At 64.0% G+C, this 55,718-nt stretch carries 57 protein-coding genes (1 of these 57 only partly in view); 34 read left to right on the forward strand and 23 right to left on the reverse strand.

What is annotated here, in order from left to right:
- The first annotated feature begins 248 nt into the window (after positions 1–248).
- The 5 genes from ACVW16_RS05595 (at position 249) to ACVW16_RS05615 (ending at position 5,361) form a co-directional block, all read left to right on the forward strand.
- Positions 249–1,166: an ABC transporter permease subunit gene (locus ACVW16_RS05595; protein ID WP_456704366.1), complete on the forward strand. Its 918-nt coding sequence runs from the start codon at positions 249–251 to the stop codon at positions 1,164–1,166.
- A 12-nt stretch (positions 1,167–1,178) separates the two neighbouring features.
- Entirely contained in the window at positions 1,179–2,504 is a 1,326-nt protein-coding gene (livM, locus tag ACVW16_RS05600; RefSeq protein ID WP_456735579.1) for a high-affinity branched-chain amino acid ABC transporter permease LivM, read from the forward strand.
- Complete coding sequence (locus ACVW16_RS05605) at positions 2,501–3,331, forward strand: ABC transporter ATP-binding protein (RefSeq protein ID WP_456704368.1); 831 nt, start codon at positions 2,501–2,503, stop codon at positions 3,329–3,331. Before livM ends, ACVW16_RS05605 begins: the two co-directional genes overlap by 4 nt.
- A complete protein-coding gene (locus ACVW16_RS05610) occupies positions 3,328–4,071 on the forward strand; it encodes an ABC transporter ATP-binding protein (protein ID WP_456704369.1) in 744 nt (247 codons plus the stop codon). Before ACVW16_RS05605 ends, ACVW16_RS05610 begins: the two co-directional genes overlap by 4 nt.
- A gap of 171 nt (positions 4,072–4,242) precedes the next feature.
- A complete protein-coding gene (locus ACVW16_RS05615) occupies positions 4,243–5,361 on the forward strand; it encodes a branched-chain amino acid ABC transporter substrate-binding protein (RefSeq protein WP_092228003.1) in 1,119 nt (372 codons plus the stop codon).
- A gap of 75 nt (positions 5,362–5,436) precedes the next feature.
- Here ACVW16_RS05615 and ACVW16_RS05620 read toward each other — a convergent pair whose 3' ends face one another.
- On the reverse strand, positions 5,437–5,823 hold the full coding sequence (locus ACVW16_RS05620) for a response regulator (protein WP_456735580.1): 387 nt from the start codon (positions 5,821–5,823) through the stop codon (positions 5,437–5,439).
- Positions 5,824–6,099: 276 nt separating this feature from the next.
- Between ACVW16_RS05620 and ACVW16_RS05625 the strand changes: the two genes are divergently transcribed.
- Both ACVW16_RS05625 and ACVW16_RS05630 read left to right on the forward strand, forming a co-directional pair.
- On the forward strand, positions 6,100–8,880 hold the full coding sequence (locus tag ACVW16_RS05625; protein WP_456735581.1) for a PAS domain S-box protein: 2,781 nt from the start codon (positions 6,100–6,102) through the stop codon (positions 8,878–8,880).
- A 57-nt stretch (positions 8,881–8,937) separates the two neighbouring features.
- The gene (locus ACVW16_RS05630; protein ID WP_456704372.1) at positions 8,938–9,933 is read left to right on the forward strand and encodes a P1 family peptidase; all 996 of its coding nucleotides are present in this window, start codon (positions 8,938–8,940) and stop codon (positions 9,931–9,933) included.
- Positions 9,934–9,949: 16 nt separating this feature from the next.
- Here ACVW16_RS05630 and ACVW16_RS05635 read toward each other — a convergent pair whose 3' ends face one another.
- Complete coding sequence (locus ACVW16_RS05635; RefSeq protein WP_456735582.1) at positions 9,950–10,741, reverse strand: EF-hand domain-containing protein; 792 nt, start codon at positions 10,739–10,741, stop codon at positions 9,950–9,952.
- Positions 10,742–10,994: 253 nt separating this feature from the next.
- On the opposite strand from ACVW16_RS05635, the gene rpe reads away from it, so the two are divergent.
- From rpe to ACVW16_RS05655, 4 genes are all read left to right on the forward strand, one after another.
- Positions 10,995–11,696 (forward strand): ribulose-phosphate 3-epimerase, encoded by a 702-nt coding sequence (gene rpe / locus ACVW16_RS05640; RefSeq protein ID WP_456735583.1) that lies wholly within the window; start codon positions 10,995–10,997, stop codon positions 11,694–11,696.
- 160 nt (positions 11,697–11,856) lie between these two features.
- Positions 11,857–11,991 (forward strand): hypothetical protein, encoded by a 135-nt coding sequence (locus tag ACVW16_RS05645; protein ID WP_456704375.1) that lies wholly within the window; start codon positions 11,857–11,859, stop codon positions 11,989–11,991.
- Positions 11,992–11,995: 4 nt separating this feature from the next.
- Positions 11,996–12,175 (forward strand): hypothetical protein, encoded by a 180-nt coding sequence (locus ACVW16_RS05650; RefSeq protein ID WP_456735584.1) that lies wholly within the window; start codon positions 11,996–11,998, stop codon positions 12,173–12,175.
- Positions 12,176–12,199: 24 nt separating this feature from the next.
- The gene (locus ACVW16_RS05655) at positions 12,200–12,391 is read left to right on the forward strand and encodes a hypothetical protein (protein WP_456735585.1); all 192 of its coding nucleotides are present in this window, start codon (positions 12,200–12,202) and stop codon (positions 12,389–12,391) included.
- Between the two features lie 6 nt (positions 12,392–12,397).
- Here ACVW16_RS05655 and ACVW16_RS05660 read toward each other — a convergent pair whose 3' ends face one another.
- Together ACVW16_RS05660 and ACVW16_RS05665 are read right to left on the reverse strand one after the other, a co-directional pair.
- A complete protein-coding gene (locus ACVW16_RS05660; protein WP_456735586.1) occupies positions 12,398–13,846 on the reverse strand; it encodes a serine/threonine protein kinase in 1,449 nt (482 codons plus the stop codon).
- A 6-nt stretch (positions 13,847–13,852) separates the two neighbouring features.
- On the reverse strand, positions 13,853–14,593 hold the full coding sequence (locus ACVW16_RS05665) for a metallophosphoesterase family protein (RefSeq protein ID WP_456704379.1): 741 nt from the start codon (positions 14,591–14,593) through the stop codon (positions 13,853–13,855).
- Between the two features lie 198 nt (positions 14,594–14,791).
- Between ACVW16_RS05665 and ACVW16_RS05670 the strand changes: the two genes are divergently transcribed.
- Complete coding sequence (locus tag ACVW16_RS05670; protein ID WP_456704380.1) at positions 14,792–15,097, forward strand: hypothetical protein; 306 nt, start codon at positions 14,792–14,794, stop codon at positions 15,095–15,097.
- Between the two features lie 15 nt (positions 15,098–15,112).
- On the opposite strand, the gene ACVW16_RS05675 is transcribed toward ACVW16_RS05670, so the two are convergent.
- Positions 15,113–15,700, reverse strand: a complete 588-nt coding sequence (locus tag ACVW16_RS05675; RefSeq protein WP_456735587.1) for a TetR family transcriptional regulator — start codon at positions 15,698–15,700, stop codon at positions 15,113–15,115.
- Between the two features lie 498 nt (positions 15,701–16,198).
- Here ACVW16_RS05675 and ACVW16_RS05680 point away from each other — a divergent pair, with 498 nt between their 5' ends.
- A complete protein-coding gene (locus tag ACVW16_RS05680) occupies positions 16,199–17,371 on the forward strand; it encodes a M20 aminoacylase family protein (protein WP_456735588.1) in 1,173 nt (390 codons plus the stop codon).
- A 20-nt stretch (positions 17,372–17,391) separates the two neighbouring features.
- Here ACVW16_RS05680 and ACVW16_RS05685 read toward each other — a convergent pair whose 3' ends face one another.
- On the reverse strand, positions 17,392–18,318 hold the full coding sequence (locus tag ACVW16_RS05685) for a LysR family transcriptional regulator (protein WP_456704383.1): 927 nt from the start codon (positions 18,316–18,318) through the stop codon (positions 17,392–17,394).
- 157 nt (positions 18,319–18,475) lie between these two features.
- On the opposite strand from ACVW16_RS05685, the gene ACVW16_RS05690 reads away from it, so the two are divergent.
- The 4 genes from ACVW16_RS05690 to ACVW16_RS05705 are packed head-to-tail and all read left to right on the forward strand — an operon-like array spanning position 18,476 to position 22,284.
- A complete protein-coding gene (locus ACVW16_RS05690; protein ID WP_456735589.1) occupies positions 18,476–19,552 on the forward strand; it encodes an ABC transporter ATP-binding protein in 1,077 nt (358 codons plus the stop codon).
- 19 nt (positions 19,553–19,571) lie between these two features.
- Positions 19,572–20,633, forward strand: a complete 1,062-nt coding sequence (locus ACVW16_RS05695; protein ID WP_456735590.1) for an extracellular solute-binding protein — start codon at positions 19,572–19,574, stop codon at positions 20,631–20,633.
- A 15-nt stretch (positions 20,634–20,648) separates the two neighbouring features.
- On the forward strand, positions 20,649–21,482 hold the full coding sequence (locus ACVW16_RS05700; protein WP_456735591.1) for an ABC transporter permease: 834 nt from the start codon (positions 20,649–20,651) through the stop codon (positions 21,480–21,482).
- Positions 21,469–22,284: an ABC transporter permease gene (locus ACVW16_RS05705; RefSeq protein WP_456704387.1), complete on the forward strand. Its 816-nt coding sequence runs from the start codon at positions 21,469–21,471 to the stop codon at positions 22,282–22,284. Before ACVW16_RS05700 ends, ACVW16_RS05705 begins: the two co-directional genes overlap by 14 nt.
- Positions 22,285–22,415: 131 nt before the next feature.
- Here the strand turns inward: ACVW16_RS05705 and ACVW16_RS05710 are convergent, their stop codons facing one another.
- Complete coding sequence (locus ACVW16_RS05710) at positions 22,416–24,323, reverse strand: acyl-CoA synthetase (RefSeq protein ID WP_456735592.1); 1,908 nt, start codon at positions 24,321–24,323, stop codon at positions 22,416–22,418.
- A 247-nt stretch (positions 24,324–24,570) separates the two neighbouring features.
- Here ACVW16_RS05710 and ACVW16_RS05715 point away from each other — a divergent pair, with 247 nt between their 5' ends.
- Entirely contained in the window at positions 24,571–25,662 is a 1,092-nt protein-coding gene (locus ACVW16_RS05715) for a SecDF P1 head subdomain-containing protein (protein WP_456735593.1), read from the forward strand.
- Between the two features lie 255 nt (positions 25,663–25,917).
- Complete coding sequence (locus ACVW16_RS05720; RefSeq protein ID WP_456704390.1) at positions 25,918–26,724, forward strand: Crp/Fnr family transcriptional regulator; 807 nt, start codon at positions 25,918–25,920, stop codon at positions 26,722–26,724.
- A gap of 7 nt (positions 26,725–26,731) precedes the next feature.
- On the opposite strand, the gene ACVW16_RS05725 is transcribed toward ACVW16_RS05720, so the two are convergent.
- Both ACVW16_RS05725 and ACVW16_RS05730 read right to left on the reverse strand, forming a co-directional pair.
- A complete protein-coding gene (locus tag ACVW16_RS05725; RefSeq protein WP_456735594.1) occupies positions 26,732–27,373 on the reverse strand; it encodes a glutathione S-transferase family protein in 642 nt (213 codons plus the stop codon).
- 63 nt (positions 27,374–27,436) lie between these two features.
- Entirely contained in the window at positions 27,437–27,988 is a 552-nt protein-coding gene (locus tag ACVW16_RS05730) for a cytochrome b (RefSeq protein WP_456735595.1), read from the reverse strand.
- 170 nt (positions 27,989–28,158) lie between these two features.
- Here ACVW16_RS05730 and murI point away from each other — a divergent pair, with 170 nt between their 5' ends.
- The 5 genes from murI to ACVW16_RS05755 all read left to right on the forward strand — a co-directional run bounded on the left by murI (position 28,159) and on the right by ACVW16_RS05755 (position 32,629).
- Positions 28,159–28,956, forward strand: a complete 798-nt coding sequence (gene murI, locus ACVW16_RS05735; protein WP_456735596.1) for a glutamate racemase — start codon at positions 28,159–28,161, stop codon at positions 28,954–28,956.
- 60 nt (positions 28,957–29,016) lie between these two features.
- A complete protein-coding gene (locus ACVW16_RS05740) occupies positions 29,017–29,790 on the forward strand; it encodes an HpcH/HpaI aldolase family protein (RefSeq protein ID WP_456735597.1) in 774 nt (257 codons plus the stop codon).
- A gap of 100 nt (positions 29,791–29,890) precedes the next feature.
- Entirely contained in the window at positions 29,891–30,658 is a 768-nt protein-coding gene (locus ACVW16_RS05745) for an acyltransferase (protein WP_456738630.1), read from the forward strand.
- Between the two features lie 197 nt (positions 30,659–30,855).
- Positions 30,856–31,473, forward strand: a complete 618-nt coding sequence (gene rpsD, locus ACVW16_RS05750) for a 30S ribosomal protein S4 (RefSeq protein ID WP_456704395.1) — start codon at positions 30,856–30,858, stop codon at positions 31,471–31,473.
- 88 nt (positions 31,474–31,561) lie between these two features.
- Complete coding sequence (locus tag ACVW16_RS05755; RefSeq protein WP_456735598.1) at positions 31,562–32,629, forward strand: threonine aldolase family protein; 1,068 nt, start codon at positions 31,562–31,564, stop codon at positions 32,627–32,629.
- Here ACVW16_RS05755 and ACVW16_RS05760 read toward each other — a convergent pair whose 3' ends face one another.
- The 4 genes from ACVW16_RS05760 to grxD are packed head-to-tail and all read right to left on the reverse strand — an operon-like array spanning position 32,630 to position 36,108.
- Positions 32,630–33,892 (reverse strand): serine hydrolase domain-containing protein, encoded by a 1,263-nt coding sequence (locus tag ACVW16_RS05760; protein WP_456738631.1) that lies wholly within the window; start codon positions 33,890–33,892, stop codon positions 32,630–32,632.
- A 1-nt stretch (position 33,893) separates the two neighbouring features.
- The gene (locus tag ACVW16_RS05765) at positions 33,894–35,180 is read right to left on the reverse strand and encodes a serine hydrolase domain-containing protein (RefSeq protein WP_456735599.1); all 1,287 of its coding nucleotides are present in this window, start codon (positions 35,178–35,180) and stop codon (positions 33,894–33,896) included.
- A 43-nt stretch (positions 35,181–35,223) separates the two neighbouring features.
- The gene (locus ACVW16_RS05770) at positions 35,224–35,778 is read right to left on the reverse strand and encodes an O-acetyl-ADP-ribose deacetylase (RefSeq protein WP_456735600.1); all 555 of its coding nucleotides are present in this window, start codon (positions 35,776–35,778) and stop codon (positions 35,224–35,226) included.
- A 3-nt stretch (positions 35,779–35,781) separates the two neighbouring features.
- The gene (grxD, locus tag ACVW16_RS05775; protein WP_063682471.1) at positions 35,782–36,108 is read right to left on the reverse strand and encodes a Grx4 family monothiol glutaredoxin; all 327 of its coding nucleotides are present in this window, start codon (positions 36,106–36,108) and stop codon (positions 35,782–35,784) included.
- A 239-nt stretch (positions 36,109–36,347) separates the two neighbouring features.
- Between grxD and egtB the strand changes: the two genes are divergently transcribed.
- Both egtB and egtD read left to right on the forward strand, forming a co-directional pair.
- Entirely contained in the window at positions 36,348–37,646 is a 1,299-nt protein-coding gene (gene egtB, locus ACVW16_RS05780) for an ergothioneine biosynthesis protein EgtB (protein ID WP_456735601.1), read from the forward strand.
- Positions 37,647–37,696: 50 nt separating this feature from the next.
- Complete coding sequence (gene egtD, locus ACVW16_RS05785) at positions 37,697–38,668, forward strand: L-histidine N(alpha)-methyltransferase (RefSeq protein WP_456735602.1); 972 nt, start codon at positions 37,697–37,699, stop codon at positions 38,666–38,668.
- 12 nt (positions 38,669–38,680) lie between these two features.
- Here egtD and ACVW16_RS05790 read toward each other — a convergent pair whose 3' ends face one another.
- Positions 38,681–39,874 carry a low temperature requirement protein A gene (locus ACVW16_RS05790; RefSeq protein WP_456738632.1) on the reverse strand — a complete coding sequence of 398 codons (1,194 nt, stop codon included), beginning with the start codon at positions 39,872–39,874 and terminating at the stop codon, positions 38,681–38,683.
- Positions 39,875–39,913: 39 nt separating this feature from the next.
- Positions 39,914–40,150: a BolA family protein gene (locus ACVW16_RS05795; RefSeq protein ID WP_092228036.1), complete on the reverse strand. Its 237-nt coding sequence runs from the start codon at positions 40,148–40,150 to the stop codon at positions 39,914–39,916.
- Positions 40,151–40,345: 195 nt separating this feature from the next.
- Between ACVW16_RS05795 and ACVW16_RS05800 the strand changes: the two genes are divergently transcribed.
- Entirely contained in the window at positions 40,346–40,705 is a 360-nt protein-coding gene (locus ACVW16_RS05800) for a DUF427 domain-containing protein (RefSeq protein ID WP_456735604.1), read from the forward strand.
- A 70-nt stretch (positions 40,706–40,775) separates the two neighbouring features.
- Here ACVW16_RS05800 and ACVW16_RS05805 read toward each other — a convergent pair whose 3' ends face one another.
- Positions 40,776–40,949: a DUF1328 domain-containing protein gene (locus tag ACVW16_RS05805; RefSeq protein ID WP_456738189.1), complete on the reverse strand. Its 174-nt coding sequence runs from the start codon at positions 40,947–40,949 to the stop codon at positions 40,776–40,778.
- A 184-nt stretch (positions 40,950–41,133) separates the two neighbouring features.
- On the opposite strand from ACVW16_RS05805, the gene ACVW16_RS05810 reads away from it, so the two are divergent.
- Positions 41,134–42,324, forward strand: a complete 1,191-nt coding sequence (locus ACVW16_RS05810; RefSeq protein WP_456735605.1) for an acyltransferase family protein — start codon at positions 41,134–41,136, stop codon at positions 42,322–42,324.
- A 13-nt stretch (positions 42,325–42,337) separates the two neighbouring features.
- Here the strand turns inward: ACVW16_RS05810 and purL are convergent, their stop codons facing one another.
- Complete coding sequence (gene purL / locus ACVW16_RS05815; protein WP_456735606.1) at positions 42,338–44,548, reverse strand: phosphoribosylformylglycinamidine synthase subunit PurL; 2,211 nt, start codon at positions 44,546–44,548, stop codon at positions 42,338–42,340.
- Between the two features lie 184 nt (positions 44,549–44,732).
- On the opposite strand from purL, the gene ACVW16_RS05820 reads away from it, so the two are divergent.
- The gene (locus tag ACVW16_RS05820; RefSeq protein WP_456735607.1) at positions 44,733–45,194 is read left to right on the forward strand and encodes a PaaI family thioesterase; all 462 of its coding nucleotides are present in this window, start codon (positions 44,733–44,735) and stop codon (positions 45,192–45,194) included.
- A 26-nt stretch (positions 45,195–45,220) separates the two neighbouring features.
- Here ACVW16_RS05820 and purQ read toward each other — a convergent pair whose 3' ends face one another.
- From purQ to purC, 3 genes are read right to left on the reverse strand one after another with little or no spacing between them, the layout of a single operon-like run.
- Positions 45,221–45,922: a phosphoribosylformylglycinamidine synthase subunit PurQ gene (gene purQ, locus ACVW16_RS05825; RefSeq protein WP_092228040.1), complete on the reverse strand. Its 702-nt coding sequence runs from the start codon at positions 45,920–45,922 to the stop codon at positions 45,221–45,223.
- A complete protein-coding gene (gene purS / locus ACVW16_RS05830; RefSeq protein WP_456704407.1) occupies positions 45,922–46,161 on the reverse strand; it encodes a phosphoribosylformylglycinamidine synthase subunit PurS in 240 nt (79 codons plus the stop codon). The genes purQ and purS overlap by 1 nt, the downstream gene beginning before the upstream one ends.
- 13 nt (positions 46,162–46,174) lie before the next feature.
- Positions 46,175–46,942, reverse strand: a complete 768-nt coding sequence (gene purC, locus ACVW16_RS05835; protein ID WP_172782948.1) for a phosphoribosylaminoimidazolesuccinocarboxamide synthase — start codon at positions 46,940–46,942, stop codon at positions 46,175–46,177.
- 330 nt (positions 46,943–47,272) lie between these two features.
- Between purC and ACVW16_RS05840 the strand changes: the two genes are divergently transcribed.
- The 3 genes from ACVW16_RS05840 (at position 47,273) to ACVW16_RS05850 (ending at position 49,111) form a co-directional block, all read left to right on the forward strand.
- Complete coding sequence (locus ACVW16_RS05840) at positions 47,273–47,596, forward strand: DUF1476 domain-containing protein (protein ID WP_456735608.1); 324 nt, start codon at positions 47,273–47,275, stop codon at positions 47,594–47,596.
- Between the two features lie 83 nt (positions 47,597–47,679).
- On the forward strand, positions 47,680–48,855 hold the full coding sequence (locus tag ACVW16_RS05845) for a lyase family protein (protein WP_456802243.1): 1,176 nt from the start codon (positions 47,680–47,682) through the stop codon (positions 48,853–48,855).
- The gene (locus ACVW16_RS05850) at positions 48,821–49,111 is read left to right on the forward strand and encodes a hypothetical protein (protein ID WP_456802244.1); all 291 of its coding nucleotides are present in this window, start codon (positions 48,821–48,823) and stop codon (positions 49,109–49,111) included. Before ACVW16_RS05845 ends, ACVW16_RS05850 begins: the two co-directional genes overlap by 35 nt.
- A gap of 54 nt (positions 49,112–49,165) precedes the next feature.
- On the opposite strand, the gene cynS is transcribed toward ACVW16_RS05850, so the two are convergent.
- The 3 genes from cynS to ACVW16_RS05865 form a co-directional block, all read right to left on the reverse strand.
- Positions 49,166–49,657, reverse strand: coding sequence for a cyanase (gene cynS / locus ACVW16_RS05855; protein WP_456735610.1), 492 nt, complete (start codon positions 49,655–49,657; stop codon positions 49,166–49,168).
- Positions 49,658–49,805: 148 nt separating this feature from the next.
- Positions 49,806–51,428: a tetratricopeptide repeat protein gene (locus ACVW16_RS05860; RefSeq protein WP_456738633.1), complete on the reverse strand. Its 1,623-nt coding sequence runs from the start codon at positions 51,426–51,428 to the stop codon at positions 49,806–49,808.
- 149 nt (positions 51,429–51,577) lie between these two features.
- Positions 51,578–52,777, reverse strand: a complete 1,200-nt coding sequence (locus ACVW16_RS05865) for a TrmJ/YjtD family RNA methyltransferase (RefSeq protein ID WP_456735612.1) — start codon at positions 52,775–52,777, stop codon at positions 51,578–51,580.
- Positions 52,778–53,126: 349 nt separating this feature from the next.
- Here ACVW16_RS05865 and ACVW16_RS05870 point away from each other — a divergent pair, with 349 nt between their 5' ends.
- Both ACVW16_RS05870 and ACVW16_RS05875 read left to right on the forward strand, forming a co-directional pair.
- On the forward strand, positions 53,127–54,806 hold the full coding sequence (locus ACVW16_RS05870; protein ID WP_456802608.1) for an alpha/beta fold hydrolase: 1,680 nt from the start codon (positions 53,127–53,129) through the stop codon (positions 54,804–54,806).
- A gap of 119 nt (positions 54,807–54,925) precedes the next feature.
- Positions 54,926–55,718, forward strand: partial view of an NADP-dependent isocitrate dehydrogenase gene (locus ACVW16_RS05875; protein ID WP_456704414.1) — the 5' portion only. Its footprint extends 422 nt past the window's final position; only the first 793 of its 1,215 coding nucleotides appear in the window; its start codon is at positions 54,926–54,928; the stop codon falls past the right edge of the window.

Consider the following 55,718-nt stretch of genomic DNA (forward strand, 5'->3'; position numbering starts at 1 on the left):
TAACGGCCTGGGGCTGATTTGGTTGCCCTGCAGAGCCGGTTCCTCGTTGCGGGAACCAGATTTTGGCACCCGGCGCCGAAATGACTCTGTACAAGCCCTCAATGCCGAGGCCGGGCAGTTGCAGGCACCAGTTCCCTCCTGTTACAAAACGGGAAGAACGCTCGAGGGGCTGCCGGGGCCCGAGAAGAAGCGTAAGCACTCTCTCGAAGGCTTCCCTTTCAGTCGCGTCAGGTTGGTAACGGCAGCGCATGGATTATTTCGCCCAGCAGCTCATCAACGGCCTCGTGCTTGGTTCCATCTACGGCCTGATCGCGATCGGCTACACGATGGTCTACGGCATAGTCGGCATGATCAATTTCGCCCATGGCGACATCTTCATGATCGGCGGCTTCATCGCACTCATCACCTTCCTGATCCTGATCTCGCTCGGGTTGACCGCGATCCCGGTGATCCTTCTCGTGGTGCTGCTGGTCTCGATGGCAATTACCGCACTCTATGGCTGGACCATCGAGCGCATCGCGTATCGGCCGCTACGCCACTCCTTCCGCCTTGCGCCGATGCTGTCCGCGATCGGCATGTCGTTCGTGCTGACCAACTACTCGCAGGTTGCGCAAGGGGCGCGGGTCAAGCCGATCCCGCCCTTCATCAAAGGCGGCTACACACTGCATGAGAGCGCCAACGGCTTCGTCATCCAGCTGTCGAACATCCAGATCATGGTGGTCCTCACCACCATCGTGCTGCTGGCCATCTTCACCTGGCTGGTTTCGCGCACGAGGCTCGGGCGCGACATGCGTGCCTGCGAGCAGGACCAGACCATGGCGGCGCTGCTTGGTGTTGACGTCGACCGCACCATCTCCATGACCTTCGTGATCGGGGCCGCGCTCGCCGCGGTCGCCGGCCTGATGTACCTGCTTTATTACGGCCTGGTCGATTTCTTCATGGGCTTCGTCGCCGGCATCAAGGCCTTTACCGCCGCCGTGCTCGGCGGAATCGGTTCGCTACCCGGCGCCATGCTCGGCGGTCTCGCGATCGGCCTGATCGAGACGTTCTGGTCGGCCTATTTCTCGGTCGAGTACAAGGACGTCGCCGCATTCTCGATCCTGATCGTCGTGCTGATCTTCATGCCGACCGGCCTGCTCGGCCGTCCCGAAGTCGAAAAAGTCTGACGGACCGCCCGCGTGACAGCCAGCTCGCACGAGACCACCAACACACGTCGCACCGCCGGCATCCCGTTCCTCCTGAAGACCGCGTTCATCAACGCGGTGATTGCGCTGGTGCTGTTCTCGCTGATGGTCGGTATCCGCACCGAGGCGGGCTCCGACGGCCAGCTCACCTATTGGACGCGCTTCGGCGACCTCGCTTCGCTCGTCGCCGCGGTGTTCGGCGGCTCGATCGTGATCGAGCTGCTGCGGCAATGGATCGGCCCGACCGGCGCCGAGAAGCTCGTGCCCGCTTCGGTGCAGAACGGCGTCTCCTTCATCGGCCGCTACCTTGCGCCCGCGCTCCTGATCTTCACGCTGCTGGTGCCTGTCATCTTTTATAACCAGCGCTACATCCTCGACCTCGCGATCCTCGTGCTCACCTATGTGATGCTGGGCTGGGGCCTCAACGTCGTGGTCGGGCTCGCCGGCCTGCTCGATCTCGGCTACGTCGCCTTCTACGCAGTCGGCGCCTATTCCTACGGGCTGCTCGCCACCAATTTCGGCTGGTCGTTCTGGGTCTGCCTGCCGCTCGCCGGCATCCTTGCCGCGTTCTGGGGCGTGCTGCTCGGTTTCCCCGTGCTGCGCCTGCGCGGCGACTATCTCGCAATCGTGACGCTCGCCTTCGGCGAGATCATCCGCCTCGTCATCATCAACTGGCAGGATCTCACCGGCGGGCCCAACGGCGTCTCGGGCATTCCCCGTCCCTCCTTCTTCGGCATTCCGCTCGACAACAGCGACGACGGGCTGGCTGCCAAACTCGGCATCGAATATTCGCCGACCCATCGCATCGTCTTCCTGTTCTACCTGATCCTGGCGCTGGCGCTTTTGACCAACTGGGTGACGATCCGCCTGCGCCGCCTGCCGATCGGACGCGCCTGGGAAGCGTTGCGCGAGGATGAGGTCGCCTGCCGCGCGCTCGGCATCAACACGACGACGACGAAGCTCACGGCGTTCGCGACCGGCGCCATGTTCGGCGGCTTTGCGGGCGCGTTCTTCGCGACGCGCCAGGGCTTCATCAGCCCGGAATCCTTTACCTTCCAGGAATCGGCGCTGGTGCTCGCCATCGTCGTGCTCGGCGGCATGGGCTCGCAGCTCGGCGTCGCGCTGGCGGCGCTCGCCATGATCGGCGGCTTCGAGCTGTTCCGCAGCCTCGAGACCTACCGCATGCTGGTGTTCGGCATCGCCATGGTGCTGATCATGATCTGGCGGCCGCGCGGCCTGATCGGCCATCGCGCGCCGACCGTGTATCTGACCAAGGCGCAAACGATCTCCTCCGACCTGGTCAAGGAGGGGCACGGATGAGCGAGGATACAATTCTCAGTGTCGACCGGCTCACCATGCGTTTCGGCGGCATCGTCGCCGTGCAGGACCTGTCGTTTGCGGCCGAACGCAAGAAGATCACCGCGCTGATCGGACCGAACGGCGCCGGCAAGACCACCGTCTTCAACTGCATTACCGGCTTCTACAAGCCGACCGGCGGCGCCATCCGCCTCTCCCATGATGATGGCCGGCAAATCGCGCTGGAGCGGCTCAACGATTTCCGAATCGCCAAGCTCGCCAAGGTCGCCCGCACCTTCCAGAACATCCGGCTGTTTCCCGGCATGACGGCGCTGGAGAACCTGATGGTGGCGCAGCATAACGCATTGATGCGCGCGTCGGGCTTTACGTTTCTCGGCCTGATCGGCGTGCCCACCTACCGCGATGCCGAAAAACGGGCGATCGCGCTCGCCACCGACTGGCTCAGGCGCATCAATCTGCTCGATCGCGCCGACGACGCCGCCGGCAATCTCGCCTATGGCGACCAGCGCCGGCTCGAGATCGCGCGCGCGATGTGCACCGAGCCCGCGCTTCTGTGCCTGGACGAGCCCGCCGCCGGCCTCAATGCACGCGAGAGCGCCGCGCTCAGCGAGCTGCTGCTCTCGATCCGCAGTGACGGTACCTCGATCCTGCTGATCGAGCACGACATGTCGGTGGTGATGGAGATCTCAGACCACATCGTGGTGATGGATCATGGTGTGAAGATCGCGCAAGGCACGCCGCGGGAGGTGCGCGACGATGCCAAGGTGATCGCGGCCTATCTCGGCACGGACGAGGAAGAGGCTGCGGCCGTAATGGAGGGCGGCACGTGACGTCCGCTCCCACCCCCCTGCTCGCGATCCGCAGCCTGCGCGCCGCCTATGGTAAGATCGAGGCGCTCAAGGGAGTCGATGTCGCGATCAATCCAGGCGAGATCGTCGCGCTGATCGGCGCCAACGGCGCCGGCAAATCGACGTTGATGATGACGATCTTCGGCAGGCCGCGTGCCCGCGCCGGGCAGATCCTGTACGAAGGCCGCGACATCACCGACGTCCCTACCCACGAGATCGCGCACTTGCGCATCGCGCAGTCGCCGGAGGGCCGCCGTATCTTCCCGCGCATGAGCGTGGCGGAGAACCTCCAGATGGGCGCGGACGCCACGGAGTGCACCGATGCGGAGCGCGAGGCGACGCTGGAGCGCGTGTTCACGTTGTTTCCGCGCCTGAAAGAGCGCTATGCGCAGCGCGGCGGCACGCTCTCGGGCGGCGAGCAGCAGATGCTGGCGATCGGCCGTGCCCTGATGAGCCGCCCGCGCCTGCTCCTGCTCGACGAGCCCTCGCTGGGCCTCGCGCCGCTGATCGCCCGACAGATCTTTGATGCCATCCGCGTCCTGAACCGGCAGGACGGCCTGACCGTCCTGATCGTCGAGCAGAACGCCAATCATGCGCTCAAGCTCGCCCACCGCGGTTACGTCATGGTCAATGGCCTGATCACGTTGGCCGGAACCGGTGCCGAGTTGCTGCAGCGCCCCGAGATTCGCGCCGCCTATCTGGAAGGTGGCCGCCACGGCTGAGGCCGCCCGCCTCCTCGTGGAGCCGGGTTCGGCGCGGCCGAATGCGCCGAAATATCTGCGCTCATGCCCGTATTTTGCCGGTGACTTCTCCCGGGATTCATTCAAGAATGGCGCCGGTTTGAACCGGGCCAACCCGGCAACTTCCACAGGCGATCACCCGCGAGGTATCTCATGAAGTCACTGAAACTCATCGGTCTGGCATTCGGCGCGTCGGTCGCGCTGTCGAGCGCGGCATTCGCGCAGGATGTCACCATCGCAGTTGCAGGTCCGATGACCGGCACTGAATCCGCCTTCGGCCGACAGATGAAGAACGGCGCCGACATGGCCGTGGCAGACATCAACGCCGCCGGCGGCGTCAACGGCAAGAAGCTCGCGCTCGATGTCGAGGACGACGCCTGCGATCCCAAGCAGGCCCGCTCGGTCGCGGAAAAGATTGCAAGCGCGAAGATTCCGTTCGTCGCCGGGCACTATTGCTCGTCGTCGTCCATCCCGGCGTCCGAAGCCTATGCCGACGGCAACGTGCTCGAGATCACGCCTGCCTCGACCAACCCGCTGTTCACCGAGCGCAAGCTCTGGAACGTGGCGCGCGTCTGCGGCCGTGACGATCAGCAGGGCCTGATCGCCGCGCAATACATTGCCAAGAACTTCAAGGGCAAGAACATCGCGATCCTCAACGACAAGACCACCTACGGCAAGGGTCTGGCGGATGAGACCAAGAAGGCGCTCAACAAGGCCGGCATCACCGAGAAGATGTACGAGTCCTACAACAAGGGCGACAAGGACTTCAACGCGATCGTCTCGCGCCTGAAGAAGGACAACATCGATCTCGTCTATGTCGGCGGTTACCACCAGGAAAGCGGCTTGATCCTGCGCCAGATGCGCGACCAGGGGCTCAAGACGATCCTGATGGCCGGCGACGCGCTCGCCGACAAGGAATACGCCTCCATCACCGGCCCCGCCGGCGAAGGCACGCTGTTCACCTTCGGTCCCGATCCGCGCGAGAAGCCGACCGCGAAGAAGATCGTCGACGCCTTCAAGGCCAAGAATATCGACCCCGAAGGCTATACGCTCTACACCTACGCGGCGATGCAGGTCTGGTCGCAGGCAGCCAAGAAGGCCGGCACCACCGACCCCAAGAAGGTCATGGAAACGATGAAGGCCGGCAAGTGGGACACCGTGATCGGCCCGATCGAGTATGATGCCAAGGGCGACATCAAGCAGCTCGACTACGTCGTCTACAAGTGGGACGCCAAGGGCGGCTACGCCCAGATCAAGGGCAACGGCACTTGAGACAGGACTGCTGACCTTTTAACTCCACCAGCGTCAACGCCCCGGCTCGCCGGGGCGTTTTGTTTCGGCACGCCGTCAGACGGCTGCGAAAAGCTCGTCGCCCGCCGCTTCCTGCGCCTTCCGGAGCGCCTGCAGCAGGTCGTTCGGCCGAAACGGCTTTTGCAGGCATATCACGCCGTCGAGGCCGGGTGCCTCGCCCATGAAATCCAGCGCCGTCATCCCGGATATCGCCACGATCGGAAATCCGGGAATCCGTTCGCGAATAGCTGCTATGACCTCGATCCCGCTGGCATCGGTCAGGAAAATGTCGACGATCGCTGCATCGAAAACGTTCTCGCCGAACGCCTTCAGGCCCGCCGCGCCACTCTCCGCCTCGACCACGTCGTATTGGTTGACCCGAAGAACAATCGAGACCATGGCACGGACGTCCTTTTGATCATCGACAACAAGGACACGGGGCATGGGAACAACTCCCGGATTCGTATCATTAACTGGTTCAATTCAACGGCGGGGGGCGCCCGGCCAGTATGGGGTCCGTCCAGTAAAGCCAACCTTACCGACTTCCTATTCCGATTCCCTGTCCGAGTTAAGTAAGCTGTAACCCTCGGTTGAGTCGTGGGCACGTTCCCCCAGGACACGCGCCCGGAGCCGGCTACCATGGAGGCGAGAGCCGACAATCCAAGGCAGCCGGCCAACGAAGCCACGTGGACTACCCCATCGACCTAGCGAGAGGTTGACGTGCACGCAAAGAACGACCGAAGCACATTCCTTTCGACCTTGCCGGCCACGCAGCGCGATCGCGCTGGAGCATTGGCGATCGTCGGGGTTTCCGCGATCCTGTTCGCAATCGCCGTGCCCTTCGCGGGCACGCCGCTGGCCCAGGTACCGGGCTTCGTGGCGAGCTATCAATCGGCGCTCACGGTCAGCGACATCATCACGGCCGTTCTGCTGCTGTCGCAATTCTATGTGCTGCGCAGCCGCGCACTGCTGCTGCTGTCCACCGGTTATCTGTTCACCGCAGCGTCGGCGGTAACCCACGCCCTGACCTTCCCAGGGCTGTTCGCGCCGACCGGACTGCTGGGCGCCGGGTCCCAGACCACGGTCTGGCTCTACATGATCTGGCACGGCGGTTTCCCATTGCTGGTGCTGGCCTATGGCTGGCTGAAGGATGCCGACGGTGGCCCCAAGGTCGAGGGACCGACCGGGCGCTCGATCGTGGTCGCCGTCCTCGGCGTGATCGCCGCGATGATCGTCATCGCCTGGGTCGTCACGGCGCAGCACGATCTGCTGCCCGTCCTGTTGAAGGACGGTCGCTACACCACCACCATGATCGGGGTGGTATCATTCGTCTGGTCCTTGAGCTTCGCGGCGCTGATCACGTTGTGGCTCCGCAAGCCGCATACGGTGATCGACATCTGGCTGATGGTCACCATGTGCGCCTGGCTGTTCGACATCGCATTGTCGGCGATCGCCAACGTTGCGCGCTACGATCTCGGCTTCTATGCCGGCCGGCTCTACGGCCTTGGCGCTGCGAGCTTCGTGCTCGCCGTGCTCCTGATCGAGAACGTTCGCCTCCAGGCCACCACGATGGGCCTCCTCGGCCGGTTGCGCGAGCAATCGGCTTCGGAGCGCGACTACTACGACAAGCGCCTCGCACTCTACGGTGCGGTCGTCGAGTCCTCCAACGATGCCATCATCACCCAATCCCTCGACGGCATCATCACGGGCTGGAACAAGGCCGCCGAGCGCCTGCTCGGCTATTCCGCAGCGGAGGCCATCGGCCAGTCCATCGAGATGATCGTGCCGCAGGATCGCAAGGCAGAGGTCAGAAGCATTCTCAACCGCGTCAGCAACAACGAAACGATCGCCCAGCAGGAGACCGTCCGTGTGCGAAAGGACGGGCGCCCGATCGACCTCGTGCTCAATATCTCTCCCTTGAAATCAGTCAGTGGTGAGATCATCGGCGTCTCCAAGATTGCCCACGATATCACCGAGGAGAAGCAATCACGAGAAAAGCTGCGCCGCGAGATCGAGGAGCGCCAGCGCATCTTCGAGACCTCGCAGGACCTGATCCTGGTCACCGACGGATTCGGCAATTTCATCCAGGTCAGCCCGAGCGTGAAGGAGATTCTCGGCTTCACTCCGGAAGACATGATCGGGCACAGCGCGACAGAGTTCATCCACCCCGACGATCTCGAGAGGACGCGCGAGGAGATGCGCGCGGCCCGGCGCGGTCATATCAAGCGCAGCTTCGAGGCGCGCTACTATCATTACGACGGACACGAGGTCACGCTGAACTGGATGGGCACCTGGTCGGAGCCGGTGAAGCGCCATTTCTTCATCGGCCGCGACCTCACCGACAAACAGGCGGCGGAGGCCCAGCTCCGGCAGGTCCAAAAGATGGATTCGATCGGCCATCTGACCGGCGGCGTCGCCCACGACTTCAACAACGTGCTCACCGTCATCACCGGCACGATCGGTATCCTGGCGGACGCAGTCGCCGACCGGCCGGAGCTTGCCGCCATCACCAAGCTGATCGACGATGCCGCCGAGCGCGGCGCGCAGCTGACCAAGCATCTGCTCGCCTTCGCCCGCAAGCAGCCGCTGCAGCCGCGCGAGATCGACGTCAATGCGCTGATCCTCGAGGCCACCAAGCTGCTGCACCCCACGCTCGGCGAGCAGATCACCATCATGCCGCAGCTCACCGAGGATGCCTGGCCCGCTTTGGTCGATCCGGGCCAGCTTTCCACCGCGATCCTCAATCTCGCGCTGAACGCACGCGATGCCATGCCGGACGGCGGCACCCTGGTGCTTGAAACCCGCAACATCTTCCTCGACGACGGCTATGCCAGCATGAATGTCGACGTCGTCGCCGGCAAATACGTGATGATCGCGGTCAGCGACACGGGATCGGGAATTCCGGCCGCCCTGCTCGATCGGGTGTTCGATCCTTTCTTCACCACCAAGGAGGTCGGCAAGGGCACCGGCCTCGGCCTCAGCATGGTGTTCGGCTTTGTCAAGCAGTCCGGCGGTCACATCAAGATCTACAGCGAGGAAGGCCACGGCACGAGCGTGAAGATCTATTTGCCGCGTTCCACCGGCGTGCAGGAGACCGAATACGAGGTGCTGCAGAATGTGCCCATCGCCGGCGGCAACGAGAAGATCCTGATCGTCGAGGACGACGCGCTGGTGCGGCAGTATGTCGTGACCCAGGTCAAGAGCCTCGGCTATGCCGCACTCGAAGCGGCCAACGCGGCCGAAGCCCTCGACATCATCGATGCGGACGAGGACATCGACCTGCTCTTCACCGACGTCATCATGCCCGGCAACATGAACGGCCGCCAGCTCGCCGACGAGGCGGCACGGCGGCGCCCGGAGCTGAAGACGCTGTTCACCTCGGGCTACACGGAAAACGCCATCGTCCATCACGGCCGGCTCGATTCCGGCGTGCTGCTGCTGGCGAAGCCCTACCGCAAGTCGGAACTCGCCAGGATGCTCAGGACGGCGCTGGCGAGTTGAGCCCGTCGCTGGCGTGGGCTATCGCTGAAGCCATGCTAGCCGCATGGAGTGCCGCCCTTGAAAAACCTCCTCACTGACGTCGCCGGCGTTCGCGTCGGCCATGCCCATGACGCGAAGCTCGCCTCTGGTGCCACGGCCATCGTGTTCGACCAGCCGGCGGTGGCGGCGATCGACGTCCGCGGCGGCGGCCCCGGCACCCGTGAGGATGCGTTGCTTGACCTCGCCAACACGGTCGAGCGCGTCGACGCGATCGCATTGTCGGGCGGCTCCGCCTTCGGTATCGAGACCGGCGGCGGCGTGCAGGCCTGGCTCGCCGAGCAGGGCCGCGGCTTCCGCGTCCGCGAGGCGCTCATTCCGATCGTGCCGGGCGCGATCCTGTTCGATCTGCTCAACGGCGGCGACAAGGCCTGGGGCCGCTTCGCGCCCTATCGCGATCTCGGCTACGCCGCGGCGGTCGCCGCCGGAACGGGCTTTGCGATCGGAAGCGTCGGCGCCGGCCTGGGCGCCACCACCGCGACATTCAAGGGCGGGCTCGGCTCGGCCTCCGCGGTGACCAGCAATGGGGTCACGGTCGCGGCGCTCATCGCCGTCAATGCGGTCGGTAGCGCCACCGTCGGCGACGGACCGTGGTTCTGGGCGGCGCCGTTCGAGGTCGATGGCGAGTTCGGCGGCCGCGGGCTGCCCGAGGCGTTCACGGACGACATGCTCAAGATGCGCGTCAAGGGCGGCCCCGCCGCAAACGAGCGCGAGAACACCACGATCGGCGTCGTCGTCACCGATGCGGTGTTGACCAAGCCGCAGGCCAAGCGGCTGGCGATGATCGCGCATACCGGCTTTGCGCGCGCGATCTACCCGGTTCATGCCCCGACGGATGGTGACGTTTTGTTTGCCGCCGCGACATGTGTCAAGCCGATCGATCCGGTCGTCGGCCTGACCGAGCTCGGCATGGTCGCCGCCAACGTGGTCGCCCGCGCGATCGCCCGCGGCGTTTACAGCGCAACCGCGCTGCCGTTCCCGGGCGCGCAGCCGGCATGGAAGGACCGGTTCGGCTGAGGCCTCAAAAAGCGCGTCAGACGCTTATCGAGATCGAGGAGGAGGCCCCGTTCGCCGATGATCCCTGTCCCTGGCTCTGCATCATCTGCGCAAACCAGTCATAGGGCGTATTGCCGGCGCCGGAGCCATTCGAAGAGCTGGAGGCGCCCGGCACGGTCGTCGTCATCTTGAAACCGTCGGCGTAGGTGACGGTGGTCGTGGTCGAGCCGTCGGCGCTGGTCGAGGTGGTCGTGGTCGAGCCGCCGCTCGACGATGACGACTTGGAATCCGAGCCGCTGCCCGACGCATCGCCCGAGCCGCTCGCCGCCTGCGCGTGGTGGTGGCCGCCATGATGGCCGCCGGCGCCCTTCAGCGCCTTCGACATCTCGTCGAGGCTGACGCTGCCGTCGGAATCGGTATCCAGCTTGGAGAACACGTCGTCGGCCTGCGCCAGATTGGTGCCGCCCGCGCCCAGCGCATTCTCGAACTCCGACTTGCTGATCTGGCCATCGCCATTCGCGTCGAGTTGCGAGAACAGGTCTTTCAGCGCTGCGTCGCGGTCCGTCGAGGTCGAGCTGGCCGGGTCCGTCGACCGGCTTTGCGCGGCGAACAACGCATTCATCGTGTCCGGCGAGATCTGCGGATAATAGCCCGCATTCGCCGACGAAGCCGCACTGCTGGACGTGCCGCTGTTGCTGCCGTCGATCGCAAAGGGATTGCTCGCCGCATTTTGCGACGAGCCCGCCTGCGGCGTCGCGGACGATTTCGAGCTCGTCAGCGATTGAATGGCATCGAGCGCACTCGAGACCGCACCAAGAGCAAACAACATTGCACAACTCCAACCGATGCGGCATGCCGCGGCCAATGTTCCGCCGTTGAGGTCAGCAAGCGTCGTGCCAGCGCGAAAAGCTCAATGTAATCCAGCCCGGCCGCGCTTTATGGGCACCGGGAACATCGGCAATTCATGCCGCCACCGGCAGAATTTTCCGCCCACAGGAAGCTGATCCTCCGCGCATTGCCGGGCCGGGAGGCCCATGTTAGGCGAGGCCGTTCGTCCTTCCGCTGCCACGGGAAACCGCGCCATGACCCAAGCCTTCGCCCCCCGCCCCCTGGCCATCGCCCCCTCGATCCTGGCTTCGGATTTCTCCAGGCTCGGCGAGGAGGTTCGCGCGGTGGACGCGGCCGGCGCCGATTGGATCCATCTCGACGTGATGGACGGCCACTTCGTGCCGAACATCTCCTACGGCCCCGACGTCATCAAGGCGATGCGCCCGCACACCAAGAAGATCTTCGATGCGCATCTGATGATCGCGCCCTGCGACCCCTATCTGGAAGCCTTCGCCAAGGCCGGCTGCGACCACATCACCGTGCATGCCGAGGCAGGTCCGCATTTGCACCGCTCGCTGCAGGCGATCCGCGCGCTCGGCAAGAAGGCCGGCGTCTCGCTCAATCCGGGCACGCCGATCAGCGTACTGGAATACGTGCTCGACCTCGTCGACCTCGTGCTGGTGATGTCGGTCAATCCAGGCTTCGGCGGCCAGGCTTTCATTCCCGCCGCGATCGGCAAGATCCGCGACATCCGCGCGATGACCGCGGGACGGGCCGTCGACATCGAGGTCGACGGGGGCGTCGGCCCCGACGTCGCGGGCGCGCTCGCAGCGGCCGGCGCCAATGCCTTCGTCGCCGGCACGTCCGTGTTCAGGGGCGGCACGCAGGAGGCCTACAAGACCAACATCGCGGCGATCCGCAACGCCGCCGCGGGCGCACGCGGCGAAGCGATCTGAGCTGTAGCGAGGCTCGGAAAGCGCCGAAAACCTGCGGCTTGTACGGAGGCCACAGCGGGCATTGCTTAAAATTGCAACTATGATCCGTACTCATCCGGGCTTCACTGATTCGCGCAAATCACCGCTACTAACTCCCGTCTGCTTTTGACGGGAGCACATCATGACGACGACCCTGGTTTGGACTGGCGTGGCGTTGTGGATCGGTTTCAGCGCGTTCGTCGTGTTTGGCCCATCGGCCGGCCCGGACAAAGTCCCGGCGCGTTCCACGCCTGTCATCCGCCGCGACAGGGCCTGATCCCATGCAGATCGCCCTCACCAAGCTTCAGCCGAAGCGCCGTTGCCGAATCCCGCGTCGTCCGCATCCGAACCTCGATTATTTCTTCGGCCGCCTCGAACGCGCCGAAGGTACGCTCGACGATGATTCCCGCCCCGACAATACCGACCTCGATCATTCGTTCGCCTCACAGCGTCGACACTGAGACCCCTTTTTCCGGATTGAAACCATGAAACCGCACTGCCCGAATTGCTTCAAGGAAATGGACAAGGCAGCCGCCTCGCGCAACCTCTTCAGCTGCCAACCCTGCCGCGAGATCATTCAGTATTTTGGCGGCAGCGTGGATCACGGCGAACCCGCTCCCCAGTTCTCCTGGCCGATCCGCCGCAAACGTGCCGTCCCCGCCGCCCAGGCCGCCTGATCTGTCCTAGCCCCACACCACGCCGGCATCCGGTTCTGGCAGAGCCATTCGCGGCGGCCGCACGACGGTGACGGTGCAGGTCGCCTCCGCGGCCACCTTGGCCGAGACGCTTCCGAGCAACGTGCGCCTGAACGAGCCTTGCCGGGCACCGATGATGACGTGGTCGACCTGATTGACCTCGGCAAATTCCAACACGGCGGCGGCAGGATCGACGGCTTCCAGCACATGAACCGATAGCCGGCTTTCGTCGAGCTTCAACGGCGTCGCCCAATGCCGGAGCGCGACGAGGCGGTCGATATGCTTGTTGGAGCCCTGCTCATCCAGCGTCTTGTCGATGGCGATGCGGTTGAGCTTCAGCACGTTGACACAGGCCAGCCGTGCCGACGGCAGGGTCGCGAGGATGCGCTCCGTGGTGACCCGTAGCGACTCGTTCAGTTCCGGCTCACCCTCGGCCGTATCCAGCGCGACTGCGACGATCGGGCTCATCGCAATTTGCGTCGCAACATCGGATCTCCCGCCCTGCGGCTTGACGTCGGGGTTGAAGCGGCGCCGCCAGGCCACAGTGAGAGGATCGCGCTTCAGGCGTTCCGCGCGCGCGGTGAGCTTGACCTGGTCCGGATGGGTCAGATCGAAGGCCAGCTGAGCTGCCGTCGGATAGCGCCAGTCCGGCTCGATCTCCAGGCACCGCAGCACCACCTCCTGGAGCCAGGGCGGATAGTCGCTGCGCAGCGCGCGCGGCGGATAAGGATCGCGCCACAGCCGACGCCGCATCGCGCGCAGCGTCTCGCCCTCGCCAAAGGGACGTTCGCCGGTGGTGAAGAAATAGAGCAGCACGCCCAGGGAAAACAGATCACTGCGCGGATCGTCGCGCACCCCTCGAAGCCGTTCCGGCGCCATATAGGGCGCAGTGCCGTAAGGCAGGCGGAACTCCGCCTGCAACAGATCGGGCAGATGATTGTGATGAGACAGGCCGAAGTCGATCAGCACGGCCTCGCCCCGCGCCTTCTCGTCATTCCCGCGGAACATGATGCTGCTCGGCTTGATATCGTGATGGATCACGTTCTGCCGGTGCAAATCGGCAAGGGCGGTCGCGATTTTTGCGACGAGCAGCCGCACTTCGTCGTAAGGCAGCGGCAGGTCGGGCAGCCGCTTGTAGAGGGTCGTTCCCGAAATGCGCTCGATCACGGCATAGGCCTGATGCGCGAAATCACCGGTGCCGTAGCAGTGCGGTACATGGGGTCCCGTCAACCGCGGCAGGATCATCATCTCCATCTCGAAGGACACGATCGCGGCGGGATCTTCGCCTTCGGACGCCCTTGGGATCTTCATCAATAGCGGCACGTCAATATCGGCATGGGTGACGGTCCAGAGCGTCGCCATGCCGCCGGCATGCACGCATTCGCCGATGGTGTAACCGTCGATGACGGCGCCTGACTTGACGAGAGGTATCGGCATCGGTCTCTACCGCCCCTCCGACAGGCGGTCGGCGAGCCAGTGCGGCAGGCCGTTCCCGCGGATCCGGTTCGCCGCGCTCGCGATGTCATAGGGCGCGCGACAATACGTGATTTGGCATAATGCCGTATCGAACAGCGCGAACGCCGCCGACGGATCACCGTCGCGCGGCTGGCCCACGGCACCGAGCACGGCGAGCCATTGCCGGCCGCGCAGCAGCGGCACCGAAACGTCGGTCTTGGGCACGAGGCCCGTCATCTTCGCCGTCACCGACATCGAATAGAGCGCGGGACGATGGATGTGGCCGCAGAAGGTCACGTGAGCCGTCGTCGATATCAGGCTCTTGGCGGCATCCGCCGTCGAGCGGATGTAGTGCCAGCGCTGGGGCTGCGAGGCTTCCGAGTGCACGAACAGACGGTCGCCGTCCTCGACGAGCATCGGCAGTTCGGCGAGAAACCGGCGCTGCGCGGGGTCGAGCCGTCCGCGCGTCCATTCGATTGCGATCTGCGCTTCATTGTTCATGGTCTCGGACGAGGAGTTCACCGCATGGTCGTGATTGCCGCGGACGGCAACGGCGCCCTGGGCGACCAGCTCCATCACGGTATCCACGACCCATTCCGGGTCGGCACCATAGCCCACGAAATCGCCGAGCAGGACGAACCGCTCCGCGCCCCTGGCGCGGGCCGCCTTCAGGCACGCCTCGAATGCCTGCCGGTTGCCATGGATATCCGAGAAGACAGCGAGAAGCACGCACCCTCCACCCTCAAAGTCTTACTGGGGGCTGATAGAGAAAAGATGCGCCTGCGCGAGGCGCTTTACCAGCCGCCCACTGGGGCGATGGGGACTATTGCTCGTCCTTGGGCGGCATTTCGGATGGCTGCAGGGACGAGGTGATTGGAACGAAGACCGTTCAGCTCCGGTTAATGGCAGAGCGAAGGAGTAGGCCTCATGAGTACGGGTCATCACAAGGAAACCGCCCATCCTCCGATCATTACGGTAGGCGAGCTCATCGACGAACTCTGTCGGCTGCCTGATACCGCCGTCGTCCGCTTCCGGTGTCCCATGCTCAATCAGGAGCTGACATTCTATCACCTTCGAAAGCGGTCGAAGGACACTGTCGAAATCGCGATCAATGCCTATCCGGAGAGTCCGCCGATCGTGCCGGCATCCAACGGCGGGCTCCACGCGCGCAGGCATGCGGCAGCTTCGCCCGCGGTTCGCGCGGACGGACCTCTTCACAAGGCGAGAGGGTGAGTCGGGCGTAGCGACCTAGCCTGCCTTCAATCCGCGCAGCACCAGCGCGAGCGTCGCATCGACACGCGCCGGCAGCTCGGCATCCTTCCACTCATCGGCATGCGCCGGATGATGGAAGCGACAGGTCGCATCGAACAGTGCGCGTGCCGTGACCTTGACGTCGTCAACCGCGAACACGCCCTGCTTGACGCCGTCGGACAGGATCGCCGCGATCTGGTCAATCATGGTATCCTTGTGGCACCTGACGGCCGCACAGGCCTCGCGCGCCAGGGTCAGATAAGTCTCGAACATTTCAGGGTCGTCGAGCACGCGCGAACGTTTTGCAGCAAAGAGCGTGCGCAGCCAGCGGTCGAGCCGATCGGCCGCGGGCCCCTGCTCCCTGGCGATTGCCAGAAGCGGCGCGTCGATGCGGTCGAGCCAACGTTTGGCGACGGCTTCGCGCAGCGAGGCTTTGCTCGGGAAATGGCGGTAGACGCTGCCGTGGCTCACATCGAGCGCACGGGCAACATCGACCACGGTGGCCTTGGCGAGTCCGTAGCGCCGCAAGACGTCCTCGGTGACTTCGAGGATCCGTTCCGGCGTCAGGATAACGGCTTCGTTCATGCCAGCACCTTGTTCCCGTTCAGGGTTGACCCGGCGATGGAGCTGCTTCCGAAGCGCCCCACCTGGTCGTTTCGGAAAGCTCTCGCCTCAATGAGGCAGTTTTGCAGCCTGCGCCGCGATCTGGCGCGCGACCAGCAGATTGAGCCAGTGCCCAATCGTGCCGGTGAGATTGATGATTTCGATCGTCATTGTCTTGGTCTCCATTCGTCCGCGACCCTCGCCCTTGAATGACGACCCTCGATCCGAGTGGATTTCGGATGTCGGGCTCCCCCCGGAGGTGGCCACGGGACACCCAATCGGAGCGTCCGGGAACGGATATACACGTCTCGCTGACAGATTTCAATATCTGTCAGTCAATGATACGTGATTGACAGTTAACTTTTGCCATCAGGAGGGCTCCCGCCCACCCGCGGGCCTGATCGACAAGCGCCTGTGACACAGCGGTGGCTTACGCTACGCTCACCCGCCCAAGAACTCATAACAAGAAGCGGACCCCCCATGCCCATCGTCAACCGCATCGCCGCCCTCTCCGACGAAATGGCCGCCTGGCGCCATGACTTTCACGAGAACCCTGAGTTGCTCTACGAGGTCCATCGGACCGCCGGCATCGTCGCCGAGAAGTTGCGCGCGTTCGGCTGCGACGAGGTGGTGACGGGCATCGGCCGCACCGGCGTCGTCGGGGTGATCCGCGGCCGCAAATCCGGCTCCGGCAAGGCGATCGGCCTGCGCGCCGACATGGATGCGCTGCCGATCATGGAAGCCGCCGATGTGCCCTACGCCTCGAAGGTCCCCGGCAAGATGCATGCCTGCGGCCATGACGGCCACACCGCGATGCTGCTCGGCGCCGCAAAGTACCTCGCCGAGACGCGCAATTTCGATGGCACCGCAATCCTCATCTTCCAGCCCGCCGAGGAAGGCGGTGGCGGCGGCAAGGCCATGGTCGAGGACGGCCTGATGACGCGCTGGAACATCGAGCAGGTCTACGGCATGCACAACATGCCGGGCCTGCCCGAAGGCCATTTCGCCACCACGTCAGGCCCGCTGCTCGCCTCTTCCGACAACATCCAGATCAGCGTCCGCGGCAAGGGCGGTCATGCCGGCGCCACGCCGCACCAGGCGATCGACAGCGTCTTGATCGGCTCGCAGATCGTGAACGCGCTGCAATCGATCGTCGCCCGCAACGTCGATCCGCTGAAATCGGCGGTGATCTCGGTGACGCAATTCCACGCCGGCACCGCTTTCAACATCATCCCGGAGACCGCCGAGCTCAGCGGCACCGTGCGCACGCTCGACCCTGAGGTGCGCGATCTGGTCGAGCGCCGCATCGGCGAAGTCGCCGACAGCGTCGCCCGCGCCTATGGCGGCACTGCCGAGACGAAATACTCGCGGATGTATCCAGTGACGATGAATCATCCGCGCGAAGCCGGTGTTGCCGCCGACGTGGCCCGTGACATCGTGGGCAGCGAGCGCGTCAACGACCGCATCATTCCGATGATGGGCGCGGAAGACTTCTCGTTCATGCTGGAGGAGCGCCCCGGCGCGATGGTGCTGGTCGGCATGGGCGACAGCCCGGCGTGCCACCACCCGGCCTACGTCTTCAACGACAACATCCTCGGCCACGGCGCCTCGTTCTGGGTGCGCCTGATCGAGACGGCAATGCCGGCGGGCTAGATACGCCGATTTGCCGAGCATCAGGACGTGCGGCGACGCACGTCCTGCAGATCCGCATCCATGCCGGCGGCAAGCCCGTCGGCGACGATTCGCGCGATCTTCGGGAACGGCTTGCGCGCATCGATGGCCACACTCACGGTCTGCGGATCGGCCCCCTTGTCGCGTACGGGCACGAACACCAGCGCGCCGCTGACGAGCTCGGGGGCGGCATCGAGCTCGGAGGTGAAAGCAACGTAGTTGCCGCTCCCCGCGAGGCGCTTCACCAGTTGCAGCGAATTGGTCTCGATCGTCCCCTCCGACAACAGCCAGCCATGGCGTGCCTCGAGGTAGCGCCTGATCGCCAATGCCTTGTTTTGCAGGACGATGGGATAGCCTGCCACTTCCTGCATGCTGGTGGTCTTGCGCTGGGCCAGCGGATGGTTCGGCGCGACTACGCAGCCGAAGGGCAGCTCGCGGCGCCACAGCACATGGATCTCACGGTGCGGATTGAGATTGAAGGCGGCAATCAGATCGGCGGCTCCGGACAGCAGCGCGGTCTGCGCATCATCCGTGCCGCCGACCTGAATCTCGAGCGAGATGCGGGGATGGCGCCCCTTCAGCTCGCTCACGAACCGCGGCAGGAATCCGTTGACATGGCTGTCCATCGCAACGAGACGCACATGGCCCTGGTTGACGCCCTGCAGCTGCTTGAACTCGGCATTGGCCCGCCGCTCGTCCGAGCGCCAACGGCGCGTCAGCGCGACCAGCGCATCGCCCGCCGGCGTCAGCCGCATGCCGCCGGTCACGCGCTCGAACAGGGTGACGCCGAGATCGCGCTCCAGAAGCAGGATCTGCCGGTTGATGGCGGACGCCGCGATATTCATTTCCCGGGCAGCGCTCTGGATCGATCCGGACCGCGCCACCTGGTCGGCATAGCGCAATGCCGCCGGAACGAGCGACCCTCTCACGTGACCTGCACCTGCCCGCACCCATTCTAATTTTGCGTATGGAGAATTGCCTATTCTGTGCTGGACGGCAATGGGTGATTGAGCCGAACATGTGCGCCGAGGTGATTTCCTTCGACCGCTGCGAGGTGCCCGTCGCAGGTTTTGGGGCAAAACGTTCTTGACTGCGTCTCGCTCGCATCGGCTCCGGCTGGACGCCATCACGCACCGGTTCGGCGCGAGCACGGCCGTGCGGGATATCAACCTCGATATCGCCGGCGGCGAGCTCGTCGCCCTGCTCGGCCCGTCCGGCTGCGGCAAGTCGACCTTGCTGCGGATCATCTCCGGCTTCATCCGGCAGAGCGAAGGCCGCGTCCTGTTCGACGACAGCATAGCCGATGCCCTGTCGCCCGCGGAGCGCGGCGTCGGCATCGTCTTCCAGAACTACGCGCTGTTTCCGCACATGAGCGTCGGCGAGAACGTCGCTTACGGCCTCCAGGCACACAAATGGCCGCGCGAGCGCATCGCCAAGCGCGTCGCCGAGATGCTCGATCTCGTCCATATGGGCGAATTCGCCAGCCGCAGGCCGCGAGAACTGTCCGGTGGCCAGCAGCAGCGCGTGGCGCTGGCCCGCTGCCTCGCCATCGATCCCAAAGTCCTGCTGCTCGACGAGCCCTTCGGAGCCCTCGACAAGAATTTGCGCCTCGACATGCAAATCGAGGTCAAACGCCTCCAGCGCCAATCCGGCATCACCACCATCCTGGTCACCCACGACCAGGAGGAGGCGCTGTCGATGGCCGACCGGATCGCGGTGATGTCGCGCGGGCGCATCGAGCAGATCTCGACCCCGACCGGCATCTACGACACGCCGCAAACGCTGTTCGTGAACGAATTCGTCGGAACCACCAACGTGCTGCGCGGTGAATTCATCGAAGGTTCTGCCGTTCGGCTCGAGAACGGCCACGTTCTCCCCATCAGCCCGAACAAAACACTTCAGCAGGGGCACGCGGTCGTCGTGTCGATCCGTCCTGAGCAGTTGCGCTTCCGACCAGCTCCGTCCGATGGCGCCTTCACCGCGATCATCACCACGGTGCTGCCGCTCGGCGCGCAGGTCGTCTACGACGTCGCGCTGACCGCGGGCCCCTCGCTCAAGGTCGCGGAGACCCGCGATGCCGAGGGCGCGCTGCGCCCGGTCGGCGCGACCGTTTATCTGGCACCGGCCTCACCGGCGGCCTGCCATGTATTCCCCGCATCCTGAGTCCGGAGAGAACGCCGCCATGACATCATTCAGAACCGTTACGATCGATCGCCGGCGCCTGTTGCGCAGCGCCGGCGGCCTCGCGCTCGCGGCGAGCCTGCCGCCCGTCGCGCACGCACAGAACAAGACGCTGATCGCGGCAACCTTCCCCGGCACCTGGAACGAGGCGGACCGCGACGTCATCGCACCGGCGTTCAAGCAGCTGACCGGCGCCGCCGTTACGCAATCCATCATCCTCGGCACCGACCAGGTATCGCGGCTCGTTGCCGCCAAGGGCAATAAGCCGCCGTTCGACGTTGCGTTCTTCGACGCACCGCAGGTGATCGATGCGGTCCGCGAAGGCCTGATCGTGGAATATCCCATCGCGCAGTCGCCCAACTACAAGGACTTGCTGCCGACCGCCCAGGACAAATGGGGCCCGAAGATCACCATGCAGGTGATCGGCCTCGGCTACAATCCCGACAAGATCAAGATTCCGCCGACGAGCTGGGACGATCTGCTCGATCCAAAATACAAAGGCCGCGTCGGCCTGACCGCGCTCAACAGCCAGCTCGGCATCGCCTTCCTTGCCGAGATCAACCGCCTCAAGGGCGGCACCGACGAGGATTTCGAGCCGGCGTTCAAGTTCCTGAAGCAGCTCTTGCCGAATGTCGGTGCGATCGGCGCCAATCTCGGCGCGTTCGCGACGCTGTGGCAGCAGGAGCAGATCGATATCGCTCCCTACAATTTCAACTTCGTCCAGACGCTCAAGGCCAAAGACGTGCCGGTCGAATTCATGGTCCCGGCGACCGGCCCGGTCGGCTGGTCGACCAGCCTGCACATCGTCGCAGGCGCCGCCGAGCCCGAGCTTGCAGTCCGATATATCGACCTGCATCTGGCCGCAGCGACTCAGGAGAAGCTGCTGAAGCCGCCCTATGACGTCATTCCGACCAATGCGAAGGTCGAACTCGGGGGCGCCATCACCAAATCGCTGGCCAGGACGCTCGACGATATCGCCAAGATCCGCACCATCAACTGGGAAAAGATCAACCCCCAGCGCGGCGCGCTGATCGATCGCTTCAACCGCGAGATCAAGCTTTAAGGGGGAGACCTGGCGATGGAGGCCGATTCAAGGCTCGTCCTGCCGCTTGCCGCCCTCTTCACGGCATTCTTTGTCGCGCCGCTCGTGGTCCTCCTCCTGCTGTCCCTGCATGGCGACATCGCCATGCAGGGCTGGACACTCGGCAACTACGCGAAGTTCTTCAGCGATCCCTTCAGCTACTCGATCCTGATCGATACGCTCCTGCTCGGCGTCAAGGCAACGTTAGTGTGCCTGTTGTTCGGTTACCCCGTCGCCTGGCTCTGCGCACGCGCCGGCGCACGTTGGCAGAGCGTGCTGGTGTTCCTGGTCATCCTTCCGATCCTGACCTCAGTGGTGGTCCGCACCTTTTCCTGGATCGTGATTTTGGGCCGGCAGGGCCTGCTCAACCAAATCGTCATGGGGCTCGGCCTCAGCAACGAGCCGCTGCGACTGCTCTATACCGAGGTTGGTGTCGTGATGGTGCTTGCCCAGGTGCAGATGCCGCTGATGGTGCTGCCGATCCTCACCGTGCTGTCGAAGCTCGACCCGAATCTTGGCGATGCCTCGCGCGTGCTCGGGGCCGGCGAATGGCGCACCTTCTTCCGCATCACGCTGCCGCTGTCGCTGCCCGGCATCATCGCCGGCTGCATCCTGACCTACGCCGCGAGCATCACGGCCTTCGTCACGCAGACTCTGATCGGCGGGGCGCGGCTGATCTACATGCCGCTTGATATCTACCAGCAGGCGGTCGGCGCCAATAACTGGCCGTTCGCCGCGGCGCTGTCGATCATCTTCATGGTCACGGTGATGATCGTCGTCGGCGTGCTCGGCGCTATCGGCCGCAGGAGCGAGATTCATGGCCGGGCTTAGACGAATCCGCTGGGAAGCCCTGTCGCTCAAATTCGTCTTCGGGTTGCTTGCGGCCATCGCCTTGCTGTTCCTGATGTTGCCTACCGCAGTCGTGCTGCTGACCTCGCTCACGTCATCGCAATCCCTGCGATTTCCGCCGCCCGGGTTCTCATTGCGCTGGTATGTCGCGCTGCTCGACGCCGACCAGATGCAGCGCGCAGGGCTGAACAGTCTGATCGTGGCGTTCTGGACCACGCTGCTGTCGACGATATGCGGCACGGCCGCAGCGCTCGCGATCGCGCGCAGCCGCTCGCCGATGATGCGCGCAGCCGACCTGCTGTTCATGTCACCGCTGCTCCTGCCTGCGCTGTCATTCGGCTTTGCCGCGCTGATCTTCATCAACAGGCTCGGCCTCTCGCCGAGCATTCCCCTCCTTGTGCTCGGCCATGGCATCGTCTGCGTGCCTTTCGTACTGAGAACGACCCTCGCCTCCCTGTCGCAGCTCGATGCCAGTTTGCTCGAGGCCTCCGAGAGTCTCGGCGCCGATCGCCTGACGACGTTTCGCCGCATCACCCTGCCGCTGATCGGGCCCGGCATTGGCGCGGGCGCCTTTCTCGCCTTCATGGCCTCCTTCGACAACGTTCCGGTGTCGCTGTTCCTCGCCGACGAGCGCACCGAGATGCTGCCGATTCATCTCTGGCAACAGATCGAGACCAATCTCGACGTTCGCACCGCAGCCGCCTCAGGCGCGATCGTGATCGCCACCCTGATCCTGATGCTGCTTGCCGAACGCTTCGCCGGACTGACCCGGCAGATGCGCTGAACGGAGATTTTCGTGCCGGGACAACTCACCCTCGACACCCTCAATCGGGCCAGCAGGGCGGATTTCGTCGCGGCGCTCGGCGAGACCTATCGCGGCAGTTGAGGCGCTGGCGAGCCCGGCGCTGCCGTCACCTACGCGTGCACGATCTCATGCCGCATCACGAAAGGTGCGAGCAGCGCGTGCACTTCGCCGGCGACGACCTCGCGCTGATCAGCAGGCAAGCCTGTCAGCGTCACGGTCGCGATCGAGCCATGGCTGCCATGCGCACCGACCTTCACCTTGCAGTCGATGCCGCGCTCGATCAGCGGCCTCAGCACCTTGGTGAACACGCGCTGCGCCGCGTCCCAGCGCAGTTGCGGCTTGAACACCTTGCCGACGCCGGTGACCGGCATCGGGTCGATCGGAATGACCTGCACCGGAACGGCGGCGCGTTCCGGCGTGCGCTCGCGCACCCAGGTCTCCAGCTCGCCCGGCTCGACGGACGCGCCCGGCTTCAACTGCACATAGCCGACCGGCAGCTCGCCGGCATAGGCATCGGGCTGGCCGACCACGGCGGCAAAGCCGACCGCAGGATGGCGAAACATGATCTCCTCGATCGGCGCCGGATCGATGTTGTGGCCGCCGCGGATCACGAGGTCCTTGGCGCGGCCGGTGATCCAGAGATAGCCGTCGGCATCGAGCCGCCCGAGATCGCCGGAATTGACCCAGACGTCGTCGACGAAGGCACCCTTGTTGTGGGCGTCGTTGAGATAGCCGCCGAACACGCCAGGCCCGGCCATGATGACGACGCCGATCTCGTCAGGCTTGCAGTCGCGGATCAGGTTGCCCTCGGCGTCGAGCTGCACGATGCGGACGCGGGCATAAGGCATGGGAAGGCCGACCGAGCCGAGCCGTATCGGTCGTGACGGATAGGCGAGCGTGTGCACGCTCGATGTCTCGGTCATGCCGTAGACCTCGACCACCGGCAGCTTCAATTTCTCTTGGATCGCAGACCCGACGGCAACCGGGATCGCCGAGCCTCCGCCGGCCGCATATTTCAGGCTGGAGATGTCGGCATTGCCTGGAGGCACCGCGAGCGCTGCGGCCAGAACCGTCGGCACGCTCGACAGTGCCTCGACCCTGAAGCGCTCGACCAGGGCCCAGATGTTCTTCACCGCGTTCGGATTGCGCCAGCCGCTCGGCGACAGCACCACCAGCGAGCCGCCGGCAGAGAGTGTCAACAGGACCTGCGTCAGCGATCCGCCAACGTGAAACAGCGGCATGCCGAACAGCATGTTGCCACCCGGCTTGGACTTCAACAGCAGGTTCAGCGCCCAGGCCTGATAGACCTGGTTGGCATGGGTGTGCCGCACCAGCTTCGGCGTGCCGGTGGTGCCGCCGGTGTGGAAATAGGCGGCGACGTCGCTGCCGAGAATGTTGCGCCCGCTGACAAGCCGGTCGGACGGTTGCTGCTTGATCAGATCGTTGAACGCGAAAATTCCGTTCGCGGGATCACCGTGGCCTGCCACCTGCACAATCGCCTTGAGGTGCTTGAGTTGCGGGCGGATCTGCTCGACCTTCTGCCAGATATCGGTCCCCGGCATCGGCCCGAGGGCCACCAGGATCTTCGTCTTCGCCGCTTCCAGGATTTCCGCGATCTGGTGCGGCTCGAGCAGCGGGTTGACGGGGTTGGCGATGCCGGCGGCCTCCGCTCCGAACAGCGTCACGAAGGCATCGGGCAGCAGCGGCAGCATGAAGGAGATGACGTCGCCCTTCTCGACGCCGAGCGCGTGAAACATGTTCGCGGCCTGCGTCACGCGCGCGATCAAGTCGCGGTAGCTGACCACAACGGGCGCGTCGGCCGGATCGGCATTTTGCAGAAACTGGATCGCCGCGCCGTCGGGATTGCGCGCAGCACCGAGCTTGATGGCATCATAGGTGCTCTCGGCCGCAACGCGATCGGCGTAAGGGACCTGCTCGAAGACCCGGACCTCCTCGTCCGTCAAGAGCTCCGGATATTCGTTGCCGATGAGCCGATCGAGCGCGTGGATGCCCGCCATGGAATTCCGTCCTCCCCCAGCTGTCGTCCCTCGCCGCCTCTCTATGACATTTGGTTCGGCGGGGCCGCGACCGATTGACCGGTCGAGCAGGACCACAATGATGGATGATTTGGCGTTCGTCCATTGCCTGCCGGCTGCGGCGATAAACCTCGTCTGAGAGGCTTTGAACCTCCCTGCCCGATCCAGGTACCAAAGAACTGGAGTTGAGCTCGTCCGCCAGCGTCCTGCCGCAAGACTTGAGGTGACCATGACTACGCCCTTGCGGGACCGCGCCACGCGGCTGACCCTCGCGCTCGCCATGGCATCGGCGATCGCCCTGCCGCGTACAACGCTCGCAGAGGACAGCCAGTTCGACAAGATGCGCGCCAAGATCGTCGCCTTCGTCGGCGACAAGATGGAAAAGCTGGGCGGGTCGCGCATCGTCTACGGCGTGGACGGCGACGGCTTGCGCGAGAGCGTCGTCACGGATTTGCGCGACGACGTTTACGGCACCTTGCATGCCGGGCATATCGCCTTCTCCGACCTTGCGATCCGCGATGGCGGCGTCGAGCTGAAGATCGCCGACGCCAAAGATCGCGAGCAACTTGCGCGCAAGCTCGCCTCCGCCGCAGAGCGGCTGCCATCGCGCCTGATATCCATGACCGATCGCGGCGACGGAGCAGTCAAGCTCACGCCGACCGATGCGGCATCCGCCGCGCGGCTGCACGATCTCGTCGAAGACTCCATCGCCATGATCGAGCAACGTCTCAAGGACGCCGGCGTAAAGCCTGTCAGCGTCGCCCCTGAGGGCACCGACCGCATCCGCATCTTCCTGCCTGGCGTCACCGACCCCGACCGTATCACCGCGATCTTCGCGCGGAAGGTCAAGGTCAGCTTCCGGCCGGTCGATGTTTCGATGACGCCGGAGCAGGCGCAATCCGGCAGCCCGCCCGAAGGCTCCGAGATCCTGCTCGGCTTCAAGGACAAGCGGCCCTACCTGGTGACCAAGGAGAGCGCGCTCGACGGCGAGGACATCAATTATGCGGCGCCCGGCGTTGTGACCGGCATCAACGGCGCCAAGGATCCGATCGCCCAATTCCGCTTCAATGGGCGCGGTACGCGGCGTTTTGCCCACGTCACCGCGGAGAACGTCGGCAGGCCCCTGGCCATCGTGCTCGACGACAAGGTGATCTCCGCGCCAGTGATCCGCGAACCGATCGCCGGCGGCTCGGGCCAGATCTCGGGCAATTTCACTCTCGAAGAGGCCAACAGTGTCGCCATGCTGTTGCGTGCCGGCGCCCTGCCCGGGCATCTGACCCTCGTCGAACAGCAGGTCATCCAGCCCGCCGCCAAGCCATAGCACCCACCGGGCCATTTCTTAGCGCCGCCGCCCGCCCCGGATGCCTAGCTCTGCCTGCGGCGCCAACCCTAATCACGGGCCGCGCCGGGATCATGCGCGCAACCAACGGGCAATTGCCGAAACCGCCGATCGGGCTAAAATTCGTCCCTTGCAGCAGGGCGACCGAAAGTTTCTTTCAAGCGGTCGTCATTCGATTTCGGCTATACGTGCCGCGGATACCGACCAGGACTAGAGGCCTTACGCAGGGATAGTACCATGCCGTCCGGCAGCGCAGACATTTCCTCGATCCTCGACCGCATTCTGGATGCGGCGACGGACAACCTCAGGATCGCGAAGATCCTGGTCCAGATGGGCCTCGACCCCAACAACGTCACCTGGGACGCGATCTTCAACCGGATGCTGGAGATCTTCGTTCACAACATCACGCTGGCCAACATGTTCGCCGCGGTCGGCGCCGTCTTCTTCGTCGCCACCCTCCTGATGCGGACGATGGTCCCCTTGCGCGTCGCCAACATGATCGGTTGCGCTTTCTTCGCCATTTTCGGCGCGCTCTCGGCCAACGTCTCGACGTTCCTGCTGTATCTGCTCCTGCTTCCGATCAACGCTCTTCGCCTGCGGCAAATGCTCAAGCTGGTGAAAAAGGCGCGACATGCGGCCGAAGGCGACATGTCGATCGAGTGGCTCAAGCCGTTCATGACCGAGCGCAAGTACCGCCATGGCGACACGCTGTTCAGGCTGGGCGACCCGGCCAAGGAGATGCTCCTCACCGTGACCGGCAAATTCCTGGTCAAGGAGATCAACGTCGAGATCGGCCCGGGCGCTCTCATGGGCGAGCTCGGCTTCCTGACGCCCGACAACCGGCGCACCGGAACCATCGAATGCATCGAGGACGGACAGGTGCTGACGATCACCTATGACCGCCTGCTCGAGATCTACTTTCAGGATCCGCAGTTCGGCTATTACTTCCTGGTGCTGACCAGCCAGCGCCTCCTGCAAAACATCGATCGCCTGCAGAAGCAGCTGGCGGCAGCCCGGACAGCGACCACGAACAAGATCGCCTGATCGCCGCTCAGCTCAGCAGCAGCGCCATGCCGGGATCACCCTTCTCCATCGCGCGCCGGTAGGCGGGACGCGAACCGACGCGGCCGAGATATCTGACCACATTCGGGCAGCGCGCGAGATCATAGGGCTGGAAATAACGCATCGTCGTCAGCGAGAAGCCGATCATGATGTCGGCCGTCGTGAAGCTGCTGCCGGCCAGATATTCGGCCTCGCGCACGCGCGCATCGACCAGATCGAAGGCGCGATCGACCCGCGCCTTCGTGGCGGCCAGCATGGGATTGTCATCGGTGAGCTTGAGCCGGTTCAACAGCATCAGCCGGCCCATGCCGGCCTGCAAGGTGCCGTTCGCGAAGTGAAACCAGAACAGGAATTGCGCAAAGTCGGGATCATCGGCGCGGAGAACGAGTCGACCGTTGCCGTATGTGGCGATGATGTAATCGACGATAGCGCCGGATTCGGCGAGCACGAGATCGCCGTCCGTGATGACCGGCGCAGTTCCGATCGGATGCAGCGCCTTGTAATCCGGCGGCGCCAGCATGGTGACGGAATCCCGCGCGTAGCGCTTCAGCTCGTAGGGCATCCCGAGCTCCTCGCAGAGCCAGACGATGCGTTCGGATTGCGATCTGCCGAGGTGATGGACGGTGAGCATGAGCGTCTCCTGACGAGATGAAGCAAACTGACGCCAGATCCTAACCCGTGGAGAGACCGCGCTCTATCCCACCTCGTTGGTCACCATCCGCGCCACGACACGGTCACGGCGGATGAAGTGGTGCCAGAGGGCGGCGACGAAGTGGACGGCGATCAGCGCCAGCAGCACATAGGCAAAGAAAATGTGCCGGTCCTCGAAGGCGTCCGCTGCCGCCTTGTCCGGGGAGGTGAATTGCGGCACGTGAAACAGGCCGAAGAAGTCCGAATAGTTGGTCGCACGCGCGCCGGAATGCGCCCAGCCCAACATCGCGACCAGGATCACCACGAGATAGAGCGCGCCCTGGCTGACGCGGGCCGCAATCCTCTGCCAGTGCAAGGACTCGGCCGGCAGCGCCGGCGTCGGGTTGATGGCGCGCCAGGCCAGGCGCAGCACCGTGAGCAGCAGGATCACGTAGCCGATATCGGCATGGATCGAGCGGTAGAAGAATTTGTCGGCGCGCGCCGGAATGTGATTCATCCACCAGCCGAAGCCGATCATGCCGATGATCGCCGGTGCCAGGCCCCAGTGAAACCACCGGGCAACGCTGCCCCAGCTATTCCCAGTATTTCTGATCATGTCGGCTCCCGGACAGTTGCGGATATCCCGACCGCAGCGCGGCACGGCTGCTGATAGCGGGAACATGCGGCATACGCGAAATTGAATCGTTCCAAACTGGGCGGGTGGCCGATCCCGCCGCAAAACCGCCCAAAAACCGAATGGTAACCATCAGGCCTTAAGGTAACGACGTGACCCATTCCCCGACGATCCTGGTATTCGATTCCGGCCTTGGTGGCCTCACGGTGCTGCGTGAGGTGGTGGCCGCACGCCCGGATGCCCATTATACCTACGTCGCCGACGACGCCTTTTTCCCCTATGGCCATCACAGCGAGGACGAAATCGTCGCCCGCGTCGTGCCGCTGATGGGAGAGCTGATTGCCGCGCATAGGCCCGACCTGGTGGTGATCGCATGCAACACCATGTCCGTTTCGGTCATGAGCCATTTACGCGCGGCCTATCGCGTGCCGTTCGTCGGCACGGTGCCGGCGATCAAGCCGGCCTGCGCGCAGTCGAAGACCCGCCGCGTCTCGGTGCTCGGTACGAAAGCGACCGTCAAACGCGAGTACACCCAGGCGCTGATCCGGGATCACGGCCAAGGCTGTGAGGTGACACTGGTCGGCTCGCCCGAACTCGCCACGCTCGCCGAGGCTGCGCTCAGCGGCACCACCGTCGACGACGGCGACATTTTCGCGGAGCTGAAACCTTGCTTCGTCGGAAACCCCGAGGATAGGACTGCGCGCACCGACACGATCGTGCTCGCCTGCACTCATTATCCGCTGCTGCTGGACCGGATGGAGCGGCTGGCGCCCTGGTCGGTGGAGTGGATCGATCCGGCACCGGCCATTGCGCGCCGCGTCTCCGACCTGCTTGGCCCGAGCAATGGCGGCATGGCCCAATCGGGCGCCGAGATGATTTTCACGTCGAACCGCGTGCATGGCCTCAGCGCCACGCTGATGCCGTTCTTCGGCGGCCGCGCGCTGGCCTGACTTTTCGCAGCCAGGGCGCGCTGCTAGGCTGCGCCGTCGTCATCGCGCGCAAGGTCATTCATGCCGGTCCCCGCAAAGCCGCTCAACCGCCTCCGCCAGATGTGGAACGAAGGCCGCCCCGCCTTCGGTGCGATCGCAACGATCCCGAGCGTGCAGATGGTGCAGATCATGGCGCGCTCGCTCGACTGGATCATCGTCGATCTCGAGCACGGGCCGATCGGCCTCACCGAAGCCCATGCGATGATCGCGGCGACGACGGGCACGCCGTGCACGCCGCTGGTGCGGATTGCCGCGAACGAGCCCTGGCTGGCGAAGGCGCCGATGGACATCGGCGCCTTCGGCATCAATTTCCCGATGATCACCAATCGCGACGAAGCCGACAAGGCGGTGCGGAGCGTGCGCTATCCGCCGCGGGGTGACCGCCTCTGGGGCCCCTTCCACGCGCCGTTCCGCTGGGGCCAGTCGATGCCCGACTACATGGCGTCAGCCGACGAGGAGATGATCTGCATGATCACCATCGAGCATGTTGAGGCCGTCAACCGCATCGACGAGATCATGGCGACGCCGGGCATCGACGTCGCGGTCATCGGCCCCGGCGATCTCGCCACCTCCATCAACAAGCGCGGTCAGATGGACGATCCGGAATTGCTTGCGCTGATCGCGCGTGCCGAAGCCGGCATTCTCAACAGCGGCGTGCCGATCGGCGGCGTGGCGCGCACCGCCGACCAGGCCAACCAGTTGATCGACCGCGGCTACCGTGCGATCGCGCTTGGCTTCGACTGGTCGCTGTTCCAGCGCGGCATCATGGCCGCGTTCGACGGGATCAAGCGCTGAACGGTGGACTCGGCCATTATGGCTTGCCGGGACCGGCAGTGCTGCTAGGGTCGCCGCCGCTCGCCGCCCCTGATGTCAGCCCGCGGGAACCGAAAGAACGATGCGCGGTCAACCCAAGAAGATTTCGCTTCCGCGCCGACTGATTGTCGACCTCATGCGCGCCTCGATGGGCGTGCCATTCGTCTCGCTCTCGCGTTCACTCGATATCCGCCCCCTGCTGGAGGCGCGCGCTGGTGCGGCCGCGCCCGCCGGCTGGGCCGCGATGTTCGTCAAGGCCTTCGCACTGGTGGCCAGGGACGAGCCGGTCCTGCGAACCGTTTACGCCAAATGGCCCTGGCCTTCGTTCTACGAGTTCCGCAATAGCGTGGCGTCGGTTGCGATTGCCCGGGTCGAGAACGGCGAGGAATGCGTGATGCCGCAGCGAATCGCAGCCCCGGAGGCCATCACGCTGGCTGCGATCGACGCCGAGATCCGCCGCGCCAAGACGGCGCCGGTCGACGACGTCCCCATGTTCCGCAAGATCATGCGGGTCACCCGGCTGCCCCTGCCGCTGCGGCGGCTATTCTGGACGGTGGGCCTGAATTTCGGCCGCCAGCGCGGCAATTGGTTCGGCAGCTTCGCGGTGAGCTCGGTTTCGGCCTATGGCGGCGGCGAACTCCACCCCATCACACCAGGCCCCTTCATCGTCAGCTACGGGCTGGTCAAATCCGACCAGACCATCCATGTGGTGATCCGCTGGGATCACCGGGTTACGGATGCGGCTCCCATCGCCCGGGTCCTGACCCGGCTGGAACAGGTCCTGAACACTGAAATTGCTGCGGAATTGCGTGCGGCCGGCCCCACGCCGATCCGGGCGGTCAGGACCTGAATCCGGGCCATTCGCATTGACAGCGGACCCCAAACTCCCCTAAAAGCCCCCTGCTCGCGGGCCGATTTCGGCCCGCGAAGCGTTTCGCGACCCGTGGTCCTTTCCCTTAAGCTTTGGGGATCGGACCTGTCAGTGCCGGGCTAGCCCGTCACCCAGGAGGGCGCGTTTCCTCAAACCATGCAACCCAAGAGGACGCGATGACTAAGCGCAGTGAGGCGAAGTACAAACTCGATCGCCGTATGGGCCAGAACATCTGGGGCCGCCCGAAGAGCCCCGTGAACCGCCGTGAATATGGCCCCGGCCAGCACGGCCAGCGCCGCAAGGGCAAGCTCTCGGACTTCGGCGTGCAGCTGCGCGCCAAGCAGAAGTTGAAGGGCTACTACGCCAACATCAGCGAGCGCCAGTTCCACGGCATCTATGTCGAGGCCAGCCGTCTCAAGGGCGACACCGGCGAGAACCTGATCGGCCTGCTCGAGCGTCGTCTCGACGCCGTCGTGTACCGCGCCAAGTTCGTCTCGACGATCTTCGCGGCCCGCCAGTTCATCAACCACGGCCACATCAAGGTGAACGGCCGCAAGGTCAACATCTCGAGCTACCAGATCAAGGTGGGCGACGTGATCGAGGTCAAGGAAGCCTCCAAGCAGCTCGCCCACGTTCTCGAGGCGAGCCAGCTCCCCGAGCGCGACACCCCCGACTATCTCGAAGTCGACCACGGCAAGATGACCGCCAAATACGTGCGCGTCCCCGGCCTCTCCGACGTGCCGTTCCCGGTGCAGATGGAGCCCCATCTGGTCGTCGAATTCTATTCGCGCTAAGATCTCACTATCGAAAGGCCCCGGTTCGCCGGGGCCTTTTTGCTTAAGAGCCGCATTTCAGTGGCCGCACTGCCCATAGGAGCCGTCCATGCTCTACACCCCTCCCCCGATCGATCCCAAGGCGCCGCCGGTGCGCATCAATCTGCTCTCGGACACGCAGACCAAGCCGACGGCTGCGATGCGCGAGGCGATGGCGCGGGCTGAAGTGGGTGACGAGCAGGTGGGTGACGATCCGACCGTGAATGCGCTGTGCGAGCGCGTCGCTGATCTGATGGGCAAGGAGGCGGCGGTCTACATGCCCTCGGGCACGATGTGCAACGTGACAGCGACGCTGGTGCATTGCCGTCCCGGCGACGAGATTCTCGCGCATGAAACCGCGCACATCATCGCCCGCGAAGGCGGTGCGCATGCCGCGATCGGCGGCTTCCAGGTGACGCAGCTCAAAGGCGCCGACGGCCAGTTCACGCCGGAGACGTTCCGCAAAGCTCTGCACCCGCGCACGCGCTACCAGCCGACGCAGAGCGTCGTCAGCGTCGAGCAGACCGCCAATATCGGCGGCGGCACGATCTGGAAGAAGGCTGCGCTCGACGAGATCGTCGCGATCGCCAAGCAACATGGCCTCGTCACGCATATGGACGGCGCGCGTCTGCTGAATGCCACAGTCGCGAGCGGCATCTCGCCTCGGGAGATGACGGCGGGCTGGGATTCGGCATGGATCGACTTCTCCAAGGGCCTGGGCGCGCCGATCGGCGGCGTGCTCGCGGGCACGCGTGCCTTCATCGACGCCGTCTGGCAGTGGAAGCAGCGCCTCGGCGGTTCGATGCGGCAGGCTGGCGTATGTGCCGCGGCTTGCATCTACGCGCTCGATCATCACGTCGAGCGGCTCGCCGACGACCACGCCAATGCGCGCGCACTGGCCCGCGGGCTCTCGCAGATCTCAGGCATCGAGGTGCAGGAGCCGGAGACCAATCTCGTGTTCTTCAAGCCCGACGGCGCCGGCGTACCCGGCGACAAGATGGTCGTGGCATTGCGCCAGCGCGGCGTGACCCTCGCGATGATGGACGGCCGCATCCGCGCCTGCACCCATCTCGACGTCAATGCGAGCCAGATCGAGGAAACGATCGGCTACGTCAGAGAGATCGTGCGGGGGGCGTGATCACCGCCCCATCGCCCGATAGATCAGCGTCTTCAGCGCGAGCTGGATGCGGCCGCGCTGCGACGGCGTCTGCACCATGAAGATCCCGAACAGGTCGTCTTCGGGGTCGATGAAGAAGAAGGTGCCGCCGACGCCGTCCCAGCGATATTCGCCAACCGGCCAAGAGGTGCCTGGTGGTACCGACGTGCGCACGGCGACGCCGAGGCCATAGCCCGAGCTCTCGCCGGGATAATAATTCCTGTCGCGCTCGACATGGGTTTCAGGACCGACGTGATCGGACGTCATCACGGCGATAGTCTCGGGCTTGAGGTAGCGTCGGCCATCAAGCGTGCCGCGGTTGAGCAGCATCTGTGAGAAGCGCGCGTAGTCGCCGATGCTGCCGACGAGTCCGCCGCCACCCGACTCCCATTTCAGTGGCTTCCTGATATCGCGAACCTCAGTCATCGGGCTGATCGCGCGGTCCTGCGGCATCGGCTCGGCGATCCGCGGCCATTTGGCGGGATCGGCAACATAGAACGCGGTGTCCTTCATCCCGAGCGGATCTAGCAACCGCTCCTTCGCGAACTGGTAGAGCGATTCCCCTGAGATCACCTCGATGATGCGGCCGAGCACGTCGGTGCCATGGCCGTAATCCCAGATCGTGCCGGGCTGTTCGGCGAGTGGCAGCGCGGCGATCTTCGCGACGAATTCGGCGTTGGTCCTGTCCTTGTTGTCGAACAGACCGGCATCGGCATAGAGCTTGTTCACCAGGTCTCCGCCATAATAGCCATAGGGGATACCGGCTGTGTGGCGCATCAAATCCTCGATCGTCACAGGACGATTGAGCGGCTCCAGCTCGAGCGAGACCTTGTTGTCCTCGGCCTTCTTCTCGACGCCGACCTTCATGTCGGCAAAGGCCGGAATGTATTTGGAGACGGGATCGTTGATCGCGAGCTTGCCCTCCTCGACCAGCATCATCGCCAGCACGGAGGTGACCGGCTTCGACATCGAATAGAGCCGGAAGATCGTGTCGGCGCTCATCGAGATCTCGGTCGCGACATCGCGGACGCCGAAATTCTCGTAATAGACCGGCTTGCCGTGCTGCTGCAGCAACAGGATCGCGCCCGGAATCTTGCCGGTCGCGATCTCGTTCCTGATGTAGTCGGAGACTTTGGCCAGACCCTCGGGCGTGAAGCTGTGCGCGCGATCCTCGGAGCCCGCCTGCGCACCGACCACACCCAGCAAAAGAACGAGTGCCGCGAAGAGCGCGCGGCGCCCGAACATGTCAATTCTCCATGGATTCATAGACCAGTTGCTTCAAAGTCCGCTGGATACGCTGGCGCTCGCTCGGGGTCTGCTCCAGCAGCACGAAGAACATGTCCTGCTTGGGGTCGATCACGAAATAGCAGCCGGAGGCGCCGTCCCACTTCAATTCCCCGAGATCGCCGGGCGGCGGCGGTTTGGCGTTGCCGGGATCGGTACGGACGGCGAGGCCCAGGCCGAAGCCGAAACCGTCACCGGGGAAGTAGAAGTAGTCGCGGTCGACACCGGAGCCTGGCCCGACCTGGTCGGTCACCATCAACTTGAACGTCTCCGGCTTGAGGATGGTCTTGCCGTCGAGAGAGCCGCCGTTGAGCAGCATTTGCGCAAAGCGTTCATAATCGGCCATGGTCGTCACCATCCCGCCGCTGGCGAACTGGATCTTCTTGACGACGGTCGGATCGTTGATCCGGCCGACCCGGAAATCGCTGTCGTTCGGCACCGGCTGCGCCAGAAGCTTTTGTTTCTCGGGATCGGTGACGAGGAAGCCGGTGTCGACCATGCCGAGCGGGCCGAGCAGCTTCTCCCGCTCGATATCGAGCAACGGCTTGCCGGCCGCAACTTCCATGACACGCGCCAGAATGTCGGTGGAATGGCCGTATTGCCAGAGTGCGCCCGGCTGATTGTGCAGCGGCAGTTTTGCGATGCGCTCGGCGAACTCGGCGAGGTCGAAATCGCCGGCATAGATGTTGGCGTCACGATAAGCCTTGCGAACGAGACTGTCGCCGTAAAAGCCATAGGTGATGCCCGACGTATGGGTCATCAGATCGTGCACGTTCATCGGCCGGTTCGGGGGCACCAGCTCGAGCGATCTGGTGCCGTCCTCGGCCTTCTTCTCGACACCGACCTTCACATTGGCAAAGGACGGAATGTACTTCGAGACGGGATCGTCGAGCTTGATCTTACCTTCCTCGATCAACTGCATCGCGGCGACGGAGGTGATCGCCTTGCTCATCGAGAACAGGCGGAAAATTGTCTTGTCGGTGATTGGCGCTTTGCTGACCACGTCCTGCACGCCGAAGGCTTCGTGGTAGACCGGTTTGCCGTGCTGCTTGATCAGCACGGTGGCGCCCGCGATCTTGCCGGTCGCGACCTCGTTCTTGAAGAACTCGCTGATCTTGCCGAGCTTGTCCTGATTGAAATGCGCTCCGGCCGGAATCTCGTAGGTGCCTTCCGCGCGCGCAAGCGACATCGTGCCAAATGATATGAGCGCGCCACAGACCAGCCCACGTAGTCCAGTATTTGAAATCATATCCCCTCCCCGGAACATGGCCGAGCCGAGTGTACTTGCCGCCTCATGAGGCACAAGGGCTGCCGTACCGCGCCAAAGCGTCCCTGTGGAACGCGGCACTCGCCTCCGAGAAACAACAAAATATGACGTGTCCGACCGTCGGCGCGGCCGGCAGCGCGTCGATCGTCGCTTGGACCGCGATCTTCGCGGCCTGCTCGGCCGGAAATCGATACACGCCGGTGGAGATTGCAGAGAATGCCAGCGAGGTCAGCCCATTGGCGTGCGAGAGCTCGAGCGCACGACGATAGCAGGAACTGAGCGCCTCGGCCTCACCGCGCTCCCCGCCATACCAGACAGGGCCGACCGCATGAATCACATGGCGCGCGGGCAGACGATAGCCCTTCGTGATCTTGGCATCACCGGTCGGGCATCCTCCGAGCGTCCGGCACTCGGCCAGCAGTTCGGGTCCCGCAGCGTCGTGGATCGCGCCATCGACGCCGCCCCCGCCAAGGAGCGACGAATTGGCCGCGTTGACGATGGCGCCAACGCTCAGCGTGGTGATGTCGGCAACAATGACGTCAAGCTGGACAGCGCCGATCCGGCGCGTCAGCACCGTCACGGATCAAGCCGCGACGACGACGCCCTTCTCGGAGAAGAGCTGCTGCAACTCGCCGGCCTGGAACATCTCGCGGACGATGTCGCAGCCGCCGATGAACTCACCCTTGACGTAAAGCTGGGGAATCGTCGGCCAGTTCGAGAATTCCTTGATGCCGTTGCGCAGTTCGGCGGATTCCAGGACGTTGAGGCCCTTATAGCCGACGCCGATGTGGTCGAGGATCTGGACGACCTGGCCGGAGAAACCGCACTGCGGAAATTGCGGCGTCCCCTTCATGAACAGAACCACGTCGTTCGACTTCACTTCGTTGTCGATGAATTCCGCGATGCTCATATCCGTGTCCTTCTGGGGCAGAGCCCTCACCAATTGCTTCGGGCCGGCTCAGCCGATCTGACCCGATACCTGCGTATATATGTAGCCCAAACCGTTGTGCATCCAAAGTAAAATGGCAAAGAGCAGCCCCCGACATCAGGCTGGGGCAGCCCCGGCGCCATTACATGATGACACGAATATCATCACTTGGGAGGACTTTCATACCGTAACGGAGCCCCCATTTAGGACGAACCTGGGTTTTGGAACCTGGTATCGCCAACAACGTTCTCTTGTCCTGTCTGGAGAAAAACGTGACGAAACAAGCCTCCGCACCGGCCAGTCCGCCGCTTTCGTCACAATCGGCCGCTTCTGTTGGCCTCACCCGGAGGCTGGAGAGCGCTTTTCTCGCCGTCCGCAACGAGACCGAACGCCGCGCCGCACCGCTCTCGCCGGAGGACCAGCAGATCCAGTCGATGCCGGATGCCAGTCCCGTCAAATGGCATCGGGCCCACACCACCTGGTTCTGGGAGCAGTTTCTGCTCGGCGAGCATGCCCCGGGCTACCGGTCCTTTCACCCTGATTTCGCGTTCCTGTTCAATTCCTATTACGTCAGCGCGGGGCCGCGCCATGCCCGCAATCATCGCGGCGACATCACCCGGCCCAGCGCCACCGAGGTCGGCGCCTATCGCAGCTATGTCGATGCCGCCGTCGTCAAATTCTTCCGGGAGGCCGGCGAGGACAAGCTCCGCGCCGTCGCGCCGCTGGTCGAGGTCGGGCTGAACCACGAGCAGCAGCATCAGGAATTGATGTTCACGGACATCCTGCACGCCTTCGCGCAGAACCCGGTCTATCCGGCCTACGACAAGGAGTGGCGCTTTCCGTCCGCAACGCGCGCCGGGGACGACTGGCTGACGCTCAACGAAGGCATCCACACCGTCGGCCATGTCGACGACAGCTTCCATTTCGACAACGAGAAGCCCGCACATCGCGCGCTCGTCGGCCCCGTCAAGATCGCGCGCAATCTCGTCACCAACGGCGAATGGCTCGCCTTCATGCGCGACGGCGGCTACCAGCGTGCGACGCTGTGGCTGATGGACGGTTTCGCCGCCGCAACCAAGGAAGACTGGCAAGCCCCGGGCCATTGGCGCGAGGCCGACGGCGGATGGCAGGTGATGACGCTCGCCGGCCTCAAGCCGGTCGATCCAGACGCGCCCGTCTGCCACGTCAGCTATTACGAGGCCGACGCGTTCGCGCGCTGGGCGGGAAAGCATCTGCCGACCGAGATGGAATGGGAGGTCGCGGCACGCGCCGGCCAGCTCAATGACCCCTTCGGCATCGTCTGGCAGTGGACCCGCAGTTCGTATTCACCCTACCCGGGCTATCGCGCCGTCGAAGGCGCGCTCGGCGAGTACAACGGCAAGTTCATGGTCAATCAGCTGGTGCTGCGCGGTTCCTCGCTGGCGACGCCTGATGGTCACAGCCGCGTCACCTATCGCAACTTCTTCTATCCGCACCACCGGTGGCAATTCACGGGGTTGCGGCTCGCTGACTACGACTAGTTCTCATCCGACGACAAATGCGCGCCGGACAGCGCGTTCAGGAGAGTATCATGAATGTGCACGCCATCGCTTTGGCCGAAGCCCATCTCCCCGACGAGCAGACCACCGCCTTCGCCCGTGAGGCCATCGAGGACCTCTCCCAGCAGCCGAAAAAGCTGTCGCCGAAATATTTCTATGACGCGACCGGATCGGAGCTGTTCGAGGCGATCACGCGCCTGCCGGAATATTATCCGACGCGCACCGAGCTTGCGATCCTGAGGGAGCGCGGCAGCGAGATCGCAAAGATCATTCCCGAGAATGCCGCACTGGTCGAGTTCGGCGCCGGCGCAACGACGAAAGTCCGGCTGCTGCTGAACCAGTCCAAATTCGCGGCCTATGTCCCCGTCGATATCTCCGGCGACTTCCTGAAGGCGCAGGCCAACGGGCTCAAGCGCGATTTCCCCTCGCTCGGCATCTATCCGGTGGCCGCCGACTTCACCACGCCGTTCGAGCTGCCGAAGGCAGTCGCGTCGATGCCGAAGGTCGGCTTCTTCCCGGGCTCGACCATCGGCAATTTCGAGCCGCATGAAGCGCAGGCATTCCTGAAGAGCGCCCGCCAGATCCTGGGCAAGGGCGCGCAGATGATCATCGGCGCCGACCTCGAGAAAGAGGAGCGCCTGCTCCACGCTGCCTATAATGATGCGGCCGGTGTCACCGCACGCTTCAACCTCAATGTTCTCGTGCGGATCAACCGTGAGCTCGGCGGCAATTTCGACCTCTCCGCCTTCACCCATCGCGCGATCTACAATCACGACCGGCACCGCATCGAGATGCACCTGATCAGCCGGAAGAGCCAGACCGTGCGTCTGCTCGGCACCAGCTTCTCGTTCCGGCCCGGCGAGAGCATCCACACCGAAAACAGCTACAAATACAGCCTCGAACGCTTCGCCGCGCTGGCACAAGGCGCCGGGTGGCGGGTGCGCGAGAGCTGGACGGATGCAGCGAAGATGTTTTCGGTGCACGCGCTGGAGGCGGCGGAGTAAGGCTCCGGCGCCTTAATGCCTCTCAGCCTCGTCCGGCTGCGACCCGAGCGACACGGATTCCCACACCGCGACGACGATCATGATCACGCTGGTCGCCACCGTCAGCCACAGCGGCGAGAGATCGGCGGCGAACCACCACAGCGCCAGCAGCAGGATGATGCCGATGCCGTGGGACAGCTGGAGAAAGCCGCGGATCGAGTGCTTGAACAGGATGGTACCGACCAGGAACACCAGGGGACCACCGATCGTGCTGACGATGGTTCGGACGTCGGAATGACCCGAGGGGTGCTTCAGCACCAATTCGTCCGAGACCGCGGTCAGGATGATGCCGGCGACGATCGGCATGTGCAGATAAGTGTAGGCGAGCCGCGCCAGCCGGCCGGATTCGGCTGATTTCGAGATCCGCTCCGAGCCGGCCTCTGCGCCCTTGTCGAAATAGACCCACCACATCGCGATGCTGCCGACCAGCGCGGCGACGAAGGCCAGAATGTTCTCCGCGGTCCAGTCGAGTTCAGCAAAGGTCGCGCCGTTGACGACGACGGCCTCACCGAGCGCGATGATGATGAAGCCGGCGCAGCGCTCGGCCATGTGGCCGCCCTCGACGGCCCAGGCCTCGACCGAGGAGAAGCCGAGCTTCGGCACCCAGAAGCGCACGGCGGGCGAGACATATTCAATCGCGAGCGCCGCGATCCAGAACCACAGCCTCTCCTCTCCATGCGCCAAGCCGCCGAGGACCCAAAGCACCGCGGAGCCGCAGAGCCAGACCAGGATGCGGAGCGCGTTGTGCCGCACGGCGGTGCGATGGCGCGGCGTTGCGAACAGCCAGAACGCGGTGCGTCCGACCTGCATGACCGCATAGGCGATCGCAAACCACAGGCCACGACCGTCAAACGCGCTCGGGATGGTCGTCGACAGCACAAGGCCGCCGAGCATCATCAGGAAGATCAGGATGCGGACCGGCGTCAGCTCGGGATTGAGCCAGTTGGTGACCCAGGCGGTGTAGACCCACACCCACCACACGGCCAGGAACAGCAGCGTGACCTCGATCGCGCCGAGCGGCGTGAACTGGTGCAGCAGGGTGTGCGAAACTTGCGTAACGGCGAAGACGAAGACGAGGTCGAAGAACAGCTCGGCATTGGTGACGCGGCTGGGCTGGTTCGGCACGATCACGCGAAACATCGCGCCGCGCGGATTGTCCGCAGCCATCAGCGTCCCCGTCGCGCGATCAGGTCAGGTGCAATCCGTTCAAGGGCTTGGCACGCCGGTTTGCAGCGCCAGCGCATGCAGCACGCCGCCCATCTGGCCCTGCAGGGACCGGTAGACGATCTGGTGCTGCTGGACGCGGGACTTGCCGCGGAAGGATTCCGAAATCACTGTCGCGGCATAGTGGTCGCCGTCGCCGGCTAGGTCACGGATGGTCACCTCGGCATCGGGGATCGCTGCCTTGATCATCGCCTCGATATCGTGGGCGTCCATGGGCATTCGGGTCTTGCTCCTGTGTCGTCGGCTCACAGCCTCGGCGTCGAATCGCTTGCCGGGGTCCCCTCGCCGGCAGCGCCAAACTTAGCGTGAACGGCCTTCTACGTCACGCCTTGCGGCACTATATCCCTGATCCCGTCAGGATAAAGCCACGACAAAGTGCCGCGCGCGGCGGATCGATCGAAAAGGCGTGACATCATGAAGCTTCCAGGCCCCGACCACCCGATCACGATCACCCGAAACCCCCGTCGCGTGCGCGTCACGGCGGGCGATCTCGTGATTGCCGAGAGCGCCAAGGCGCTGACACTGAAGGAGGCCAGATATCCGGCGGTGCAATATCTGCCGCGGGAGGATGCCAACATGGCGCTGCTGGAGCGTACCGACCGCACCACCCATTGCCCCTACAAGGGCGACGCCAGCTATTACAGCATCAAGGTCGACGGCAAGACGCTCGACAACGCGATCTGGACCTACGAGACACCCTTCCCCGCGATGACGGAGATATCAGGCCATCTCGCCTTCTACCCGGACAAGGTGAAGATCGAGGAAGTGGGGTAGGCTCGCGCTGCAGCGCCACAGTCATCGCCGGGCGCCGTCCCGGCCAACCACCTTCATGGCTGCTTGCGCCCTACGCCCTGAAGATCGTGAGCCCGAGGATCAGTAACACCAGGAAGATCACGACGAAGACATAGAACAGTAAACGGGCGACATCGGCCGAAGCCGCCGAGATGCCCGTGAAGCCGAGCACACCGGCCACGATCGAGATCAGCAGGAAAATCAGCGCCCATTTCAAGATCGTCATCGCCCGCTCCGCAGCATTGGCCACCGCCATCGGCGGCCTCTTACCCGTTTCGGAACGGTAACCGCGTCGCTCGGAACGGGTTCCTAGGGTCACGACAGAAGGTTGTCCCGGCACAAACTACGCTTGCTGAATCGGGTTCCCGGCGGCACAGTCCGGCCGGTACGGAAGCGCAATCGGGGCGACCATGATGACGATGTCACAGACCGCGGTACTCGGCGCCGAGGCGCAAGCCGAACCGAAGGCCAAGGCGCGCAATTTGTCGCTCGACCGCGCCCGCACCTTCCTGACGCTGGTGGTGCTGTTGCATCACGCCGTGATTCCCTACACCTATTTCGGCCATACCGACCCGAAGTTCTTCTTCGGCTTCGACATGATCGTGCTCGCCACCGACAGCTTCTTCATGGCGATGTTCTTTTTCCTGTCGGGCTTGTTTGCGTGGTCAGGCATCGCCCGCAAGGGAGCACGAACCTATTTGGCGGATCGCCTGCTGCGGCTTGGCCTGCCGTTCGTGATCTGCGCATTCACGATCATTCCGCTCGCCTATTACGCCATCTCGCTCCGGCACAACCCCGAGATCGGCTTCTCGGAATACTGGTGGAACATGGTCACGAAGGGCCCGTGGCCCAGCGGGCCGATCTGGTTTCTCTGGGTTCTGCTCGCCTTCGATGTAGTCGCCTGCATCCTGCATCGACTATCGCCCAACCTGCTCGATCCCATCAATCGCCTTTCGCTGCACGGTCGGCGCCGGCCCGCAGCGTTCTTCGCGGTCATGCTTGCCGTCACTGCAGCCTTCTATGTTCCCGGGCTGATGTATTTCGGGCCAAGCAGCTGGTTCGAGTTCGGACCGTTCTCGGTTCAGCACGGCCGCGTGCTGCTCTATGCGAGCTACTTCTTTTTCGGGGCCGGCGTCGGCGTCGCGAATATGGATCGCGGGTTGCTCGCGCCCGACGGCCGGATGGCGAAGGTCAGCTGGGATTGGATGGTCTTGGCGATCGTTCCGTACTGCCTGCTCTGGGTGCTGATCTACATCAAGCGCGAAATACTGGGCAATCCGTCACCGCTGCCGAACTGGTATGAGGGGCTCTATGCGCTCTGCTTCGCCGTCTTCAGCGTGGCCATCATGTTTCTGATCCTGGCCTTTTTCCAGAGGTTCAGACAATCGGGCTCGGCCAAGCTCCTCGATCCGATGCAGGCGGACGCCTTTGGCATGTTTCTGGTGCACTACCCGATCGCGCTTTGGCTGCAATACTGGCTGTTCGACTATGAGCTGCCGGCGATTATCAAGGCGACGATTGGATTCGTGCTGACGGTCGCGTTCAGCTGGGCGCTGACGCGGGCCTTGCGCCAGATCCCCGGGGCAAAGAAGGTCCTGTGAGTGTGAAGGCGGCTCAGGCCGCCTTCCCACCCATATATTCCGGCAGAAAGCGCTCGTGCGATGTCCGCAGGCGCTCGATCGTAACCGGCGTCTCGCCCGCAATCGCGATGGCATCGCCGCCGGTGGTGCCGATCCGCACGCAGGGCACCTCGCAGCCGCGCATCTTGGCGAGCACGCGGCCGGCTTCGATTTCCGGCACGGTGACGAGATAGCGCGCCTGGTCCTCGCCGAACCAATAGGCCTGCGAGACGAGCGAGGTCGGCGCCGCAAGCAGCTTTGCGCCGATGCCGCTCGCGATCGCCATTTCGGCGAGTGCGATCAGGAGACCGCCGTCGGAGAGGTCGTGCACCGCGGTCGCGGTGCCCGCATGGATCATGCCGCGCACGCAATCGCCGTTGCGCTTCTCGGCGGCGAGATCGACCGGCGGCGGCGCGCCCTCCTCGCGACCGCAGATGTCGCGCAAGTAGACGGACTGACCGAGCCAGCCATGGGTCTCGCCGACGAGGAGGATCGCTTCGCCCTCCGCCTTGAAGGCGAGCGACGCCGATTTGGTGAAGTCGTCGAGCAGACCGACGCCGCCGATCGACGGTGTCGGCAGGATCGCGCGGCCATTGGTCTCGTTGTAGAGCGAGACGTTGCCCGAGACGACCGGGAAATCGAGCGTGCGGCAGGCTTCCGAGATGCCCTTCAGGCAGCCCACGAACTGGCCCATGATCTCAGGGCGCTCAGGATTGCCGAAGTTGAGATTGTCGGTGATCGCGAGCGGCTTGCCGCCGACCGCGGTGATGTTGCGCCAGGCTTCCGCGACCGCCTGCTTGCCACCTTCAAACGGATCGGCCTCGCAATAACGCGGCGTGACGTCGACGGTCAGCGCCAGGCCCTTCGGCCCGTCCTGCACGCGCACGACGGCGGCGTCGCCGCCGGGGCGCTGCATGGTGTTGCCGAGAATGACGTGGTCGTACTGCTCCCAGACCCAGCGCTTGCTGCACATGTCGGGCGTTCCGATCAGCTTCTCCAGGGCAGCGCCGAGCGCCATCGGCGCCGGCACCTCGCGCGCATGCACGATCGGCAACGCAGCAGACGGGACATGCGGACGGTCATAAAGCGGCGCTTCGTCGCCGAGCTCCTTGATCGGCAGATCGGCCATGACGTCGCCGCCATGCTTGACCACGAAACGCTTGCTCGGCGTGGTGTAGCCGACCACGGCGAAGTCGAGACCCCACTTCTTGAAGATCGCCTCGGCTTCCTTTTCCTTCTCGGGTTTGAGCACCATGAGCATGCGCTCCTGGCTCTCCGAGAGCATCATCTCATAGGCGCTCATGCCGGGCTCGCGCGTCGGCACCGCGTCGAGATCGAGATCGACGCCGAGGTCGCCCTTGGCGCCCATTTCCACTGCAGAGCAGGTCAGACCCGCCGCGCCCATGTCCTGGATCGCGATGACGCAACCCTTCTCCATGATCTCGAGGCAGGCCTCTAACAGCAGCTTTTCGGCGAAGGGATCGCCGACCTGCACGGTGGGGCGCTTCTCCTCGGACTTGTCGTCGAACTCGGCCGACGCCATCGAGGCGCCGTGGATGCCGTCGCGGCCCGTCTTGGAGCCGAGATAGACGATCGGCATGTTCACGCCGGAGGCCGCCGCATAGAAGATCTTGTCGGCATCGGCGAGGCCCACCGCCATGGCGTTGACCAGGATGTTGCCGTCGTAGCGGGTGTGGAAGCGCACCTGGCCGCCGACCGTCGGCACGCCGAAGGAATTGCCGTAGCCGCCGACACCTGCGACGACGCCGGAGACCAGATGGCGCGTCCTGGCATGCTCGGGCGCACCGAAGCTCAGCGCGTTCAGGCAGGCGATCGGGCGCGCGCCCATGGTGAACACGTCGCGCAGGATGCCGCCAACGCCTGTCGTTGCACCCTGATAGGGCTCGATGTAGCTCGGGTGGTTGTGGCTCTCCATCTTGAAGACCACGGCCTGGCCGTCGCCGATGTCGATGACGCCGGCGTTCTCGCCCGGTCCCTGGATCACCCAGGGCGCCTTGGTCGGCAGGCCCTTGAGATGGATGCGCGAGGATTTGTACGAGCAGTGCTCGTTCCACATCGCCGAGAAGATGCCGAGCTCGGTAAAGGTCGGCTCCCGCCCGATCAGCTTCAGGATGCGCTCATATTCGTCGGGCTTGAGCCCGTGGGCGGCAACCAGTTCGGGGGTGATCTTGGGTTCGTTCTTCATGGATTTTGGGCTTTCGGCGGCGTTTGGCCGTTCTTAGGAACATCGGGGGCTCTCGAAAAGCCCTTTATGGCGCATTTTCCCGCTGTCCCACGTTTTGCAAGCGGGGTCGGCGGCGATCCGGAATTGCAAGGCGCTGACGGATCGGATTTAAGGGCCAAAGACCCGCAATTGAAGGCCTATTTCCTTGCACGAACTGACCAAAGCCCCGCCGCCCCGCCGTCCCGACCTCCACATCGCCACCGAGGGGGAATTTGAGGGCTGGCGGACCTGGATTCGCGACAGTTTTGAATCCCATGTCGGCCCCTTCTGGCATCGGATCGAGCCCGACGGCAGCGTCCGCTGCGCCTTCCGGGTCGAGAAAAAGCACCTCAACGGCTCCGGCAACGTCCATGGCGGCTGCTATATGGCGTTCGCGGACTACTCCCTGTTCGCGATCGCCACCCATGTCCTGGATAGCAGGGCCGTGACGACCAATTTTGCCTGCGAATTCCTCGATGCGGCCCGGGAGGGCGAGCTGATCGAATGCACCGGCGAAGTCAGCCGCGCCGGCGGTTCGCTGATCTTCCTGCGCGGCAAGATGATGTCAGGCACGCGGCAATTGTTCACGTTTTCGGGCACGATCAAGCGGGTGAAGCGGAAGGCCTGAGGCCGCCGCATAGCTTCAACGCGAGATCACGCCGCCTTTTCCAGATGCGCGGTGAGGCCGGCGAACAGGCCGCGGCCGTCGGTGCAGCCCATGATGTCTTCGACGTGGTTCTCGGGATGCGGCATCATGCCGAGCACGTTGCCCTTGTCGTTGACGAGGCCGGCGATCGAATGCGCCGCGCCGTTGATGTTGTGGCTTTCATCAACCAGCCCGTCCGCAGAGCAGTAGCGATAGAGCACCCGCCCCTCGCCCTCGATGCGCTTGATGGTCTCTTCATCCGCCTCGTAATTGCCTTCGCCATGGGCCACCGGCACGCGGATCACCTGACCGGCATTGTAGCCGCGGGTGAACGGCGTATCGGAACGCTCGACGCGCAGATGCACGTCCTTGCAGATGAATTTCAGCCGCGCATTGCGCATCAAGACGCCCGGCAGCAGGCCGGATTCGCAGAGAATCTGGAAACCGTTGCAGACGCCGAGCACGAGGCCGCCCTTGGCCGCATAGTCGCGCACCGCGTCCATCACAGGCGCCCGCGCCGCGATCGCGCCACAGCGCAGATAATCGCCATAGGAGAAGCCGCCCGGCACCACCACGAGGTCGGTGCCCGCAGGCAGCGACGTCTCGGCGTGCCACACCATCGCGGGCTCGTGGCCCGAGATCAGCTTCAACGCCCGCGCCATGTCGCGCTCGCGATTGATTCCGGGAAAGACGAGGATGGCGGCTTTCATCAGAGCAGCTCGACCCGATAGTTCTCGATCACGGTGTTGGCGAGCAGCTTGTCCGCGGCATCCTTCAGCGCGGCTTCGGCCTTGGCCCTATCGGCGCCGGCGAGCTCGATGTCGAACACCTTGCCCTGCCGCACGCTGGCGACGCCATCGACGCCGAGCGATTTCAGCGCGCCTTCGATGGCCTTGCCCTGCGGATCGAGGATGCCCGTCTTCAGGGTAACGGTAACACGTGCCTTCACGTCGAAATCCTCTTCAGCTCTTCACCAGCACGGGACCCGTGCCCTGCGGTCGCTCGTTCTCCATGAGGATGCCGAGGCGCTTTGCGACTTCCGTGTAAGCCTCGAGCAGGCCTCCAAGGTCACGGCGGAAACGATCCTTGTCGAGCTTCTCGTTCGACTTGATATCCCACAGACGGCAGCTGTCCGGCGAGATCTCGTCAGCGACGATGATGCGCATCATCTCGTTCTCGAACAGGCGGCCGCACTCCATCTTGAAGTCGACGAGGCGGATGCCGATGCCGAGGAAAAGGCCGGTGAGGAAATCGTTGACGCGGATGGCCAGCGCCATGATGTCGTCGATCTCCTGGGGCGTGGCCCAGCCGAAGGCGGTGATGTGCTCTTCCGACACCATGGGGTCGTTGAGCTGGTCGTTCTTGTAATAGAACTCGATGATCGAACGGGGCAGCTGCGTGCCCTCCTCGATGCCAAGGCGCTGCGACAGCGAGCCGGCGGCAACGTTCCGCACCACCACTTCGAGCGGCACGATCTCGACCTCGCGAATCAACTGCTCGCGCATGTTGAGACGGCGGATGAAATGGGTCGGCACCCCGATGTCGTTGAGGTGCTGAAACAGGTACTCCGAGATGCGATTGTTGAGGACACCCTTGCCCTCGATCACCTGATGCTTCTTCGCATTGAACGCGGTGGCGTCGTCCTTGAAGTGCTGGATCAGGGTACCGGGCTCCGGACCTTCGTAAAGAACCTTTGCCTTGCCTTCATAAATGCGACGCCGACGGCTCATTGGGATGTACCGTGTTTTGTTGAAATCCATGTATTTGGTGTGCTCCGGTTACCAGGTTACGACCCACAGCGGAGCTGCCGTGAACGGCCTGGAACCCATCAAATTTCCAAAGAAAACCAAAGGAAACAGAACGGGAACCGAGCCTTCAGGCAACCTATCCGATTGGCTGTCCCAGCACAATCGATCCGGCCCTTCCGACGCTGACTTATACCGCCTTGCCTGCGGCTTTACGGCTCGTTGTTTCGCCGATCCTGCCCTCTATCTAGGCATGCGTGGGGGCCCTTGCAACGAGGGCCACCACGGCCAGAGACCGAAGGACTCGGAAGACGCATGAGCGAATTCGACAAGCGCGAAGAAGGCTTTGAGAAGAAATTTGCCCTCGATGAGGAGCAGAAATTCAGGGCGGAGGCTCGCCGCAACCGGCTGCTGGGGCTGTGGGCGGCCGAAAAGCTCGGAATCACGGGCGATGCCGCCGCCGCCTACGCCAGGGAGGTGGTCGCGGCCGATTTCGATGAGGCCGGCAGCGGCGGCGTCCTGCGCAAGCTCGCGGCCGATTTCGCTGCTGGGAATGTGGCCCTCACCGAGCAGGCGATTCGGAGCAAGATGAGCGAGCTGATGGCGGTCGCGGCTGCGGAGGTGAAGGCCGGGAAGTAAGCTTCACAGCGGGCGGCGGATGGCCACGCGCCGCCCGCCCTCTCGGGCTTGCAGCCGGCTCCTGGCAATGCCAAATGGGCGGCATGTCACACGATCACATCTCTAACGTCCTCGCCCAACGCTACGCCTCGCCCGCGATGCGCGCCATCTGGAGTGGCGAGGGCAAGGTTCGCCTCGAACGCGACTATTGGATCGCCGTGCTGAAAGGCCAGCGCGATCTCGGTATTCCGGTGCCCAATGGCGTGATCGAAGCTTACGAGCGCGTGAAGGACCAGGTCGACCTCGACTCCATCATGCGGCGCGAGCGCATCACCCGGCACGACGTCAAGGCTCGAATCGAGGAGTTCTGCGATCTCGCCGGTCACGAGCACCTGCACAAGGGCATGACCAGCCGCGACCTCACCGAGAACGTGGAGCAGCTCCAGGTCTACCGCGGTCTGCAGCTGATCGAAACCAAGAGCATCGCCGCGCTCATTCGCTTCGCCAAACACGCCAAGCAATTGCGCGACATGCCGTTCACGGCGCGCACGCACAACGTCGCTGCGCAGGTCACGACGCTCGGCAAGCGCATCGCCATGTTCGGCGAGGAGATGCTGGTGTCGCATCAGAGCCTGGTTGGCGTGCTCGACACCTACCCGGCCCGCGGCCTGAAGGGCGCGGTCGGCACAAGGCTGGACCAGATCACGTTGTTCAACGGCGACGCCGGCAAGGCGCGCGCGCTCGAAAAGCAGATCCTCAAGCACCTCGGCCTGCCCCAAAGCTTCGATGCGGTCGGCCAGGTCTATCCGCGCAGTCTCGACTTCCGCGCCGTCAGCGTGCTCACGGAGCTCGCCAGCGGGCCCGGCAATTTCGCCAAGACGTTGCGCCTGATGGCAGGCCATGAGCTCGCCAGCGAAGGTTTCGCCAAGGGCCAGGTCGGCTCGTCCGCGATGCCGCACAAGATGAACAGCCGCTCATGCGAACGCATCAACGGCCTGCATGTCGTGTTGAAAGGCTATCTCGCGATGGCCGCGGGCCTTGCCGGCGACCAGTGGAACGAAGGCGACGTCTCCTGCTCGGTCGTTCGCCGCGTCATGCTGCCCGATGCCTTCCTTGCCATGGACGGTCTGCTCGAGACGTTACTCTCGGTGCTCGACCAGATGGAAATCTTCGATGCCCGTCGTCGCGACCGAGCTGAATCGGTATCTGCCCTTCCTGCTCACCACCACCGTCATGATGGAGGCGGTGAAGAAGGGCGCTGGCCGCGAAGGCGCGCATGAGGCGATCAAGGAGCACGCGGTCGCGGCCATCCGCGACCTGCGCACCGGCAAGATCGTGCAGAACGACCTGCTCAAGCGCCTCGCCGCCGATCAGCGTCTCGGCCTCAGCGAAGCCGAACTCAGCCAAGTGCTCGAGCACGGCCGTGCCAATTCAGGTGATGCCGGCGCTCAGGTCGACTACTTCGCCGAGCAGGTCGATGCGCTGGCGAAGGCGAAGCCCGAGGCGGCCAAGTACACGCCCGGCGCGATCCTTTGAGGCGAATGGGGAGTAGCGAATGGAAAGCAGATTCCATTCGCTACCCGCACTTCGCTATTCGCCCTCTTTGAAGCCGTACTCCGGCACATTGCCGCTGGCGCCGTAATATTTGTAGGGCAGGAATTTGCCGGACATCGTGATCTTGACGCGGTCGCCCTTCGGGTTGGCGACGCGCTCGATGCCCATGTCGAAGTCGATCGCCGACATGATGCCGTCGCCGAATTCCTCCTCGATCAGCGCCTTCCAGGCCGGACCATTCACCATCACCATCTCGTAGAAGCGGTAGATCAGCGGATCGGTCGGCGGCATCGGCGTGCCGGTGCCGCGCATCGGCACCTCGTTGAGCATCGCAGTCTCGGCCTTGGTGAGGCCGAACAGCTCGGCAGCGTTGGCGGCTTGTGGTTTTGTGAGTTTCATCTGGCCCATGATCGCGCCAACGATCAGCACCTCGGAATAGCCGCCGATCTTTTCGCAGACATGTTTCCAGCTCCAGCCCTTCTCACGCTTGATGTCGAGCAGCTTCTCGGTGAGGTCGTCGCGTTTCATGTCAGGTCTCCCCTTGGGCAGGCATTGTGGGCCTTGCCGCCTTGGGAGGCACGAAACGTGCCAATAAATGAGGCTTAGAGGGCTTCACGCCGGCCCCCATCTCGAACAAGTCGCCTTGCTCACCCTGTGAGACCTTGCCTGATTGCACTCACCGGCTCGCTCGCAGCGCGGCAAGCTCAACGTCGGCAGCCGGCTTCTCGATAAAGGTCTTCGGACAATCGGCTGCAGCCTGTTCGAACAGCTTCAACGCCCCGTCCCTGGAGCCGCGCTGCAGAGCTAATTCGGCACTATAGAAATTGGCCTCGCAGACCTGCCCTTTTTTCTTCCTGGGGTCGGCGTCGTCGGCAGCGTCGAGCACTTGCTCCGGCGTCATCGTACCGAGAAAGAGATTGACGATCGGCGCGGGCCATTTCGTCGCGTCGAGCTGCCTGGCAGCCTCGCTCAGCTGGCTCGGTTGGTCACTGCGCTTTGCAACGATTTCGCGCCATAGGATGGCATAGGCAAACTTTGGATCGAGCTGCGTCGCCTGATCGAAGTCGGCCAGCGATTTTGTGAATGACGCAATCTGCCAATAGAGTCTTCCGCGGTGGAAATAGGCGCGGGCATCCTTGGGATCGATTTGCACCAGCTGATCGTAGTCCGCAAGCGAGCGATCGAAGTCCTTTTTGGCCTTGTACGCGTTGGCACGGAGCCCGAGTGCATCCTTGTCCTTGGGACTAAGGCGGATCACTTCATCGTAGTCTGCGATCGCACGGTCGAGGTCGCCTTTCGCCTGGTAGGCCGCTCCCCGAGCGCGGAGCAGAGGGCCGTCCCCCGAAGCAAGTGCCAATGAGTCACCACCGACGGACGGGGAAATGGGCTCACTGTCCTGACCTTGAACCTGAGCCTGCCGATCGCCTCGGTTTTCCTGCTCCCGATGGGCCAGCTGGATCGCCTGGTCGTAATCGGCAATGGCGTGATCGTAGTCGCCCTTTTGAGCATAGGCGACGCCGCGGCAGCCGTAGACAAATCGGCTTCCGGGGTTCAGCTCGATGATCCGGTCATAGTCGGCGATAGCGCGTTCGAATTCGCCCAGTTGAGAAAACGACGCAGCTCGGAAGTAGTAGAAATACTCCTTTCTTGGCTTGATCGGCATCGTTTGATCGAGCGTGGCCAATGCGCGCCCTCTGTCGCCCTTGGCGAAGTAAACCCGGCCGCGGCACAATTGGCCGCCACCGGTTTCCGGGCTGATCTCGGCTGCTCGGTCACAGTCGGCCATGGCCCGATCCAAATCGCCCTTGCGGAGATAGGCGAGGCCTCGGTCGACATGGACGATGACATTGTCGGGATGGACCAGAAGGGCTTGATCGAGATCAGCGATGGCGCCCTCAAGATCTCCTTTTGATTGATAGATTCGGGCACGCCCGAGACGGGCGTATACGGACTTGGGATCGAGCTCGACGACTTTGTCGTAGTCCGCAAGCGCAGCGTCGGTTTCGCGCCTCTCGCTATGCGCAAAGGCTCGCTGAAGACGGGCGTCCAAATTGCCTGGATCGTGCTCGATGATCCGATCGTAATCCGCGATCGCAAGGCCGGGCTCACCTTTTTGACGGTAAAGCATGGCGCGGCGAAAATGCGTCATGATAACGCTTTGCTGCATAGCAGTTGCCGCCTGAATCAAGGCGGTACAGCCCGCGATGCGGTCATCGAGCGCAATGCTGACGGGCGTGTAGCACTTGGCGTTCAAAGGCATTTCGGCGCGAGCGCCTGATATGCCGAACACGATCGTCATCGCCAACGCGCTTCCGCCTGCTGCCGCGCCAATGAGTGCACGGCCCGTCACTCCAAACATGCAGTCCCCAACCGGATTCCGGGCACTGTCATAGCAACCAATCAAGCCTCTGCACAGCCCATGGTTGCGAAAACCGCGATGCGCTTGGGCTAGGTCGTCTGCTCCATCATCCCCTGCAGCCGCACCAGCTCCGCCTCGAGAGCGCGCTCCACATCCACGGCGCGAATATCGATCACCCGGTAATCCCGCGCTTCCAGCCAGGCCCGCCGCGAGGCGCGGTCGGCCGCGATGGTGTCGCCCTCGCCCGGATTGACCAGTTCGATCGCGATCCGGTGCGGGAATGAGACGAAATCAGGGATGTGGCGGCCGACCGGGGTCTGGCGCTTGAACTGACCTGCGAAGCGGCGGTCGCGCGTGAGTACCTGCCACAGCAGGCGCTCGGCATCGGTCGGGTTGCGGCGGAGCAGGCGGGCCAGCCCACGCACCGTTGAGCCGCTGTCGGGCACGCCGCCGCCCTGCCCGTGCTCGGCCAAGAGCGCGCGCAGGCGCGTCGCCTGTTCGCCGTCGAGCACGCCGCCTTTGGCCGGGCCCTTGCGTCCCTCGGCGATCGCCATCACCACCCCGTGGAGCGTGTGCATGTCCTGCTTGGTCGGCTCCATCCGGCTGAAGATATTGCGCAGGTTGACGAGCATGGTGTCGCGCTTCTCCGCCGGGCGCAAGAATTCGACCCGGTCGAGCTCGCGGATGAGATTGTCGAAGAAGGCCTGCATCTGGTGCTGCGAGGCGCGCTCGGAACGTTCCGGCATGGCATGGGGAAGCGCGCCCGCCGTCGCCCGCTTGAACCATTCATAGCCGACCAGCAGCACCGCCTGGGCCAGGTTGAGCGAGGCAAAGCCCGGATTGACCGGGAAGGTGATGATGCGGTTGGAAAGCCCGACCTCCTCGTTGGTCAGGCCCCAGCGCTCGCGGCCGAACAGGATGCCGGCCTTTCCGCCAGTCGCAACATGCCCGGAGATCTCGGCGGCCGCGGCCTCCGGCCCGACCACAGGCTTGGCCTGGTCGTGGGGGCGTGCGGTGGTGGCGAACAGCAAATCGAGATCGGCGACCGCCTGCTCGACCGTGTCGAACAGTTCGACCTTTTCCAGAATGTGGTCGGCGCCGGCGGCGGCGCGCTGTGCCGCGATGTTGGGCCAGCCGTCGCGCGGGTTGACGATGCGCAAGGCGCTCAGGGCAAAGTTGCCCATGGCGCGTGCGGCCATGCCGATGTTTTCGCCGAGCTGCGGCTCGACCAGGATCACGATGGGACCGTCGAGGGCGAGCCCAACCTTGGTCTTGTCGGTGCCGGACATCTCATTCCACTTTCTGCTTCAGCTTTCGTCTCGTTCCGCTTCGGAAAGACCCCGAACCTCCGTCTGAAGACGCTGATCCAAAGCTTCATCCGCGGCCACCCGCCCGCCTTCCGTGCGGCGCAATTTCTTGAGCGGAGATAACAGGGTTAGCGGCGTTTGCGAAACTGCAATCGCACCTCAATTGGGGACGGTTTCACCGCCCGGCTTGCGCGCGCTTTGCTTTCGGATAAGGCTATCAAGCACAACCAAAGCGAAGCCGAAAGGGCCTGAGCTGAAGCAACAATTGAGTGGGGGGATGGTGATGCTGAGCCGATGGAAATTGGCGCTTCTGGGGTTGGTCTTGATCGCAGTGGGCGGTTTCATCGCCCATCTGACCCAGACCTCGGGCGGCATCCGGATCCAGGATGTCAGGTTCAAGGGCGCCAAGGGCAACACCATGAGCGCCCTGCTCTACATCCCCGCCAATGCCACTGCGCAGACCCCGGCACCCGGCATCCTCGCCGTCCACGGCTACATCAATTCGCGCGAGACGCAGGACGGCTTCGCCATCGAATTCGCCCGCCGCGGCTATGTCGTGCTGGCACTGGACCAGACCGGCCACGGCTACAGCGACCCGCCCGCCTTCGCCAACGGCTTCGGCGGCCCTGACGGCCTCGCCTATCTGCGCAGCCTCGAGATGGTGGACAAGGCCAATATCGGCCTCGAGGGTCACTCGATGGGCGGCTGGACAGTCCTGGCCGCAGCCACCGCGATGCCCGACGGCTACAAGTCGATGGTGCTGGAGGGCTCCTCCACCGGCAAGCCATTCGCGGCCGACGGCACACCGAACTGGCCGCGCAATGCGGCGCTGGTGTTTGCCCAGTATGAGGAATTCTCCACCCTGATGTGGGGCGTCGATGTTGCCCGCGATGTCACCAAGAGCCCGAAGCTGTGGGCGATGTTCGGCACGCAGGGGCCGGTCGAGCCGGGCAAGGTCTATGGCGACCCGGCGGCCGGCACCGCCCGCGTGCTCTACACCCCCGCGATGACGCACCCGGCCGAGCACATCTCGCATGAAGCGATCGGATACAGCCTCGACTGGTTCGCTAGGACGTTGCAAGGCGGTACGCCCCGGCCGGCCGACGACCAGATCTGGTTCCGGAAAGAACTCGGCACGCTCATTGCGTTCGTCGGCTTTGTCGTGCTGTTGATCGGCACTTTCGATGGCCTGCTCGAGGCGCCGATGTTCTCCCGTCTGCGCCTTCCCGCTGTCCCCGACGGCACCATGCCGCCCCATCACGCCGCCACCGGCAGGCGCTGGACCGCCGCGTTCATCCTGTCCGCGTTCATCCCGGCACTGACCTACTACCCGGCCTTCGCTTTGGGCGGCAGCTTCGTGACGCCGTCAGCGTTCCTGCCGCAGGGCATCACCAACCAGATCCTGGTTTGGGCCATCATCAACGGGCTGATCACGCTGGCGCTGATGGGCTTGGCCCCGAAGCGCAAGGGCCGGGCCGGTCTGCTTGGCCAGTCACTCGTGATTGCGGTCGCCTCGGTCGCAGTGGGCTATGCCGCGCTCTGGCTTGCCGACCTCGCCTTCAAGATCGACTTCCGCTTCTGGATCGTCGCGCTGAAGTTGATGAACCCGAAGCAGGTTCTGATCTTCCTGACCTATTTGATTCCATTCACGGCGTTTTTCGTGGTGGCGCTGCACGTGCTGCACCGGAATTTCTCGACCATGGAGGCGCCGCGGCTCGCACTCTATCTGACCAACATCCTGGCGCTGACGTTGGGCTTCGTCGTGCTGCTGGTCCTGCAATACGGCACGCTTTGGCTGACGGGAAAGCTGTTCAACCCGCTGCCCGACCCCGGTTTCGTGCCGCTCTCGACCATCGTCGCGATCCAGTTCGTGCCGCTGCTCGCCATCGTCGCCGTGATCGCCACCTTCACCTGGCGACGGACCGGATCGAGCCTGCCCGGCGCCCTGATCTCAGGCCTGTTCGTAACCTGGTACATCGTGGCCGGCACGGCCACCCAGGCTGCCTTCTAGAGGGGCTGATCCCGGCGAAAAGATGGGCTGAAACTGCATAACCGCTCCGCTTTCGCCCGCCCCCGCGCGGTGCTATAGCGCGGGAGATTTCCACCAGTTCCAAGAAGGCTTCTCCGATCATGGCAAAAATCAAGGTATCCAATCCCGTCGTCGAGCTCGATGGCGACGAGATGACCCGGATCATCTGGCAGTACATCAAGGACAAGCTGATCAACCCCTTCCTGGATGTCGAGCTGCTGTATTTCGACCTGGGCATGGAGTACCGCGACCACACCAACGATCAGGTGACCATCGACGCCGCCGAGGCGATCAAGAAGGTCGGCGTCGGCGTGAAGTGCGCCACCATCACCCCCGACGAGGCGCGGGTGAAGGAGTTCAACCTCAAGCAGATGTGGAAGTCGCCGAACGGCACCATCCGCAACATCCTCGGCGGCGTGATCTTCCGCGAGCCGATCATCTGCAAGAACGTGCCGCGCCTGGTTCCCGGCTGGACCAAGCCGATCATCATCGGCCGCCATGCCTATGGCGACCAGTACCGCGCCACCGACATCAAGTTCCCGGGCAAGGGCACCCTCTCGCTGAAGTTCGTCGGCGAGGACGGCACCGTGATCGAGAAGGAAGTGTTCAAGGCTCCCGGCGCCGGCGTCGCCATGGAGATGTACAATCTCGACGACTCCATCATCGACTTCGCCCGCGCCTCCTTCAACTACGGCCTCTTGCGCGGCTATCCGGTCTACCTGTCGACCAAGAACACGATTCTGAAGGTCTATGACGGCCGCTTCAAGGACATCTTCCAGGAGATCTTCGACAAGGAGTTCAAGAAGGAGTTCGACGCCAAGGGCCTGACCTACGAACACCGGCTGATCGACGACATGGTCGCCTCGGCGCTGAAATGGTCCGGCGGCTATGTCT

Source organism: Bradyrhizobium sp. USDA 4474, from assembly GCF_054057515.1.

What these genes read in the sequence shown, in the direction of transcription:
- ACVW16_RS05725 (WP_456735594.1), bottom strand. Translation starts at nt 27,373, where the DNA reads ATGCTCACCGTCCATCACCTCGGCAGATCGCAATCCGAACGCATCGTC.
- ACVW16_RS05840 (WP_456735608.1), top strand. Translation starts at nt 47,273, where the DNA reads ATGAGCGAATTCGACAAGCGCGAAGAAGGCTTTGAGAAGAAATTTGCC.
- purC (WP_172782948.1), bottom strand. Translation starts at nt 46,942, where the DNA reads ATGAGCCGTCGGCGTCGCATTTATGAAGGCAAGGCAAAGGTTCTTTAC.
- rpsD (WP_456704395.1), top strand. Translation starts at nt 30,856, where the DNA reads ATGACTAAGCGCAGTGAGGCGAAGTACAAACTCGATCGCCGTATGGGC.
- grxD (WP_063682471.1), bottom strand. Translation starts at nt 36,108, where the DNA reads ATGAGCATCGCGGAATTCATCGACAACGAAGTGAAGTCGAACGACGTG.
- ACVW16_RS05810 (WP_456735605.1), top strand. Translation starts at nt 41,134, where the DNA reads ATGATGACGATGTCACAGACCGCGGTACTCGGCGCCGAGGCGCAAGCC.
- ACVW16_RS05845 (WP_456802243.1), top strand. Translation starts at nt 47,680, where the DNA reads ATGTCACACGATCACATCTCTAACGTCCTCGCCCAACGCTACGCCTCG.
- ACVW16_RS05745 (WP_456738630.1), top strand. Translation starts at nt 29,891, where the DNA reads ATGCGCGGTCAACCCAAGAAGATTTCGCTTCCGCGCCGACTGATTGTC.
- ACVW16_RS05715 (WP_456735593.1), top strand. Translation starts at nt 24,571, where the DNA reads ATGACTACGCCCTTGCGGGACCGCGCCACGCGGCTGACCCTCGCGCTC.
- ACVW16_RS05720 (WP_456704390.1), top strand. Translation starts at nt 25,918, where the DNA reads ATGCCGTCCGGCAGCGCAGACATTTCCTCGATCCTCGACCGCATTCTG.
- ACVW16_RS05670 (WP_456704380.1), top strand. Translation starts at nt 14,792, where the DNA reads ATGAGTACGGGTCATCACAAGGAAACCGCCCATCCTCCGATCATTACG.
- ACVW16_RS05635 (WP_456735582.1), bottom strand. Translation starts at nt 10,741, where the DNA reads ATGTTGTTTGCTCTTGGTGCGGTCTCGAGTGCGCTCGATGCCATTCAA.
- rpe (WP_456735583.1), top strand. Translation starts at nt 10,995, where the DNA reads ATGACCCAAGCCTTCGCCCCCCGCCCCCTGGCCATCGCCCCCTCGATC.
- ACVW16_RS05765 (WP_456735599.1), bottom strand. Translation starts at nt 35,180, where the DNA reads ATGATTTCAAATACTGGACTACGTGGGCTGGTCTGTGGCGCGCTCATA.
- purQ (WP_092228040.1), bottom strand. Translation starts at nt 45,922, where the DNA reads ATGAAAGCCGCCATCCTCGTCTTTCCCGGAATCAATCGCGAGCGCGAC.
- ACVW16_RS05645 (WP_456704375.1), top strand. Translation starts at nt 11,857, where the DNA reads ATGACGACGACCCTGGTTTGGACTGGCGTGGCGTTGTGGATCGGTTTC.
- ACVW16_RS05680 (WP_456735588.1), top strand. Translation starts at nt 16,199, where the DNA reads ATGCCCATCGTCAACCGCATCGCCGCCCTCTCCGACGAAATGGCCGCC.
- ACVW16_RS05700 (WP_456735591.1), top strand. Translation starts at nt 20,649, where the DNA reads ATGGAGGCCGATTCAAGGCTCGTCCTGCCGCTTGCCGCCCTCTTCACG.
- ACVW16_RS05805 (WP_456738189.1), bottom strand. Translation starts at nt 40,949, where the DNA reads ATGACGATCTTGAAATGGGCGCTGATTTTCCTGCTGATCTCGATCGTG.
- egtD (WP_456735602.1), top strand. Translation starts at nt 37,697, where the DNA reads ATGAATGTGCACGCCATCGCTTTGGCCGAAGCCCATCTCCCCGACGAG.
- ACVW16_RS05740 (WP_456735597.1), top strand. Translation starts at nt 29,017, where the DNA reads ATGCCGGTCCCCGCAAAGCCGCTCAACCGCCTCCGCCAGATGTGGAAC.
- ACVW16_RS05620 (WP_456735580.1), bottom strand. Translation starts at nt 5,823, where the DNA reads ATGCCCCGTGTCCTTGTTGTCGATGATCAAAAGGACGTCCGTGCCATG.
- ACVW16_RS05650 (WP_456735584.1), top strand. Translation starts at nt 11,996, where the DNA reads ATGCAGATCGCCCTCACCAAGCTTCAGCCGAAGCGCCGTTGCCGAATC.
- purL (WP_456735606.1), bottom strand. Translation starts at nt 44,548, where the DNA reads ATGAAGAACGAACCCAAGATCACCCCCGAACTGGTTGCCGCCCACGGG.
- ACVW16_RS05760 (WP_456738631.1), bottom strand. Translation starts at nt 33,892, where the DNA reads ATGTTCGGGCGCCGCGCGCTCTTCGCGGCACTCGTTCTTTTGCTGGGT.
- ACVW16_RS05800 (WP_456735604.1), top strand. Translation starts at nt 40,346, where the DNA reads ATGAAGCTTCCAGGCCCCGACCACCCGATCACGATCACCCGAAACCCC.
- ACVW16_RS05860 (WP_456738633.1), bottom strand. Translation starts at nt 51,428, where the DNA reads ATGACGATCGTGTTCGGCATATCAGGCGCTCGCGCCGAAATGCCTTTG.
- ACVW16_RS05790 (WP_456738632.1), bottom strand. Translation starts at nt 39,874, where the DNA reads ATGGCTGCGGACAATCCGCGCGGCGCGATGTTTCGCGTGATCGTGCCG.
- ACVW16_RS05675 (WP_456735587.1), bottom strand. Translation starts at nt 15,700, where the DNA reads ATGAACGAAGCCGTTATCCTGACGCCGGAACGGATCCTCGAAGTCACC.
- ACVW16_RS05795 (WP_092228036.1), bottom strand. Translation starts at nt 40,150, where the DNA reads ATGCCCATGGACGCCCACGATATCGAGGCGATGATCAAGGCAGCGATC.
- ACVW16_RS05615 (WP_092228003.1), top strand. Translation starts at nt 4,243, where the DNA reads ATGAAGTCACTGAAACTCATCGGTCTGGCATTCGGCGCGTCGGTCGCG.
- ACVW16_RS05730 (WP_456735595.1), bottom strand. Translation starts at nt 27,988, where the DNA reads ATGATCAGAAATACTGGGAATAGCTGGGGCAGCGTTGCCCGGTGGTTT.
- ACVW16_RS05865 (WP_456735612.1), bottom strand. Translation starts at nt 52,777, where the DNA reads ATGTCCGGCACCGACAAGACCAAGGTTGGGCTCGCCCTCGACGGTCCC.
- ACVW16_RS05655 (WP_456735585.1), top strand. Translation starts at nt 12,200, where the DNA reads ATGAAACCGCACTGCCCGAATTGCTTCAAGGAAATGGACAAGGCAGCC.
- ACVW16_RS05705 (WP_456704387.1), top strand. Translation starts at nt 21,469, where the DNA reads ATGGCCGGGCTTAGACGAATCCGCTGGGAAGCCCTGTCGCTCAAATTC.
- ACVW16_RS05710 (WP_456735592.1), bottom strand. Translation starts at nt 24,323, where the DNA reads ATGGCGGGCATCCACGCGCTCGATCGGCTCATCGGCAACGAATATCCG.
- ACVW16_RS05605 (WP_456704368.1), top strand. Translation starts at nt 2,501, where the DNA reads ATGAGCGAGGATACAATTCTCAGTGTCGACCGGCTCACCATGCGTTTC.
- ACVW16_RS05595 (WP_456704366.1), top strand. Translation starts at nt 249, where the DNA reads ATGGATTATTTCGCCCAGCAGCTCATCAACGGCCTCGTGCTTGGTTCC.
- cynS (WP_456735610.1), bottom strand. Translation starts at nt 49,657, where the DNA reads ATGAAACGCGACGACCTCACCGAGAAGCTGCTCGACATCAAGCGTGAG.
- ACVW16_RS05755 (WP_456735598.1), top strand. Translation starts at nt 31,562, where the DNA reads ATGCTCTACACCCCTCCCCCGATCGATCCCAAGGCGCCGCCGGTGCGC.
- ACVW16_RS05695 (WP_456735590.1), top strand. Translation starts at nt 19,572, where the DNA reads ATGACATCATTCAGAACCGTTACGATCGATCGCCGGCGCCTGTTGCGC.
- ACVW16_RS05660 (WP_456735586.1), bottom strand. Translation starts at nt 13,846, where the DNA reads ATGCCGATACCTCTCGTCAAGTCAGGCGCCGTCATCGACGGTTACACC.